The following is a 56,636-nucleotide window of genomic DNA, read 5'->3' on the forward strand; positions in this document are numbered from 1 at the left end:
TCGCCAGCTTGCCAGTGGTCGCAAAAACACGACATTTGTATCTTGCTAGAACACGACATTCTCATGTTGCTCCTACAAACAAAACTCCGATAATTTGTGTTATGTAAACTGACGAACTTGCGGTCGAGCGGTCTTCACGTCCGAAAAATCCTCGATCAAAAATTTTCGCCCGAGAATCCCCACAACGCGAAACTTTCCCCTATAATTCGCGGCTTCCGTAGGCTCGTAGCTCAGCTGGTTAGAGCACCACCTTGACATGGTGGGGGTCGTTGGTTCGAGTCCAATCGAGCCTACCAACGACATTCAGACGCACCGTCGCGATCGTATCGCCACGGTGCGTTTTCATTTCAGGCGCGTCAGTCCCAGCAGTTGCGGAACGCCACCGCGACGATCACCGGCACCGTCAGCACGAGCGGAATCGCGAAGTACGGCACTTCGAGATGGACGATCCACGTATAGATCAACCAGGCGACGCCCAATGCGAGCGTGGCAAGTCCGATGAGCGCCGTCAGCACGTTGAGCGTGCGTGGCGTCATCCGCTTGCGGGAGGCTTCTTTGCCCGACGGAGTTTCCATGGCAGCGGGCGCATTCGAGCGCGATACGAGTACGTCTCAATTTTATACCGCCGTGCTCGCCGTCGTATTCGAATTCTTTTGACGAAACCGTCCGCCAACATCAGCAATGAAGGGCCATGGGAAGACTTTCCGAATCGAACTCGATGTCGTCGGGCAGACGGAATGTCGTTCCCGAAACGATTCGGCGCGCGGTCCATAACGCCGCGCATGCGTCGAGCACGTCGTCCAGCGACGCTTGCGCGGGCTTGCGCGCCGCGAGCGCCGTATCGATCGAGCCGCCGAAGCATCGCACGAGCAACGCGCGACGCAATGCGAATCCCGATGCAATCGCCTTGCTTTCGCGCAGGCCGTGCGCCGGACCGCCCTGCTCCATTCGCAGATGCATGAAGCTCAACTCGGGATGCACTTCGAAGACGCGCACATCTTCATCGGCGAGCGTGCGCAGCATGTCATCGACTTCTGCAATCTTGTTGCGAATGTGAAATGCCTGAATGGAGATTCGTTTTCCGGTGACGGCCTGATTGACCGCACACGCTTCTTCATAGCTCGACGAGACTAAAGCCGCGCGAATCGGCGGCGTAAAGACAGAGCTTGCGCGCGGACGTCCGAGTATTTTTCGAGCGAGCGTGTCACACGTCCGAACGCCATTCGATGAAAGACCGATCGGCATATCCACAGCAACGATAGCATTCGCGCGCTTCCATTCGAGCAGATCTTCGAAGCGGCCGATAACTTTCGTCGCGATCGTTCCGGTGCGACCGCATTGCTTCGCGACAAACCAGCCCGCCTTGCAGCCATCGACTCCGTACAGATCGGCATGTACATCGCGCTTAATGTTCATGCTGCGATCGTATCAACGATCATCAAATCATGCGTATCTCTTGAACGCGAAAAAAAAGCCCGGCGGGAAATCGTTCCGGCCGGGTCAAAGCACGCCCCTGGAAATACTTAAAAGTTATGCCGTATGCCGAGCGTCACGGACAACTGGCGATCGCTGTTCGAATTCGGCAGATTGGGAATCTGCGCGTAATTCGCCGGTCCACCCGTCGCCGGATCGATGCCTAGTCCCGCGCCGACCGCCTTCTGCATGATCGCGACGCCATACAGCGCAGTGCGCTTGGACAGCGCATAGTTCGCGCCGACGTTCACTTGATGAAAACGCGTCGATGAAACCCCGTCCGGCTTCGCATTGTTATAGATGTAGGCAAGCCCGAGTTGCAGGAACGGCGTCGCGGCATAAGTCAGATTCACTTCGCCGATATCGAACGCGATGTCGCGGCCCTGCGGATTAGCGCTATCGGCGAAGTACTGGCTATGCTCGAGACGACTATGCGTATAAGTCAGCGCGATAGTCGCCGGCCCGATTGCATAAGATGCGCCCGCGCCATACGCCTTCAACGCTTCCGCGTTCTGCAATTGACAATAGAGTGCCGACGGATTCGAACACGCGAAATCGCCGATGTAGCCGTTTGCTCCGCCCAAAGCCGCATCGAGCGGATTGTGCAGGTTCAGATAACCTGCGCTGATCGAGATGGGCAAACGCGTATAAGCCGCGGCGAACGAATATCCGCGCCGTTGCCCGAAGTCGCCTGCAATGCCGCCGAGGCTATAAGTGCCGCCCACCGAAAAGCCATTCCAGTCCGGGCTCGTGTATTTGATCGCGTTGTTGAAGTTGAACGCTTCGTTAAGGTTATCGACGTCGCCGATATGCGAACCATAAAGCGTCGCCCACGAATTGCTCGATACGTAAGGCCCGAGGAAATCGCTATACGAGTCGTATTGACGTCCGAGGGACAACGTGCCGAACTGTTCGTGCGCGAGGCCCACCCAAGCCTGACGGTTGAATAGCGCCCCGCCCTGCACCAGGCTTCCCGTTCCCGTATAGAAACTGTTCTCCACGTTGAATTTCGCTTGCAAGCCGCCGCCGAGATCTTCCACACCGAGCAAGCCGAAGCGTGAAGGCACGAGATTGCCGCCGGACAACGCGAAGTTATGCCCCGAACCGACGCTCCCGTCCGCATTGGTGACTTGCTGATTGGTCGTATAAGTCAGCCCTGCATCCACCGTTCCATACAGCGTCACATTGCTTTGCGCCGATGCGCTCGCGCACACGGCGAGCGCCGCTGTCGAGACAAGTTGCCGCGCGATCGTTTTAGTTGTCATGCAAGCGTCCTCACGCGTAGTTGATCAGCACCGACTTGGTCTCTGTGTACATGTCGATCACCGCGCGTCCGAGCTCGCGCCCGAAACCCGACTGCTTGAATCCGCCGAACGGCATCGCGTTATCCAGCAGCGAGTGGCAATTGACCCATACCGTGCCCGCCTTGATGCGCGGCACGAGCTTGTGAATTGCCGAGAGATCGTTCGACCAGATGCTCGCGCCGAGTCCATAAGGCGTGTCGTTTGCCTTGGCGACCACGCTGTCGATATCGTTGAACGGCATCGCGACGAGCACCGGTCCGAAGATCTCTTCGCGCACGACCTTCATCGAATGATCGGTATCGACGAGCACTGTCGGCCTCACGAAGAAACCGGCGCCGTCCTTGCGCGCACCGCCCGCGATAGCACGCGCGCCTTCATCGCGGCCCGCTTCGATATAGCTCAGCACACGATCCATTTGCCGTGCGGAAACCAGCGGGCCGATCTGCGTCGATTCATCGAGGCCCGGTCCCATCGGCAAGGATTGCGCGATCGCCGCGACACGCTCCATCACGCGATCGAATACTTTCTCGTGCACATAGACGCGCGAGCCCGCAGTGCAGACTTGTCCCGAGTTGAAGAAGATCGCATTGGCGACGCCTTCTGCCGCTTTATCGATATCGACATCCGGCAGCACGATAACCGGCGATTTGCCGCCGAGTTCGAGCGACATGCGGGTCATGTTATCGAGCGCCGCGTGACCGATAGCTTTACCCGTCGGCGTGGAACCCGTGAACGCGATCTTGTCGATGCCCGGATGACGCGCGAGCGCCGCGCCCGCCGTGTGGCCGAGGCCGGTGACGACATTCACGACACCCTTCTCGATGCCCGCCTCTTCGATCAGCATCGCGAGCCGCAATGCGGAAAGCGGCGTGTCTTCCGCAGGCTTCAGCACGACGGTGCAGCCAGTCGCGAGCGCGGGCGCGAGTTTCCACGATGCCATCAGCAGCGGAAAATTCCACGGAATGATTGCGCCGACGACGCCGACCGCTTCCTTGCGCGTATAGCCAAAGAAATCGTTCGACGGGCTATATGGAATCGATGCTTCCAGCGTGCTGCCTTCGATCTTGGTCGCCCAGCCGGCCATATAGCGGAAGCATTGCGCGGCCATCGACACATCGAGCCCGTGGGCGACCGTGACCGGTTTGCCATTGTCGAGCGATTCGATTTCCGCGAGCTCGCGCGCGTTCGCTTCGATAAGATCGGCAACGCGCAGCAAGAGACGCTCGCGATCGGTCGGTTTCATGCGCGACCATGCGGAGTCGTCGAACGCGCGGCGTGCGGCTTGCACGGCGCGATCGACATCGATTTCGTCGGCGCTCGGCACGCGTGCGAGCAGTTCTCCATCGGCGGGATCGATCACATCGAGTGTCGCGCCGCTCGCGCTATCGACCCATGCGCCATCGATGAGCATTTTTTTCGCCGATGCGAGGAATGCGCGTGTGGAATCGAGCATCGCGGGATGCTGGCTGTTATTCATCGGGTTGTCTCCTAGTAATGTTCCGGGACGGCGTTCACGCCGTTCTCCTGCAATTCCTTGACGAGCTTCATGCGGATACGCGCGACATCGGTGAGCGCGGGTCTGCGATGCGCCGCAATTTCTTCCGCCGTATAAGGCTTGAACGATGCGGGCCGCGATTGCTCGTTCATCGTCGCGAGCAACCAGTTCAAGACGTTCGCGAGCTCTGCGTCGTTCAATGCGGAATTGGCAGCGCCCGGTACTCGCATCACAAACTGACGGCCGTCGGGAAGCGAGACGAAATGACCGAGCGAGTTGCGCAATGCGGGCACCTTGCCGGGAATGCCCGAGCCATCGGCGGTGTGGCATCCCATGCAATTGAGCACCCAGTCCTGTCGCGCGCGCGCCGCGTCGTACGCCTGCGTCTGCGATGCCGCCGTCGTCGACAGCGCGGCCAGCGTCGCAGCGACGAGCATCGCGCGCGGCTTCATAGCCCCAGGCCCTTCACGACTGCTTCGCGACGCTGGTGCACGGCGGTCTGATCGAGCGGGCCCGCGCGCCATGCCTTGACTTCGGCGACGTCGAAAGGCTTCGCTGAACCATGCTGCGCGTTCAGATCGAACACGACGTAGTTCAATACATCCGCGATCTCTTCATCGGAGAGCGATGCGAAGCTCGGCATCTTGAAGTTATAGCTTTTCTCCTTGACCTTGATCGGGCCGAACATGCCATAGAGCACGGTGTGCCCTAACTGCGCGCGGCCATCGGCAGAGCCCGCATATTTGCCGGGATATTCGACGAGCGGCGGCGCAAGTCCGTCCATGCCTTTTCCGCCTGCCTGATGACAGACCGCGCATTTGCCATCGAAGGTCGATTTGCCGCCCGGGTAGTGCACTGTCTGTGCGAAAGCGCCCGAAGCAAAGCTCATTGCGCCGGCGACCAACGCCGCCATCAAAACACTTGCAGTCTTCATTGCGTTGTCGCTCCCAACAGGACCGATACCGAGCAGTGGTAATTCGAATTGCCGTTCGCCATGCACCAGTTGATATCGTTATTGAGCGATAGCTTGTAAAGCGGCTTTTCGCGTTCATTGCGATTGCAGAAGCAGCGTCCGCAGCTCGTCTTGCCGCAGCAGTCGTTGTACGACACGATGTAATCCGAGCCGTCGTGCGGATTGCGGCACGTTCCGATCCACGTGATCGGAGAAGGCGTCGTGCCCGGCGGGCAACTGCTCGACGTGCCGCCACAGCAGCTGCAAAGCCAGCCGTCGATCGCGCAATACTTCCAGTAGTCGCAACTCGTCGGATCATCGCTTGCCGATGAACCCGGCTTCTTCGGCTCCGTTGCATAGGCGGTGCGATCGACCGGCAACAGCGGCACCATTGCCGATCCGACCAGCACTTTCCCGAGCTTCGCCATCGCGCTGCGCCGCGAACTGCGTTGCGCGACGCCGCGCGCCTTATGTTCGAAGAATGAATCCAGCCATTTCATGGACGCTCACCTGTAGGAATGGAAAAGTTATCGGCGTCTTCAGGCGTGCTGCCCGACTTGCGCTTCGTGGTCGTGATGGCCGTGATGCGCGTGGTCATCGTGCTTGCCGTGCACGAATTCCTGCAGCGACGCGACACCGCGTTCCTTCGCTTCGAACAGGCTTTCCAGATGTTCACGCGTGTTCACGAGACCTTTCGCGCGGACCTTGCCTTCGTCATCGAGCAGCACGGCATAGGGCAGCTTGCCGATCTGATAAGCAAGGCCGAGTTCCTGCGACAGCACATACGGATATTGCGAAAGACCGGACTTGCGATAGAACGCGGCGTGCTCTTCGAATTCGCCATCGCTGGCAAGCACGATGTCGACCGAACCTTCGCGCGCCTGGATCGACGGAAGCAAAGGCAGCAGCTTCTTGCACACGGGGCACGTCGGCGAAAGGAAGAAGACGAGCGTGTTGCGCTTCGAGTTCGACAGGCCGCCGACCTTCACTGCGCGGCCGGCGATATCGCCGAGTTCGAACACCGGTGCGATCGCGCCGACGGCCGGTCCCTTGTCGATCATGAGCGCGCCCGCGGGCATCATGCGTTCATAGAGAATGCCGACTTGGCGAACAAGTGCGAGACAGATCGCGCCGAGCGCGAGCAAAGCGGCCCACGACAGTGCGGCCGAAATCATCAGGGCGGTTTGCATCATGAATTCCTCAGAGAATCGAGCTTGGGGAGATTGACCAGCAGCACGTCGAGCGTGAACCACGCGGCGACGGCGAAAAGCGTGCAGGCGCCTGCGCTCAGATAGTCGAACCACATCAGCGCGCGGCTCGTAGCGGGAATGAGTGCGGCGGCCGCGAGCGCGGCGAGCATCAGAGCACGCGCGACGTGCCACCATCCGATCGACTTAGGCGTGCGCGTCGATGAGCTTGCTGCGATGAAGCCCGAGCAGCCACAATCGATGTCGGTATGACCGCGCAGCACGTTGATCGCGAGCGCCGCGCCGAAGAGCACGAAAAGCGCGGCCAGCACGATGGCGCTGACCATGCGGGTATCGGCGAACAACACGCCGATCGCGCCAGCCGCTTCGAGTGCAGGCAACGCGAACGACAACGGCGTCACTGCGAACGACGGCAGCAAGGCGAACGCTTCGAGCGAAGCGCGAAAGCGTGATGGTTCGCGCCACTTCGGCGCCGTGCCCGCGAGTGCGATGATCGTCGCGCTTGCGATGCACACCATGAGAATGACGGGATCGATCATCGCGTCACCTCAAGGGTTGAGCAGCAACGTCGACGTCGTGCCGAGTTGCTTTTCGACATGCTGGCGCTTGCCGGTCGTCGCGTCCATCACGACGAGATCGGATGTCGGCGTGAGGCCGTAGAAGAGCGGCTTGTCATCGGTGCTGACCTGAATCGCGAGCAGCGGATCGATCTTCTGCTTCGCGAGATCCCAGCGTGCTACGCGCTTCTTGCTCTGCGTGTCGTAGACCCAGATCTCCGTGCCCGGCTCTTTATGCGAACCGTCCGCGCCCTTGTGCATGGCCACGTAAAGACGATGTGTGCCCACATTCAGCGCGGTCTGCTGCAAGCCTCCCGGACGCCAGCCTGCCTTGCGTTCCTGATCGTTCAGCAAGGACCACGACGTTCCGAACACCGGGGCATCGCCGGAGAAATCGGCGGTACGCACGTTGCCGTTGAACGTGGTGAAGAGATACTGGTTGCCGTCGCGCACCGCGTTGATGAAGGCCGGGTCTTTATCGACGTCGATGAACGCGTCGGAGAGCTTGCGGCTCGCTTCCTTGCCGCTTGCATCGAGCTTGATGGTGAGCGCCTTGCCGCTCTCGCACAGTGCCGAGAAGCGGTCATTGCCGCTCGGATACGCGAGCACGCAAGCATCGGTGTCGATCTCTCCGAGAACCTTCTTCGCGGCCGTATCGATGACCGTGACCGATGTCGACGGCGTGATGTTCGACACGTAAAGTCGGCTACCGTCTTCCGAGAGGATCGTGCTGTAAGGCGTCGGCACGGTCTGACCGTGCTTGGCCGGGATCACGATTTCATCGGTCACCTCGAGCGTCGTGTTATCGATGATCTCGACTACATCGGTGCGTGCGCCATGGCTGCCGCGCGCGAAATACGTCGTCGCGACATAGCTCGTCTTGTGGTCGGGGGAGATCGTGAAGCCCGGAGCGAAGCCTGCATCGATCTCGCCGAGGAAGCGCTTCGTGTCGCCGTCGAAGACATGAACGCGCGCATCGGTCATGCTCGCAAACGACACATCCGTCACGAACACGCGATGCGGGCTATAGGGCGGGACCTTCGCAACCGTCAGTTCTTCCGGCTTTTCGGCCGCGCCCGCGTGCGGCTGACACGCAAGCAGTCCATACAGTAAGGCCCCCATGGCGGTGGCTAGCCGTCTCATCTCCATCTGTGCGTCTCCTTGTTTATCGTCGAAACGACTCTAAAGACGACAATAAAAAGAAGCACTTCGGAACCGGCAGCGCGTGCGTGCCGAAATGGAGCATTCGAAAGGGAGCCGACAGAGATGAGGCTTTTCGCGCAGATTTTCGAAGCACGAATGCCGATATCAAGCCGCGACAATGCGGCCTGTTATCGGCAACCAGGAATGCGTGAAGCGCTGTTCAGCGGGCGCGCGGCGTTTGAGAGGGAAGTTCGCCGAACAGGCTTTTGTAATCGCTCGCGAAGTGGCCGAGGTTGGAAAATCCCCAGCGCATTGCAGCCTCGCGAACCGGTACTTCGCTTTGCGATGTCGTCGTAAGAAGCCGTCTCACCTGAGCAAGGCGCACGGCTCGCAGATAACTTACAGGGTTCATCTGCGTGACGGATTGAAAGCTGTTTTGAATGGTGCGGCGGCTCACGCGCAGTTTTTCGCATAAATCCAGCACCGATATCGGCTGCTCCGGACGCGCAAGCACGAGATCGTGTGCGCGCCGCACGACGTCGGCGCGGCACGCATAAGTGAGCCGGTCCTCGCGCGTCGGTACATGAAACGTCAGGAGGTCGAGGATGCTTTCCGTGACCGTATGTGTGAAGCGATGCGCGCCATCATCGGACAAAATCGGATTCCGGTCCGCCAGCACGGTCTCGACCGCCGCGATGATGCGCTTACCCGCACGCGCGCCGGCCGCGCCGGGAATGCTCAGCACATGACGGCTGAGGATTTCGTCCTGCACATCGACGCCCGCCGCGTCCGCCGCTGAAGCAAGCAATTGCGCATCGATGGCGACGCCAAGCATCGACATATCGGGCGGCGAATGCAGAAGAAATTCCTTGTCGCCGGGCGCGACGACGAGCGCGTTTTCGTCGACCCGCACGCCCTGAAACGAGAACGGCGCGCCACCGCCGAGCACGAGTCCGAACGTGACGAATCCGGCCGGCAATTGCCCGCGCTGAACGATACGCACGTTCGCAGATTCCTGAAAGACCTGAACGCCCGCTAATGAAACCTGCTTCACCGTGCTGCGGAATGCGCCCTCGCCCACCTGGTCATAGCGCTGCTCCCACCCAGCCAGCGCATGCGCGTGGTGGTCGGCGTCCTCGAAGGTTTCGTAGTTGGCGTACATGCCCTCCTCCTGCTGCTTGCGTCGCCTCGACGCGACTGCTTATAGGTTTTCAATTTTTTGCGTCAAGCTTTTCGATTCTTCTCCTCTAGTGCCTGTTGCGCAATCCTAGGAATGCACGATTGAAAAACACATGCGCTCATGCGTAGGCGAACACGCGCTATCGCGAAGTTCAGTAATTACTTTAACAACTAGTTCGCAGAATTGCACCCTGATAGTGCGCCCAAGAAGGTTCGCAGATCAGAAGTCTGCGTTGTGACCTCGCGACACGGCAAATCAGTCAAAAGCGCATCTATCGATAAATGCCGCCGATGTCGATTCAAATTTGCCTCACTGATGATCGCATCCCTTTTCGGCGAATTTGACGCCGATATCCTCCGCATCGACACTGCCTCACACCCGAACCTCACTTCCCAACCACCATGAAGCCCAAAAGCAAGCGCTATACATACGAGTGGTATGTCGTCGTGATCTGCATGCTGGCTTATGTGTTCTCGTTCATCGACCGGCAGGTGCTCGCGCTTATGATCGAGCCGATCAAGCGCGATCTGCATCTCAGCGATACGCAGTTCAGTCTCTTGCACGGCTTCGCGTTCTCGCTTTTCTACGCGGTGATGGGCATGCCGATCGCGTACCTCGCGGACCGTTTCGCACGTCCGCGCATCATCGCTGCGGGCATTGCGCTGTGGAGCGTCGCGACCGCGGCATGCGGCCTGAGTCAGAGCTTCGTTCACATGTTCGTCTCGCGCATGAGTGTCGGCGTGGGTGAAGCCGCCCTATCGCCGGGAACCTATTCGATGCTCGCGGATTTTTTTCCCAAGGAAAAGATGGGCCGTGCAATCGGCATCTATTCGCTCGGCTCGTTCATCGGCGGCGGCATTGCATTTCTTGTCGGCGGTTATGTGATTGCATTGCTCAAGCACGCGAGCGTGTTCGCCTTGCCGCTGGTCGGCGAACTACGCGCATGGCAATTGACGTTCTTCATCGTCGGATTGCCGGGTCTTCTCGTCGCCTTCGTCTTCATGCTGACGGTACGCGATCCCGCGCGCAAAGGACTTGCGCAGGACGGGTCGGGCAAGGTCAAGCGAGTCGCGATGGGCGATGCGCTGCGTTTCATCGCCAATCATCGCAAGACCTTTTTCTGCCACTACGTCGGCTTCTCGTTCTATGCGATGGGCCTGTACTGTCTGATGAGCTGGACACCTGCGTTCTATATGCGCCGTTTCGCTCTCTCGCCGGTCGAAACGGGTTATATGCTCGGCATCGTGATGCTCGTCGCCAATACGACGGGCGTATTCTGCGGCGGCTGGCTCAGCGACTGGCTGCTGCGTCGCGGACACACCGATGCGCCGATGCGCGCAGCGTGGATCGGCGCGGCATGCATGCTCGCTCCTGCGATCGCGTTCACTCAGACGACGAGCCTCGCCGCATCGCTCGCATGGCTCGTCGTGGCGATGTTCTTCGCGTCGTTCCCATTGCCGACTTCGGCCGCCGCCATGCAGGCACTTGCGCCGAACCAGATGCGCGCACAGATATCCGCGATGTTCCTGCTGGTATCGAATCTCATCGGACTGGGTCTCGGCACGACGCTCGTCGCGCTTATCACCGACAAGGTATTCGGATCGCCGCTCGCGGTTGGTCACTCGATGGCCATCATCAATGCCGTGGCGATCGGGCTTGCTGCCGTGCTGCTTTTCGTCGGATGCAGCCAATACCGATCGAGTCTCGAACGCGAAACGCGTGAAGCGCGCGTGACGATCGATAGCCCGGGCCTGCATGAGAGCATGCCCTCCGGCGCGACGCCGACACCTCGATATGCCGAGCGCTGGTGATCCATGTTGCTCACTCAACGCGCAACGTCGTGTCAATCCGTATGGTGCAACAAGGGCAACGCGAAGCAGCATTCCAGTCCGCCGCCCGCCGCGCGTTGCGCCCAGATCCGTCCTTCGTGACGCGACACGATGTTCTTGCACAACGACAGGCCGATGCCGTTGCCGCCCGCCTTCGACGACGAGAAGCCGTCGAACAGGCGTTCGAGCGCATCATCGGGCACGCCTGGTCCGTCGTCGATCACATGCAGTTCGGCTGTCTTTCCGTTCATCATCGCGGCAAGCGTGACGGTGCCGGCAGACGGTTTCATGCCGCTCATTGCTTCGACTGCGTTGAATGCCAGATTGAGGATCACCTGACCGATAAGCACGCGCTCGCAGCGTATCGGCAACGGCTCGTGCGATGGCTCGATCCTGACCGTCACGCCTTCGTCTCGCGCGCGCAACTGGATGAAGTATGCGACATCCGCGAGCACGTCGCGAAGATCGGTCTGAGCTTCGGCAGGCTCCCGCTTCACGATGAACTCGCGCACGCTCTTGATGATATGCGCCGCGTGCTCTGCTTGCCGGTCCGCTGCACGCAGGCCCCAGATCGCGCTGTCGATGGAATCTGGCTGCGCGAGCCGCTGAATCGCGCCTTCGATGAAGTTGCGCACGGCAGCGAGCGGCTGGCTCAACTCGTGTGCGATCGCGGTCGCCATTTCGCCCATAGCGTTATAACGTCCCGCGTATTCGAGCATCCGCGCTTCGCTTCGCCGGGCTTCCTCGATCGCCACTTCATCGCTGATGTCGCGGAAATGAACCAGTGTGCCGTCTTCGATATCGATGCGCCTGCACGTTATGCGCAGCCATCGTTTCGCGCCGTCACGACGCGTGATCGCATAGCGTTGCGCGGGCGTCGAATGTTGGCGCGTCGCACTGCGCAACTGGGTGACGAGCCGGTCGCGATCGGATCTCGTGCAATAGTCGAGCGCGACGCCGAGCGGCGCATCGTTCGCGACACCGAGCACGCGTCGTCCCGATTCGCTGATGAAACTCACCTTGCCGCGCGGCGTCAGCACTGCAACGCCCTCACCCAGATCCTGCATGTATTCGCGCAAGCGTGTTTCATAGCGGCGCAATTTCTGCCGCATTGCATCTTCAGCGCTGATGTCGCGAAACTGCACCATCACAACTTCGCGTCCCGTGAGCGGTACGTATGTCGCGATTGCCTCGGACAGCATGTCGACGCCCGCGCGCGAGCGATAACACCACTCATAACTTTGCGGACCTTCCGTGATGGAGCGATCCATCGCATTCACGGCAATTTCGCGGCGATACCTGATGTCATCGCGCGTCATATCGTGCGCCTTGAGCGGAAGCAATTCTTCCACCGAAAAACCCAGCGCGATGCATGCTGCGCGATTGGCCCACACGATGGCCTTCGTTTCGGCGTCGTGTAGCAGCACGCATTGCGTCAGCGCATCGAGCAGGCGGTGGAAATCGTCTTCGGTGGGGAAGTTCATGTCGTGGCGCATGGGATACATGGTTGCAACGCTAACCATAGCATCGGCGCGTCCCGCACGTCCCTAAAGATTTCTTTAGCCGGACGGGAGGCTTCACCGAATCGCACGCTCGCCTTCCCAATTGTTTCAGCCTTTTTGCATTCCTAGACTGGCATTACTGCGTGTGGCTCGAAAGCACTTCAACTCAATCTCATGCGCCATACGAACGAAAAGGAGATGTCCCCATGTCAGCATCCGCGATTGCAGTCGCCCTTCGCGACGATCTGTCCAGTCAAACCGACGCGATAGCGCTCGACGATGTGATCGCCGAAATCGCCCGGCGTCGCGATGAATTCGACCGCGTGTCGCACGTACCGCGCGATGTCATCGACAAGCTCAAGCGCGCAGGTATCTATCGTGCGGCCACGCCAAAACGATTCGGCGGTGACGCGCGCGCACCGGGAGAATTTCTGCAGATGATCGAGCGCATCGCTGTCGCTGACGGCTCCGCCGCATGGGTCGCGAGTTTTGGATCAGCGAATCTCTATCTCGCCGCGTTGCCGCTTGCGACGCAAGCTGCAATCTACGCCGACGGTCCCGACCAGGTGTTTGCGGGCGGCCTCTTCCCCGTTCAGAACGCACAGCCAGCATCGGGCGGCTATCGCGTGAGCGGCACATGGAAGTTCGCGAGCGGCTGCAAGGGCGCGGACTGGCTCGGCGTCGGCATCGGCACCAGCAAGCCGGGTGAAGCACCAGGCAAGCCGCGTACGGCCGTGTTTCGCCCCGCGCAAGTCGAGATCGTCGAGAACTGGAACGTCGTCGGCATGCAGGGCACCGGGAGTCACGATTTGCGCGTGACGGATCAATTCGTTGCTGAAGACTGGACGTTCGTTCGAGGTGGCCCATCAACGGTCGATGAACCGCTCTATCGCTATCCGACCATCGCTTATGCGGCGCAAGTGCTCGCCGTCGTGAATCTCGGTCTGGCGCGCGCAGCGCTCGATGTCGCGAATCATATGGCCGGAGGCCGCAAGACAACGACAGGCGCGCCGCAACTCGCCGACCGCGCCTACTACCGGATCGAGCTTGCAAAAGCGGAAGCACAACTGCGCAGCGCACGGGCCTTCTTCTACGAATCGACCGACAGCGTATGGCAATCGATTCTCGCGGGCAATGAAGTTATGCCGGAACAAGTGAGCCTGCTACGCCTCTGCGCAACGCAGATTGCGCGTGAGGGCGCCGATGTCGTGAATCGCGCCTATCGACTAGGCGGCACGATGGCGATCTATCGCACGCATCCATTGCAACGCCTGATGCGCGACGCGATGGTCGTCACGCAACACGCATTTCTCGGCGAAGGGAACTACGACGGCGCGGGTGCCGTGTTCGTCGGTGTGCCGCCCATTCCCGGCTATCTTTGATCCCCATTCATCGCATAACGCATAACATCAGGAGTAACGCTTCATGACCGATAACCGAAACCTGCCTTTGCGCGTGCTCTTTTGCTGCGGCGTAACGCAGAACTTTTTTGATTTGCCGCGCGAGAAGATCGGCGAAGTATGGCAAGCCTACGGCAAGATGCTCGCTGCTGTCGAAGCGATGGAGAACGTGCGCGTGCTGGGCGTGATGGACGACGATCGTCTCGTCGTCGGCCAATCCGATGGCGCGCCGTGGACCTTCTACATCATGGCCGACGTAGCAGACTTCGATACGGCCGCCGCGGTATGCAATCTCTATCGCACGACGCCCGTCGGCGAATACAACCTGTGGCGTTATGGAAAGATCGAGGCGCGTGTCGGACGTGCATTGTCGGTGCCGTAACGCAACGCTCTGCGCCGTCGCCGCATACATTGCGGCCGCTCTCGCTCATTAGAAAGGGAACTCGAACATGTCCAACAGAATCGCGCTCATCACGGGTGCCGCGCGCGGCCTCGGCGCCGTGGTCGCGCGCCGCTTTCATGCCGCAGGCTATAGGGTTGCGCTGGCCGATATCGCAATCGAAGCAACGCAAGCGCTCGCATGCGAGCTGAGTGCGGACCAGAGCAGCGCATTCGCCATCAGGCTGGATGTGACATCGAAGACGGACTTCGAACACGCACGCGATGCCGTGCATGAACGCTGGGGCCGAATCGATGCGCTCGTCAACAACGCGGGTGCATCGAAAGTCGTGCCCGTGATGGAGATTACCGCAGAGCAGTTCGATCAGGTCATCGATATCAATCTGCGCAGCGTGCTCTTCGGCTGTCAGGTATTCGGCCTCTATTTCGCGGATCGCGGCGCGGGTCGCATCGTCAATATCGCATCGCTGGCGGGACAGAACGGCGGTTCGGCGACCGGCGCGCATTACGCGGCCGCCAAAGGCGGTGCGATTACATTGACCAAGGTTTTTGCGCGCGATCTGGCCGCGCGCGGCGTGACCGTCAATGCGATCTCACCTGGTCCGCTCGACCTTCCGATCGTGCATGAGAGCGTGCCTGCCGACAAACTCGACAAGGTTATCGCCGGCATTCCCGTGGGACGTCTCGGCTCGGCCGATTACATCGCCGACGTGGCCGTGCTGCTCGCATCACCGGATGCGTATTTCGCCAACGGTGCATGCTGGGACGTGAACGGCGGCCTTTACATGCGTTAGCGAGTTCGAATCATGCGCGCTCGTCGCCGGATGGGCTCCATACTTCGAGCACATCGCGCACGAGCGTCGCGATGGATGCAGCTCCGAGCTTGTCCTTGATGCTCGCGCGATGCACGTCGACGGTCTTGACGCTGATCTGCAGATCGGCGGCGATGCGCTTGCTCGCTTTGCCCTCGATCACGCCGCGCAAGACCTCCTTCTCGCGCCCGGTCAGCGAGTCGACGCGCTCGCGCAACTCGCGTTGCCGCTGGTCTTTCGCGTGACGCTGCATCGCGAGCTTCATCGCGCGCTGCACGCGATCGAGCATTTGCTGGGAGTTATAGGGCTTCTCGACGAAATCGATCGCGCCATGCTGAAGCGCGCGAACGGACATCGGAATGTCGCCGTGACCGCTTACGAAGATGATCGGCAAAGTCGCACCGCGGCGGTTGAGTTCGGCTTGCACGTCGAATCCGCTAGCCTCCGGCATCCGTACATCGAGCACGAGACAAGCGGGACGACTCACATCGAATGCGCGCAGAAAATCGGCGGCATTGGCGAACCCTTCCGACTTCACGCCGACTGAATCGAGCAGCCATGCAAGCGAGGTACGCATGCCGTTGTCGTCATCGACGATATAGACCATGGGAGCGGAAGAATTCATTGCGATTGCTCTTTCGATGCGCGCATCAGGGACCAAGCGCGCCGGAGGATTCGGCTGTCTCATCGCAGGGTCTGTTTTTTGATGCGCCAATGATAACCAGCCGAAATTCGCCGCGAAAGTCCTTTCTTTACCTCGATGACGCGAGATAGGTAAAAGCTTTAGTGCGTTCGGTAACTACGCCGGGCGAGCGGGCGGGACGTGCCGATTTTATTTGTGCGGTTCAGCGCGTACGCTTGATTGACCATTTGCTATACACAACCTGAACATGAAACGAACAGGAGACGCTCCCATGTCCGCGCTGCCCCGTCCCGACCTTTCCGATATCGATCAGGTGCGCAAGCTGTTCCGCCAGGCCATGGCTCATCTGGGCGCAGCAGTGAATGTCATCACGACGACAGGCACGCATGGCCGTTGCGGCATTACCGCGAGCGCGGTGTGCTCGGTCACGGATGCGCCGCCTACGCTGCTCGTCTGCATCAACAGGTCGAGCGCCATGCATGCCGCATTCGTGAACAATCGCAATGTGTGCGTGAACGTGTTGCCGGGTCATCTCGAACAGATCGCGCGACACTTCGCCGGTCTCACGCAATTGTCGATGGACGAGCGCTTTTCGTTACCGGTGTGGGACGAAGGCGCGAACGGCGTGCCGGTGTTGCGCGATGCGCTCGCCAGCCTGCAAGGGACGATCGTCGAGGCGAAGGAAGTAGGATCGCACTCGGTGATGTTCGTGCAAACCACCGCGATCCGCGTGCGCGACGACGGCGATAGCCTGATTTATTTCGATCGAAACTTTCATCGCGTGCCGCGTGCATGTGATGCACGGTAGTGCGTGCGCGAGCCTGATTCGTTTTCCGGCTCGCGCACACCGATCAATTCAACGCCGAAAGACGCGTATTCAGCCGCGCACGCGTGATCGCTGCGATTTGCGCGAGCGCCTCATCGAGTTCCTGCTGCGTGCTGCGTCCAATGCGACGTTCGAGCGCGCTGAAGATGCCTTCGCGCGTGTAGTGCCGCACGCAGATGATGAACGGAAAGCCATGCCGCTCGAGATAAGCTCTGTTGAGACGATCGAGCGACGCTTCCTGTTCCATCGACATGGCATCGAGCCCGGCGCTCTTTTGTTCGGCATCGGAATCGGCCGTCATCGTTCCCGAGCGAATGTTTGCGCCCGATAACAACGGATGCAGGTTCAGAAATGCGCGCTGGCTTTTATCGTCCAGATTGCGGATGACATCCATCATCGCGTCATGCAAGGCATTGGCGGATGCGAACGGCCGCACGCTCCACGCGCCCTCCGCCGCTTGCGGAAAATGCTCGAACACGCTTGCGAATGCACCAATGAATGCCGCGCGGTCCAGCGAATTGACCGGCTCCAGGTTGATCGACTGTGACATGCTCGCGTCTCCTATGGCGTGTCGATGGCAATTCGTGCCGAGTATAGGAACCGCGCGAGCGGGCGGCGAGACAGCCGATCCTATTGACCGCATAACAGAACACGATAGCGCTATGCGCGATGCATGTCGCGCAGCGCGCGCAATTCCTGAGCGGCCGCCGTCAGCATGCCGCGCAGCCAGACGTGCGATGCCGAGCGATGCCGCGACGGATGCCACAACTGATAAAAGCGCATGAATGGAAATTCAATCGGGGCGTCGAGCACAACGAGCGGAAGATGCTGCGCGTGATAATTCGCGAAATGCCTGCCGGTCGTGAGAATAAGATCGGTGCCCGGAATCAGGCTCGGCGCGAGATTGAAGTACGGGCAGCTCACGCGGTTATCGCGATGCACGCGCATGGTGCTGAGTCCCGTATCGACGACGCCGCGCTGGTCGCGCGAATATGGCGTGGGCACGATATGCGATGCACTCAGATAGTCCTGGGCATCGAACTTGCCTGATTGCGCATAGACGCTATCGCGCGCGACCACGCACACGACATCGTCCTCCAGCAATACCGACAAATGAAGATGCTCGGGCGGATTGGGCCAGTTGCCGATTACGATATCGGGCGAGCCTTCGGAAAGCCCCTGTTCGTAATTGAATGAAGCCGAAAGCGGCACCGCAATGAGGCGCGCGCGTGGTGCAGCGTGCCTGAATTCGCGCACGACATGCGCAAAAAACGGGGGCGCCAGGTAATCGGGCATTCCGACGGTAAAGCTTTGCTCGGTTGTCGCGGGATCGAAATGATCGTCGGATACGAGCAGGTTATCGAGCGCACTCAATGCGGCCTGTGCGCTCTGCGCGAGCTGAATCGCGCGTTCGGTCGGCACCATCGCGTTCTTTTCGCGCGTAAGCAGCGGATCGTTGAAGATGGCGCGCAGACGCTTGAGCGCCGAGCTGATGGCCGGCTGCGACTGGTTCATACGAATGGCCGTGCGTGACACGCTGCGTTCCCCGATCAGCGTGCACAGCACGCGCAGCAGATAGGTATCGAATGGATCGTCGGTGCGATTCATGATGATTTCGGTGTCTCTATTGTTCGCGTGGCTGCGCCGCTATTTTGCCAGCCGGCACTGCGGGAACTGCTTCATGCGAGGCGCGCTAGGGTAATCCATAAGGCGTGAAAAGTGCGGCGAAAAACCGTGCAAAGCCCTATCGCACAAGGCTTTCGAACCCATATACATGTTGCTATGGGGCCTATTGGCTCGTCCCCCGTTCCCGATTTTTTGGCCGTTTCTATACTTGCTTCCAACCGAGCGCACGGCCGTGTCCGCGCGACGCAAACCGACTGGAAAGGAGAAACCATGTCGCTCATCAAACAGGAGATGCCGGTTTTCGCGAGCGCGGTCGAAAGCGCCGAAGCAAGCGTCTATCGCAAGGTTTCATGGCGCCTGCTGCCGTTCCTCGGCGTGCTGTGGGTGCTCGCTTGGCTGGATCGCGTCAACATCGGCTTCGCGAAGCTGCAGATGCTCGACTCGCTGCATTTCAGCGAAGCCGTATACGGTCTCGGCGCGGGCATCTTCTTCATCGGCTACTTTCTCTTCGAAGTGCCGTCGAACATGCTGCTGCAGAAGATCGGCGCGAAAAAGACCATCATGCGTATCACGATATGCTGGGGCGTCATCTGCATGTTGCAAACGCATGTCACCACGCCCACGCAGTTTTATGTCCTGCGTTTCCTGCTCGGCGCATTCGAAGCAGGGTTTTATCCGGGCGTCATTCTTTACCTCACTTACTGGTATCCGTCGCAGCGGCGTGCGCGCGCCTTCGGCACGTTCATGTCGGCTTCTGCGATCGCGGGCGTGCTCGGCGGTCCTCTCGCCGGCTGGATCATGACGTCGATGGGCGGCGTGCACGGCATGCACGGATGGCAGTGGCTCTTCATCATCGAAGGTATTCCGTCGGTGCTGGCCGGTGTGTTCGCGTACTTCTACATGACCGACAAGCCCGAGCAGGCGCGCTGGCTCTCCGGTGATGAAAAGCGCGTCGTGCTCGATGCCCTGCAACGCGACAACGCAGCGATGGGCGAACGCGGTCACGACTGGCGCTCGCTCTTCAAGAACCGCAAGGTGTGGCTGCTGATCGCGATCTTCTTCTGCCTGCTGTGTGCGAACTCGACACTCACTTTCTGGATTCCCACCGTCATCAAGGACGTTGGCATCAGCACGCCGATGGCGGTCGGCTGGATCGCGGCGGTCGCCTATTTGTGCGGTGCTGCGGGCATGATCATCAACGGCGCGCACTCGGATCGCAGCAATGAAGTGCGCTGGCACTTCAGCGGTGCGGCAATCGTCGGAGGCATATCGATGGCCGCGCTCGCGATGCTGATGGGTTTCGACAAGATCTCGCCGGTGATCGCGCTGCTTGCGATGACCGCATCGCTCATCGGCACCATGAGCGCGATTCCCGTTTTCTGGCAATTGCCCAACCGCTATCTCGCTGGCAGTGCGGCCGCAATTGGCGTGGCGCTCATCAATTCCGTCTCCAATCTCGCGGGCTTCGGCGCGCCCTATGTGATGGGACTCATCAAGAACGCGACGGGCAAGGTGACGACCGGCCTGTACCTCGTGGCCGTAATCGAAGTGCTGGCCGCGGTGCTCGTGATCGTCGGCATCCGCAAGCTCGGCAACAAACAAGAGGCCTGACATGCGCGACAAGAACACATCATCCCCTGCATTCGACGTGAGTCGCCGTCGCTTTGCTCTGCAATCCGTGGCACTTGGCGGCAGCATGCTGATCGCGAAGACGGCGCTGTCCGCCGATGCACCCGCGCCGAATCAGACGACCGGCCCGGTGCAACAGGATGGCCTGAGCCCACGCCTCACGATGCACGGCCTGGACACATGGCATGGCACGCCCGCTTCGGGTATGCGCGTCGAGCTGTTTGCGATCGACGACGGGCGTTCGAAGTTCCTTCAGACGATCACGCTGGCTGCAAGCGGACGCAGCGAGCCTCCCCTCCTGATCGGCGATACCTATCGCGCGGGGACTTATGAGTTGTTGCTGCATGTGGACGAATACTTCGCCGCACGCAAGGCGGATCTTCCGCAGCCGATGTTTCTCTCGAAGATCCCGCTGCGCTTTCGCATCACGGACGTCAATCAGCGCATTCATTTGCCGGTGCTGTTCGGACCGTGGAGCTACAACTACTACCGCGGCAGTTGAGCCGGAAAGTACTCGAACGCGAGATCAGGAGAAAACATCATGGCCGCAGGCATTACCACGCACGTACTCGACGTCGCACTCGGCAAACCCGCCGCCGGGATGCAGATCGAATTGTTCGATATCGGCAGCGAGCCGCCCACGCTGCTCGCGCGCACGCGCACCAATCGCGACGGACGCACCGACTCGCCGATCCTGCCGGCGGCGCAAGCGCGAGCGGGGAATTTCGAGTTGCGCTTCTGGGTCGCCGATTACTTCAAGACGCCCGATGTATTCGCGGACGTCGTGCCGGTTCGCTTCACGCTCGCCGATGCGACGCAGCACTATCACGTCCCGCTGCTTTGTTCGCCTTGGAGTTTCGGCACCTATCGCGGAAGTTGAATCAGCGCTTACTGCAATTGACGATTGATGTTTCGCAACATGGAGACGCGCACGAACGGATAAGAAAATGTCTAAAGCAACTTTCCATTTCTTATTCGAACCGGGGTGAAATCTGGATTTGCAATGTGCGTCTCACCACTTACCGTCCTGGAGCGATATTCTAGACTTTCCACTGCTACGCATTTACACGAATCTCCTCTAGCGCATTGCGGATGTGCATGGCATAGTGCGATCGACGATCTATTAGAGGTAACTCATGTCAACGCTAGAAAGTATTCAGGCGCGTATCGAAGCACTTCAAGCGAAAGCGGATGCGCTCGTTGCAAAACAATCCGAGAATGCGCTGCAAAAGATTCATCACCTGATGTCGAGCCATGGATTGACCATCTCGGACATCGAAAGCTATTCCGGTTCACGCAAGAAGGCGGGCAGTTCGGCTTCCGCGAAGAAGCCCGGCGCAGTCGCCTATCGGGATCCAAAGACCGGTGCGACCTGGAGCGGCCGCGGACGCGCGCCGGGCTGGATCGCCAATGCAAAGGACCGTAGCAAGTTTGCGGTTGGAGCAAGCGCGCAGGGAACCAAGGCTAAAGGAAAAACGCGCGCTGCTGTCAAGCGCAAAGCAAAGGGACAACCGCGCGGTCCTCAACCCGCGCTCTATCGCGATCCGGAAAGCGGCGCAACGTGGAGCGGTCGTGGCCGCGCACCCGCATGGCTCGCATCGGTTAAAGATCGGACACCGTTTCTGATTGCCTGACACTGTATTCACACAAACGGCGGAGTTCGTGCACGACTCCGCCGTTTTCTTTGCGGTCCGGAGTTTCAATCTATACACGCGGATCGAAATCGAATTCGATCCTGATGCCGCCCGGTTCGTAAATCATCATGTGGCGCTTTGGACCGGCTCCTAGCAGTTCCGGCGCGAATTCCACTGCCACTCCCGGCCATGTCGACACGCGCTCGAGAATCGTCGCGAGTGCGGCTTCATCCGTTGCGCGCAATGCGAGATGATGAAGCCCGATATTCTTTCGCCGATCGAATGCTATAGGCGCCGATTCATCCTTCACCTGCCATAACGTAACCAGCAGCTTTCCGTCCGATACGAATACGGCGGGATACTCGGACCGCTCGCCGACGATCTGCCAGCCGAGACATTGAACGAAAAAGTCACGCGTTGCGTCGAGATTGCGCACGGTGAGACCTACGTGATCGATTCCAGATGTCAGCATCGCTTCCTCCGCGTGCATTCGAGCGTTCAGGAGAAAGGCCCCCGAACATTCGACATGCTTATGCCAGCGTCAATTTGACGTCGATATTATTGCGCGTTGCATTCGAATAAGGACAGACGATATGCGCCTTGTCTACAAGCGCCTGTGCCTCGCTGCGATCCATTCCCGGTAGCGAGATCTTCAATTCGACCTCGATGCCGAAACCGTTCGGGATTTGACCGATGCCCACGCTGCCATCCACCGCGACATCTTTCGGCAGCGTGATCTTGTCGCGAGCGGCGACGAATTTGATCGCGCCGATAAAGCACGCGCTATACCCTGCGGCGAAGAGTTGCTCGGGATTGGTGCCATCGCCACCACCGCCGCCGAGTTCTTTCGGGGTTGTCAGCTTGAGATCCAGATTGCTTTCGGGCACGGTCGCGCGGCCGTCGCGCCCGCCAGTGACATGAGCATGTGCACGGTATAGAACCTTTTCAATCGACATCGCCAGACTCCTGTGCGTTGTGTTGAGCGGATCTCGCGGCGCGCATGTGCCGGACGAAGTCCGCCGACATGAGTTCCCCACTGGACGCTGCCCGATATGGGCACGTTCCAATAGCGAAGGATACTCAAGTCACGGCGAGCTCGCCTGACGCATGACCGACGCGCCGAAGCAAGCTCGCTTCAATCACAAGACGACGGGTTCTCTGCCTGAAAAGACCGGATCTGCAACGGGCGATGTGTTTTCCTTCGCGATACGTTCGCACACCGCAACCACATGCGCCGAACCGGTCGTCATGAAGAGGGCGTGATCGAGGTCCGAAAAGATCGCCATTCGCACGGATGGATAGCGCGACAGTCGCGCGCCCTGCTTGCCGAAATGCGCGGCGATCAGATCCATGCCCGCATCGTACGCGCCATAGACGAGCGCTGTCTTTACGCCTTTGGCATCGAGCGCACGAATGATCGGTCCCGGTTCGGTCGCGAGCTCCGGCGCCGTGCTGCTCAGGCGGTCGAGCCTCAACACATCGACGATACGCGAACGCGCGCGCGTCGCCATATAGCCGAGCACGAAGCGCAATACGCGCATCAACTGCTTTTCGCCGCGCAGGATCGCTTTCCATTTCTGCGGATCGAGCATCGAGAATGCATAACCCGCCATGGAATTGCGCGTCGATTGACGCAAGCCGTCGGGCGCGACGTCCGCCGGTCTTTTAAACGTCGGCAGATTGACTGTGACGACACCGTTGATCGCATTCTCGGCGACCGCCGCCTTGAGCGCGTGATAAGCGCCCGAGCACACGCCGAATGCAAAGATCGACTTGTAGCCCTGCCGCGCGAGCCAGCGTGCGGCGGCCGCGGTGTCGTCAGTCGCGATCTGGTTATAGATGCGGCCGAACGCCGTATCCGATTGCACTGCGCCGGGCGCGGCCGGACTGTCGCCTCGGCCTCGCGCATCGAAACGCAATGATGCGATGCCGCGCCGCGCAAGCTCGCGTGCAATGCGAACGGATAGCCGGCTGTCGCCGACGCGCGCACTCGCCGATGTATTCGCAATGAGAAACACCGGACCTCGCGCGGCCCCCGTGCGCGGCTCGCACAAAATGCCGAAAAGCTTTTCGTCGCCGATGCGTACTGGGCGTTCGATAGCTTCGGGTGTGTCTATCTTTAGAGCGGACCAGTCAACGGCATCGGCCGACGACGGCGCTTGCCTGTTTGATGAATCCTTGCCAGCGATCCATTCCACGACTTGGGCGAACGCTGCGCGCGGCAATGCGTTGAATGCAGTTTCCTGAAGAAAGCCAGTGAGATCTTCGAACGGACGCGCCTGTGCTTCCACGCCCTTTTCGATGAGCGCGTCGCACAATGGATCCGTGCCGCCCGCCTTCATATTCATGACCAACGCGCGACGCGCTGGTGCCGCCGCGGCGTCTCTTACGCTCGCGACGAGATCGATCGCCTGCAATGAGCCTTTGAATTCATCGCTATAAACCTGGCCGAGGACGTTGAGCCGCGCGTCGTCCTTTTGCATCTCACGCAAAGGCGGTGCAAGCAGTTCGAGCCATGTCTTGCGCACGATGCTCAACTCGCGCATATACACGCGGCCACTCGCAACGGGTGCGAGCAGTACGAGGTCATCGACCGGTTGACGCAATGCGGCCTCGAGCGCGAACGCGGCGCCCACGCGAAAGCCGCATAACGTGACGTGCTCTATGCCTGTCGATGTCTTCAGCCATTCGATGGCCGCGTCGACGTCATCGACCGACGATTGGAATTGATCCGGTGCGAGATCGGCGCCCGCCGAGTCGCCCGTGCCTCGATAGTCGAAGCGCAGCACCCATATGCCTCGCGCGGACAGCGCTTCGGCGAGATGCCGCATGCCGCTATATGTCCACACGTATTCGTGCCCATAGGTATTGCAGAGCACTACGCCGCGCGTGCCGCTTCCGGCGTGCAGCCATCCGAATCGGTTCCCGAATACAACCGGTCTCATATCGATCTCGTCCTCGTCTTTGGTGGCGCGCAAGGATCGATGACTCGTCGTCCCGTTCTTGCAATGCCTGGCCGTCAACGTCCCGCCGAATGCGGGATCGCGAGGTATTGAGACGATTATATTAAGCGTCCTCTTCGTAACACGGCTTGCACCGGCGAATAGGTGCGAATGAGCTACCTATTGGCGCATAAGACATAGCTTGTGTGAGCTACCGCTCATTTCTTTATGCAAGGTTCGTCGGCATAACGTCAGATCGGCCGCAGACGAGTCCCCTCGCCTGCCTATATGACTTTTTGGAAGATCGATTCTCTATCAGAGATCCAATACGAGTACCTTGCTCGTCGCACGCGACACGCACGCGGTCAGAAAGTCGGTCTTTTCTTCTTCGCTCATGATGCAGTCGTTGTGCTCGACGTCTCCTTCGAGATAACGCACCTTGCACGTACCGCACAAGCCCGCGCAGCATGATGTGTCGATGAACACGCCCGCTCTCGCCAGTGCATCGGCAATGCTCTCGTCCTTCGTCACTTCGATTTCCTGTCCTGTGCTCGCGATACGCACGATGAAGCTGTCGTTCGCATCGTTGGCGGCCTGCTCGCCAGCGTTGCGCTCAGGTGCCTTGAAGTGCTCGAAATGCACCGTTCCGGACGGCCAGTGCCGCGCCGCATCCGCGCACGCTTGCATGAAGCCGCCTGGACCGCAGTAATAGACGTGCTCGCCTTCGCCGGGCGCATTCAGCAAGTCCCCGATATCGAGGCCCGCCGATGGATCGCCGCCATCGAAATGAAAATGCAGACGCCCGCTTGCGCGCATGAGCTCGAATTCCTCGGCGAACGCTGCGCTGCCCGCATCTTTCGCGCAGTAATGCATTTCGTATTCGATACCGGCATCGTCGAGTTCATGCGCCATCGCCTTCAATGGTGTGATGCCTATCCCGCCCGCGATCAGCAACACGCGGCGCGCGCCGTCGACGAGATGAAAGTTATTGCGCGGCCGGCTTACACGCACGATGTCCTGCACGCGCAATTGCTCGTGAAGCGCCTTCGAACCGCCGCGCCCGCGTTCATCGCGCAATACGGCGATCACATAGCGATGCCGCTCGCGTGGCGCATTGCTGATCGAATACTGCCGCACGACGCCGCCCTCGAGATGAATGTCGATATGCGCGCCCGCCGTGAAAGGCGGCAATGGCGCACCGTCGGGATCGATGAGTTCGTATGAATTGATGCCTCGGCCTTCGAAGCGGACCTGACGCACGAGCAGATTCAAGGTCTGACTCTGCGCGTCGGTCGAGATGGATTGTGTTGACATGGTCGACTTCCTCGAATCGATGATCCCGCATCGCGAGAGCGCCGTGCGCCCTCGCGTCGGCCGGCTTATTGCTTCATCGCGAGTTCGAGTTCCTCGAAGCGTTCGCGTACGAATGCGGTACGTGCATCACCCTTCAGCTTTTCGCTTTCCGCAAGGATCGCAACGATCTGCTTCGTCACCTTGCGACGGCGCATGACTTCTTCTTCGACGGTTTCGCCTTCGGGGATCTCGAACACATTGCCCGAGCAGAAGCTATTCGGCGCGCCCGCGTTCTCACGAAACCATTCCGCGAAGTTTTGCGCCGACGCGGCCGGATTCGAACCGCGCAACGCGTCGCGCAGCATCTTGCGGAACAGGAACAGGCCCGCGTCGAACTTGGTCGGATTCTCGAGCGCATGCACCGCGATTGGCCGTTGGCTGATGATGGCTTCGTAGTCGCCGGGCGCGTATTGCGCCTGCTTGTAGTTCGCACGCTCACGATGATTGGGCGGAATCGGCACGATGTCCTCGATCGTGTATTCGGCGAAGCGCTCGGGACGACGCATCGCGACCTGGCCGTCGAGGAAGTCGATCGACTCATAGCCCACCAGTTCCTTCTTGCCGATACCGCGCGTATCGATGCCGGGGCCCATGACGCGCCAGCCGATCATCTTGCTGTTTTGGTCGTCGACCGGAACCGTCCATCGGATGATATGAAAGCGGCTGAAGAGCTTCTTCTTCGAACCATCTTCCGATGTATAGGCATGCAGGCTCAGATTTGGCAGCACTTGATGCTGCACGCGCACGAACAAGCGGTCCTTGTTCACGCGGCGCGCGCCCGCGCACGCCAGACTGCGGCCTTGTTGGACCGGCTGAAAATGCATGTCGGGCGCGACTTCCATCGACGCTGCGCCGACTTCGTCGAACGTCGTGCCCTGGAACTGCCCTTTCACCACGTTCTTCGCGGCATGCAATGCGGTCGGATGAAAGTTATCGGCGGCGTTGTCCTGAACCTGCAACCAGTTGCAATGCTGGAAGTTGCTGTAGGGCACGAGTTCGTCGCCGGGCATCACGGTGTAGTCGCCTTCCCACTCCGGAAACGGCGGCTCGTTTTCCGGCGGTCCCATGTAAGCGAACACGAGACCGTGACGCTCGACTGCCTTATACGCACCCTGCCGAATGGAACACGCGTACTTTTCGGCCTCTTTCTCTTCGCCCTTCGGAAACGGCACATGCAGGCACGCGCCGTCCACGTCGAACACCATGCCGTGATAACAGCACATGATGCCGCGCTCTTGAATCGCGCCGTATTCGAGCGATGCGCCGCGATGCGCGCAATGCGCGTGCAGCAGACCCACACGCCCGCTGCCGTCGCGGAATGCCACCAGTTCTTCGTTGAGGATCTTCAGAAAGCGCGGCGTGTCGGTCAGCTCCATCGACATGCAGACCGGATGCCAGAAGGCGCGCATGTATTCACCCATCGGCGTCCCGGGGCCCGTCTCCGTCAGTTCCGGATCGTGGCCCGGCACCTTGTTCACGTAGTAACCGCCGTAGGGCACGAGCTTCTTGACTGTCGCGGCCGCGCCGCCGCTGCTCTGATGCCCTTCCAGCTTGTCCGATTTGATGGTCATGGGAAATCCTGTTTCGAGTGGGGTTGAATCGATCGATGCCTGAGACCTGAATTCTGCCTTCCGAACTCCGAACTCTGTATACAGAGATTAGCGATGTGGATCGGCGTTGTCTCTATGGGTAAACGTGAATGAAAACAGGCACGCGATAACGTTGCGTTGACGCGTAAGGCCGGCCCGCTGTACCCTTGCCGTATTCTGTATCCAGAACTTACGCTCGAATCATGCCCGCCAAACTTCTCAAGCTCCAGGCCCGCACCGACTATGTCGACGAGGTCTACAAAGTTCTGCTCGACGCCATCAGTTCGGGTTCGCTCGCGCCCGGCACGCGCATCACGCAGGAAGAGATCGCCGAACAGCTTGCGGTTTCGCGCTCACCCGTCCTGCAGGCGCTGCGTCTGCTGAAGAAAGACGGTCTTGTCGTCGATGCGCCCGGACGCGGTCTCCTCGTCACGCCGCTCGACCCCGCATGGATCAGTCATCTCTATGAGATTCGCGGCGCGCTGGATTCGCTCGCTGCGCGTCTCGCCGCCGAACGCGGCGCGAAGATCGACAAGGCGATCATCACCAATGGCAGGCGCGCGTCGAAGAGCGACGATGTCAAGGCGATGATCGATGCCGACATGGCCTTTCATAACGCGATCTACGTGGCATCGGGCAATCCGTTGATCGCCGAGACCGCGCAGACGCACTGGGTTCATCTGCGCCGCGTGATGGGCGCCGTGCTGCAGGCATCGGGACAACGCAAATCGATCTGGGACGAACATGCTGCCATCGCGGCGGCCATCGCGGAAGGCAACGGCCACCGTGCCGCCGAACTTACCGATCTGCATACCGCCAACGCGCGAAGAAACCTCGTCGAACGGCTCGGCGTCGTGCTGAGCGAGCAACGCGAACGGGAATCGGAAGCAACGTGATCTCACGCACGGGTTGCGAGTTGCATCGACGGCGAAAGCCCCTGTTTCAAGGGGCCGTTTCGCTTGGCGTGCGCGAGTCAGTCGCTGCGACGGCGGCTGTTCACGAGCGCGGCGGGCACCGCGAACACGAGCAGGCTGCCGATCACGCAACTCGCCGCGAGACCGAGCACGCCGCTGCCCGTCGAACCCGACTGCGTCTGGATCACGCCGATGAGCCAGGGACTCACGACGCCCGAGATGCTGCCCACGGAATTCGCAAGCGCAAGGCCCGCGGCTGCAGCGCCGCCGCTGAGAATCGCGGGCGGCAGAACCCAGAACTGCGAGATGGTCGTGACTACGCCCATCGTCGCGAGCGTGAGACCGATCATGCCGAAGAACGTGGAGTGCGCGTACATCACGCTCATAAAAAGGCCGAGCGCGCCGACGAAACCCGCGCCCGCAAGATGCCAGCGTCGCTCGCCACGCTTGTCCGAGCTATGGCCGACCGCGAGCATTGCAATGGCGCCCGCGGCATAGGGAATCGCCGAGAGCAGGCCGATATCGAGCGGATCGGTCACGCCGCTCGCCTTGACGAGCGTCGGCAGCCAAAAGCTCACGCCGTAGAGCCCCATCGTGAAGAAAAAGTACGTCACGGACAGCAGCAGTACTTTCGGATGCAACAATCCATCCTTTACCGAATGCAGCGCATGCGCCGGCTCTTCGTCGCGCAGATTGGCTTCGAGCATTGCTTTTTGCGAGTCGTTGAGCCACTTCGCATCGGCGACCTTGTCGTCGAGATAGAAGTACGCGACCACGCCCAGAACGGCCGTCGGAAGGCCTTCGAGCAGGAAGAGCCATTGCCATCCCGCGATGCCGTGCGCGCCGCCCATATGCGTCATGATCCAGCCGGACAGCGGCCCGCCAACGACGCCGGACATCGGAATGCCCGTCATGAAGAGCGCGGTTACTTTGCTTCGGCGCGAAGCGGGAAACCAGTACGTGAGATACAGCAGGATCGCCGGAATGAAGCCTGCTTCGGCCACGCCGAGCATGAAGCGCATGATGTAGAAGCTCGTCGGCGTCGTGACGAACATCATGCCGGCAGAGATCACGCCCCACGTCACCATGATGCGCGCGATCCAGCGACGTGCGCCCACGCGCAACAGAATGAGATTGCTCGGCACCTCGAACAGCAGATAGCCGACGAAAAACACGCCCGCGCCCGCACCGTAGACGGCGTCGCTGAAATGCAGATCATTGAGCATCTGCAACTTCGCGAAGCTCACGTTGATGCGATCGAGATACGCGCACAGATAGCACACGAAGAGAAATGGCAGCAGACGCCATGTCACTTTCGCATACGTCGACGATTCATCGCCTGTCAGATACGCAACCGGACTGTGGGAACTCATGCTTTGTCTCCTGGTTATGTCATGCGTCTGGATCGCTCACATGTTCGTCACCTCAAACCAGAAAGACAAACGATGCCTGTTCATCCATCCATGACAGGCTCTCATGCATAAGGTGTTTCCATGAGGCGCATTCCGAACTTCGTACTCCTGCGCGCATTCGAAGCAGCCGCGCGTCTGGAAAGCTTCACGCTTGCCGCAAGCGAGCTTCATCTCACGCAATCGGCGATCAGTCATCAGGTCAAGGAACTCGAGCAGTATTTCGGCAGGCCGCTCTTTCATCGGCGCAACCGGCGCGTGGAGACGACGTCCGAAGGCCGTCGCCTGCATGAAAGTCTCGGACGCGTGTTCGATGTCATCGAAGCCGCATGCGCCGAAGTCACGCTCGATCCGCTCGCGCAAGTGCTCGCCGTTCATTGCGCGCCGAGCTTCGCCGTGAAATGGCTCGGGCCGCGTCTGCCCGAATTCATGCAGACCCATCCGAACGTGACGATACGTCTGTCGTCGGACGCCGAGCCCGCCGATCTCGCACGCGCCCGCGAAGTCGACGTTGCCATTTCATATGGCTTCGCACACGAACGTGCCGGTGTCGTCTCGCGCGCACTGGGCACGGAGCGCATCATCCCGATGTGTTCTCCGTCCTTGTTGCAGGAAGGCGTGCCAGCGCCGGAGCACATTGCGAGGATGACGCTGATCGACTCGCAACTCAGCCGTGTGACGTGGCCCGGCTGGTTCGAGCTCAATGGGCTCGACATGCCACGCGGGCCGCGGCCTTCGTTCGACCGTGCGGCGCTCGCGATATCCGCGGCGGTGGATGGCATGGGCGTCGCGCTGGAAACGACGCGCCTCGCCGAGCGCGAGCTTGCGCGCGGCGATCTGATCGAGTTGGGCGCGGGTGTGTTCGCGCCGCTCGCAAGGGAGACGCACTTTCTCTCTTATCGCGCCAACGAACGTGATGTCGAAAAAGTGAAATGTTTCTGTGACTGGGTGCTGGCGAAGGCTGGCCTTGATGACGCGAAAGAAGTCGAAGCGTGAGGCGAAATCATGCCGCCTGTCTCGCCCGCTCCTCCTCGACCATCCGGGCGTGTGCATACACGCGATCGCGTTCGCGCGCGACGAGCGTGCGCTTGCGTGCAAGCGTCTGTCGATGATATTTCGGGTCACCCATCTGCATCACGTATTCACCGTGACGATGACGCAGGTAGCGCTGGAAAAACTCGGCGCCGGGCAAGCCGCTGTCGAGCGCCATGAGCACGCCGTAGTCGATGTCGTGCACATCCCCGAGTGCCTTGATTGCGGATTCGAGCGCGGCATAACGCTGCGGCAGTGGCACCCCCTTGTCGCATAGCGCATGAAAGCGCTGATAAGTCAGCACTTGTCCGTGCGATGCACACCGCCATAACACTTTCGCAAGCCGTTGACTGAGTTCCGTTTCCACGTTTCCTCCCGCAAGGTGCGCGGATCGTATGAGTGTGACATTCCACCGTCATTCGGATTTCGAAGACGGCATGCGGTTGCCTGGAAAATCACCTGCAACGCCAGAAGATATGCGCAACGCTCGCCATTGCGCCAAATCGCCTTGCGCGCATCGCCGAAAGCGTCATGCAATGCGGCCAGGTCGAAGAAACCTGTCTATGAAGATTCAGTTGAGCACGTTTTAATAATTCGCATGTTTCTATTTCCCACGCTGAAAGAAAGAACTCATATAGCGAAGAACACGAAATGCGATAAACGTCTATGCTTATTAGACCTTTCACAATGCACATATAGCATTGCGCACGAATCCGCACCGCTGCATGATGCAGCAGTGGACTCGCGGGAACCTTCTGACACGAGCGACTCGGCGCGACTTGTGTGCGCTTTCGCTTAATATTGACCTCGGCGGGTCTTATTGATTGCCACGCCACAGCGCCGTAACTTTTGACCAGCAACCATGCGCGGCGGCTGCGACTCGATTACATGCTAGCAAACATATTGCAGGAAACCAAGGAAAGATTCCACATGAAAGAACGTTCCGCGCTTTCGCGCGGCTGTCGTTCGGCATTTTTTTCCATCGTCGCCTGCGGCCATATCGGCCGATCGATTCGCAATGCAATGAAGAGGAGCCTCTAAAGAAACCATATAACTTGCTTAAGCAAAGACGCCACGCAGATTACGCGCCGTTTCACCTGCGCCGCTCGACGCGCACTTCACACGCGGCACACTTCTTAAGATTGGTTTAAGTCTGAGAGACTAAAACGTCATCAAACGGGCAAGATAGTGCCCCTTGCAATTTGCTTCGTATCGGTTTTCACGAAAACGTCCACGCGGATGGTCAGGCCGGGCAACGCCGCACGCGCAATCCAACAGCGCGATCAGGCGCAGGCGACGACCATCCCATTCAGCCCGGCAGAAATGCCGGGCTTCTTTTTAACCGCGCCCTCCGCGCACTTGCGGCGCGCCATTGCCGGTCTGCGTAATGGCGACGGGCAGATCGAAGTGAAACGTGGTGCCCGTGTCTTTCGAATCGATCAGGCGAATCTGGCTGCCGTGCAATTGCAGCATGCGTTGTACGATGAGCAGCCCTAGCCCGCCGCGATGCGCGCCGCCCGAAGCGAACGGACGCATGAAAAGCGCCTTGCGCATTTCCGGCGGAATGCCCGTACCCGTATCGCTGATCGTGACTTCCACTCTGTCAGATTGTTCGCGCGCAAGTGCAAGTGTCACGTCGACGACGCCTTGCGCAGGCGTATGACGGATCGCGTTATCGAGCAGATTCGTGAACACGCGCTCGATCATGCCGAGATCCGCCGTTACGTTCGGCAAGCGTGGCGCGATCTGGGCATTCAGGCGCACGCCCCGCGATTGCGCGGGCAGTTCGAACTTTTCGAATACGTCCTGCACCAGATCGGCGAGAGAGAACGCCTCGGCTTCGGGCGCGACCATGCCGTGTTCGAGTTTCGCCAGTTCGAACAATGACTGCGCGAGATGACCCACCTTCGCGCTCTGTGCAAGCGCGATCGACAGATAACGACGCCGATCGGTATCCGGCAGCGTGTCGGACTTGAGCGACAGCGTCTCGAGATAACCATGCAGCGATGACAGCGGCGTGCGCAAATCGTGCGAGATGTTCGCGACCATCTCGCGACGCTCGCGATCCTGCTGACCCAGCGCGCGCCACTGCTCGCCGATGCGTTCCGCCATCTGCGCGAACGCGCTTTCGAGCACGACGATCTCGTCGCGTTCGTTCGCCCGCGCATCGGGCGTGTCGATGCGCGCGAGCGCCGGCGGTTCTGCTGGCGCGCCACGCGCGTCGAACTTGCGCATTGCTTCGGTGAGGCGGCGCAGCGGCCGCGTAACGAGCCCGAATGCAACCAGGCCCGCGACGAGCCCGAGCAATGTGACGAGGCCCATCGACGCGAGCGTGGTGCGCAACACCGCGCTCGCCGATGCCTTCGCAGCCAGCGCATCGTGCTCCTCGCCGAGCAGCACGACATAGACATAGCCGAACGGCGGCTTGCCGGGCGCGGCGAGCGGCGCTGCGCTGAAGACTTTGCGGTTGCCCTCGCTGCGCGGATCGTCACCGAGAATCGGCAACACGGCGCCGTCGAGGAACTGCCGCACCGGCGCGAGATCGACATGATCGCGCTTGAGATGTCCGGGCGGCGCATCGTCGGCACGCACGCGCCCCGTGTTATCGAGCAGATAGACTTCGACGCTCGGGTTCACCACCATCAACTGACTGAAGAGCCGGCGCACGGCGGGCGCATCGATGTCGTTGGCATCGGCGAGCGCGCCGTCACGCGCGATATGCGCCGCAAGCCCGCGCGAAAGACTCTGAATGACTTCCTTCTCGCGCAGATCGCTCGCGCGAATCTGCAGCCACGCCGATGCGCCGCAGCACGCGAGCAACAGCACGCAGAACACCGCGAAGAGCCGTTGCGATAAGGTGAGCTTCACGGCGCGCCATCCTTGCCGTCAGGCGATTGCGCCGCGAGCTTATAGCCGTGGCCCCATACCGTGAGAATGCGCTTCGGATCGGCTGCATCTTTCTCTACTTTCGCGCGCAAACGATTGATATGCGTATTGACCGTGTGCTCATAACCTTCATGCCGATAACCCCACACCGCATTGAGCAGGTCCATGCGCGAGAACACCTTGCCCGGATGACGCGCGAAGTGATAAAGCAGATCGAACTCGCGCGGCGTGAGTTCGATGCGCGCGCCATCCACCCATGCTTCGCGCGCGAGCGGATCGATCGCGATGCCCGCCACTTCGATGCGCCCCGTCTCCAGCCGCGAGTCCTTCGCGACCGCATCGACGCGGCGCAGCAGCGCCTTCACGCGCGCGACGAGTTCGAGCACCGAGAACGGCTTCGCAAGATAGTCGTCCGCGCCGAGTTCGAGGCCGAGAATGCGATGCACCTCGCTCGAACGCGCGCTCGTGATGATGATCGGCGTATAGCGTGTCATCGCGCGCGCACGCCGGCAGATTTCGAGGCCGTCGACGCCGGGCAGCATCAGATCCAGAATCAGCGCATCCCATCCGCCCTGTTCGAGCAGGCGCAGCCCTTCGGCGCCATCGGCGCTATGCACGACTTCGTAGCGTTCGTCGCGCAGGTTGAGACTCAGCACATCGGCGATATGCATGTCGTCTTCGACAATCAGAATGCGTTTCGGATGATCCATGAGGAATGTTATCGGCAGAGAAAAACACGCGCGCCCAATCCGCAGAACAATGGACGAGCGTCTGTGCCATTGTGCAGAAAAGCGCGCGGCCAAGTATCACATTTAATTTAACTTTCGGTGAGGACTCGGGGATGCGCGCGCGAATACGATGCCGCTACACCACTCGAACCCGAGGCACGCATCATGCAAACCCGCCGCCGCTTTCTCCTCACAGGCACCGCGGCCGCCGCCGCAGCGTTCGCACTGGGCGGACGCTTTCGCGCGCTCGCGGCCGATCCGAAGACGCAGGAAAGCTTCGAAATCGTCCATAGCGACGATGAATGGCATCGTCTACTCGATCCGGTGCAATTCGACGTATTACGCCGCGAAGGCACCGAACGCCCTTATACGAGCCCGCTCAACGACGAGCATCGCGGAGGCACGTTCAGTTGCGCGGGTTGCAAGCTGGCGGTGTTCTCCTCGCGCACCAAGTTCGACAGTCATACCGGCTGGCCCAGTTTCTGGGCGCCGCTCGATCATGCGGTCGCGACGCGCATCGACGGCTCGTTCGGCGTCGTGCGTACCGAAGTGCATTGCCGGCGCTGCGGCGGTCATCTGGGCCACGTCTTCGACGACGGTCCGAAGCCCACGGGCCTGCGCTACTGCATGAACGGCGTCGCGATGAACTTCACGCCCGGCGCAGCCTGAATCGCGCCAGCACTCCGATCAACCTCGACCACCCGATACCATCATGCTGCTCATCGTTCTTGCCTATCTCGGCGGCGCGCTGACGATTCTCAGTCCGTGCATCCTGCCGGTGCTTCCCTTCGTGTTCGCGCGCGCGGATCAGCCGTTCGTGAAAAGCGGCTTGCCGTTGCTCGCGGGCATGGGCCTGACTTTCGCCGTCGTCGCGACGCTCGCGGCCGTCGGTGGCGGCTGGGTCACGCAGGCCAATCAATACGGTCGCTGGGCGGCCATCGTCCTGCTCGCAGTGTTCGGCCTCACACTGCTGTTGCCGAGTCTCGCCGAGCGCGTGATGCATCCGCTCGTGAGCGCGGGCAATCGTCTCACCGCATTCGCGCAACGCGGCGACGGCAAGCCGAGCTTCGGCGGATCGTTCATGCTCGGCATCGCGACCGGTCTTCTGTGGGCGCCCTGCGCAGGCCCGATTCTCGGACTTGTGTTGACGGGCGCAGCGCTCAACGGCGCGAGCGTCGGCACGACTCTGCTCCTGCTCGCGTATGCAGCGGGCGCGGCGACCTCGCTTGCGGTTGCCTTGCTGATCGGCGGACGCGTGTTCGCCGCGATGAAGCGCTCGCTCGGCGCAGGCGAATGGGTGCGGCGCGGCATCGGCGGGGCGATGCTGCTCGGCGTTGTCGCGATCGGGCTCGGGCTGGACACCGGCGTGCTCGCTCGTGTATCGACGGTCGCGACCTCGGGCATCGAACAACAGCTCGTCGACAAGCTCTCGAACAAGAACCAGGGCGCGATGATGATGTCCGCGAACCCGGCGAACGTCGATAACAACGGACCCGCGATGATGCGCGCGAGCACCGAGCCGCCGAAGTCGCCGAACCCCGCGCCGCTGCCCGTGGAAGGCACGCTGCCTTCGCTCGATGGCGCGGTGCAATGGCTCAACTCGCCGCCGCTTACAAAGGAAGCGTTGCGTGGCAAGGTCGTGCTCGTCGATGTATGGACGTACTCGTGCATCAACTGCCTGCGCACGTTGCCGTATGTGAAGACGTGGGCGCAGAAGTATCACGATCAGGGGCTTGTCGTGATCGGCGTGCATGCACCGGAGTTCGCATTCGAGCGCAACGTCGATAACGTGAAGAAGGCGGTTCACGATCTCGGTATCGATTATCCCGTTGCGATCGACAACAACTTCGCGATCTGGCGCGCGTTGAATAATCAGTACTGGCCGGCGCATTATTTCATCGACGCCAAGGGGGATATCCGCTATCACCACTTCGGCGAAGGCGATTATGCGCACTCGGAGCAGGTGATTCAGCAACTGCTTGCCGAAGCGGGTCACGGCGCCGCGCCTGCCATGGCGATGAGCGCGAAGTATGACGATAACGACATCGGTCAGGGCGCGATGATGCAGGCCGACAACGCGGACATGCGTTCGCCTGAAACGTATATCGGTTACGAACGCGCGCAGCAGTTCATGTCGCCGGGCGGCGAAACGCAGGATCGCATTCACGACTATGCCGCGCCCAACGCCCTCGACGTCAACGACTGGGGACTCGCGGGCGCGTGGAAGGTCGGCGCCGAGCACGCGACGCTCGAAGGCGCGACGGGGCGCATCGTGTATCGCTTTCATGCGCGCGATCTGCATCTCGTGCTCGGGCCGTCGAAAGATGGCAAGCCGGTGCGCTTTCGCGTGAGCATCGATGGCGCGGCGCCGGGCGCATCGCATGGCAGCGACATTCAGGCGGACGGAAGCGGCACCGTGACCGAACAGCGCCTCTATCAGTTGGTGCGGCAGGCGGGCCCCGTCGCCGACCGCACGTTCACCATCGAATTTCTCGACCCCGGCGTCGAAGCGTATGCCTTCACGTTCGGTTGAATGCGACTTCTTGAGGAGCAGACATGTTCAGGACCAACAGCATGACATTCAAGGCCGTCAGCGTGGCCGTATTGTTCGCGGGCGCGTTCGCACTGCAGCGCGTCGCGCATTCGAGCGAGGAAGCCGTGAAGATTCCGCCGCCCGCGCATGACGAAAGCGCGACGGCCGTGCATACGGAAACGGCCGTATTCGCGGGCGGCTGCTTCTGGGGCGTGCAAGGCGTGTTTCAGCACGTTCGCGGCGTGAAGGAAGCGCTGTCGGGCTATGCGGGCGGCGCGGCCGGCACGGCGCAATACGATCGCGTGAGCGAAGGCGATACCGGTCATGCGGAATCGGTGCGGATCACGTATGACCCGGCGCAGGTGTCGTACGGCAAGCTGCTGCAGATCTTCTTTTCGGTCGCGCACAATCCGACGCAACTGAACTATCAAGGCCCCGATCACGGCACGCAATATCGCTCGGCCGTATTCCCGACGAACGCAGCGCAGCGCGAGATCGCCAATGCGTATATCGCGCAGCTCGACAAGGCGCATGTGTATGGCGGCAAGATCGTCACGAAGATCGAAGACTACAAGGGCTTCTATCCGGCCGAAGGCTATCACCAGAACTATCTGACGGAGCATCCGGAAAGCCCTTATATCGCGATCAACGATCTGCCGAAAGTGGCGAACCTGAAGCAGATGTTTCCGGACGCCTATCGTCAGGACGCGGTGCTCGTGACGGTCGCATCCAAATAGGCATCGACGATCGCGAGCACATCGGGCATGTTGCGCCTGCCGAAACCGAGGCGCACATGCTCGTCGCCGTGATCGACCAGCGTCGAGGGCAAGAGGAGCACGCCCGTGCGTTCGAGCAGTTCTGCGCAGAACCGCTCGGCGCCTTCGCGCTTCAACCGCACGAAACCGATCGTGCCCGCGCGCGGACGATGCCACTCGAAACGATCCGCATGGCGCGCGAAGAAGGCGTCTAGCACGCCCAGATTCGCGCGGATGATCGAAACATTGCGTTCGATAAGCGCATCAGTGTGGCGCACTGCAATCGCCGACAGATACTCGCTCGGCGCGCTGTTGCTGATGGTGAGATAGTCCTTGAACGTGCTCATGCGTTCGAGCACTTGCGCGCTCTTCGTCGCGATCCAGCCGAGGCGCAGGCCGGCGAGCCCGTGCGTCTTCGAGAGCGCACCGAGTGAAATCGCGCGCTCGTACACATCGCATGCGGCGGGCAGACGATCCGCGCGATCATGTTCGAGCCCGCGATACACCTCGTCGCTGAATAGCCATAGTCCATGCTTGCGCGCGAACGCGACGATCGCATCGAACACGTCGCGCGACGGCAGATAACCGGTCGGATTGTGCGGCACGCACATCACGAGCGCGCGTGTGGCCGGCGTGACGAGCGTTTCGAGCTCCGCCGGATCGAGCGACCAGCCCGCTTCTTCCCGCGCCTTCCACGGCGCAACGCTCACGCCCAGCGCCTCGGCCACCGTGTAATGCGACTGATAGCCCGGCATATGCACGATCATGTGATCGCCTGGCGCGAGCATCGTGTTCATGAACGAATAGATCGCTTCCTGAGCGCCCGTGTGCACGATGATCTCGTCAGCATCGATGTTCTCGTACAGCGTCGCCAGTTCGCGCCGCAGCGCGGGTGCGCCGGGATATTCCGTATAACCGAGCCAGGTATCGCGCAGACCGTCGATCGAGTCCGGTTCATATGCAAGCAGTTCGCCGATCGACATCGATTCGGGATCGGAAGTGCACAACAGATGGCGCGCGGTGAATTCGTGCTGCGAGAAATAGCGTTCGAGTTTGAACGGGTTCGGTTGCATCGCGTCGCTTGATCGGAATGGAAGAAGGCTCTAGTTTGCGCGTCTGATGTACATTCACACAGCTAAACTTTCTAATTCCGATTAAGGAACGCTAATGCTCGACTACGCTCTCCTCGATTCGCTGCTTTCCGTCGTGCGCACCGGTTCTTTCGAGCGTGCGGCGCGCGAACTGAACGTCACGCCTTCGGCCGTCTCGCAGCGCGTGAAGCTCCTTGAAGAGCGCGTGGGCGCCCTGCTCGTCAAGCGCGGCCAACCATGCGAAGCAACCGCTTCCGCCGCGCTCTTGTGCCGCCACACCGAACGCGTGCAATTGCTCGAAGCCGAACTCGGCGGGCACATGCCAGCCTTGCCGGGCGCGCAGAGCGGGCGGCGCGCGAAATTGCGCATCGCGGTGAACGACGACAGCATGAGCACATGGTTCATCGACGCCGCGGCGGACTTTTGCATCGAACGTGAACTGCTGCTCGATGTCGTCGTCGACGATCAGGATCACACGGCGCAACGCATCCGCGAAGGCGATGTGCAAGGCGCGATCACCACGCAAGCCGAGCCCGTTCCCGGCTGGCGTTCGATGAAGCTCGGACGCATGCGTTATCGCGCGGTATGTTCGCCCGCGTACTTCGCGCGCTATTTCGCCGATGGCCTCACGCGCGATGCGTTGCGCCGCGCGCCCTGCGTCAATTTCAACGAAAAGGATGAATTGCAGAAGCGCTTCATCAAACGCATGAGCCGCGCGGAGATCGAACCGCCCGCGCATGTCGTGCCGCATGGCGAGGGCTTCGTGCGCGCGTGCACGTCGGGGCTGGCGTGGGGAATGTGTCCGCAACGGCTCGTCGCGCAACACGTCGAAAACGGCGACCTGGTGGAAGTGTCGCCGGGTGCGCGCTTCGACGTCGATCTCTACTGGCAGAGCTGGCGTCTTTCGATCGGCTGGCTGGACGACTTCAGCGCGATGCTCAAACATCGCGCCAGATCGTTTCTCGATTGAGCATTACGCTTCGCGGGTTTCGATCGAATCCACGCGATCTCGATAGAACGCGAGATGATCTTTTATCGACGCAACAGCCTCATAAGGAGACTCATACGACCACACCGCGTTGGCCGACTTTTGTCCACCTGAAGGGATACTGTAATAGCTGCACTCACCCTTGTAAGGGCAGTATGTCGTGTGCGACGTGCGTTCGAGTTGCGACATGTCCACGTCCTTGCGCGGCACATATAGCACCTCGGGATACGATGCCTCGCGCAATGAAAGCGCTTCGGTCGTATCGGCGATCACCCGTCCGCCCGCTTTGACCAGCACGCGCGACGGACTGCGCTCGATCGTGATCGGATGATCGGGACCGGGAATCTTGACGGCTTTATCCATGAGTGTCTTCCTGCGAACGAACGCACCATAGCGAACGGAAGAATCGATGGTAACGCCGTTGCGTCGAACACGCAGAACCCGGCCCCTCGCAGCATCAATGACCGAAATAAAGGGGCTTGGTGCCGTCGTTGTCCATCCGCGGCATCGCGCGCATGCCTGCAGCCGAGCGGCCGCTGGGTGCGCCGCCGTAGGAATTCATATCGGCGTTATAGGCATTGTTCTGCCCCGATGCGCGGCGCTCGGCGCGCTGGATATCCGACGGATACGAAGTCTGGTCCGAGCGCGACGGATCGTAGCCCGCTGCTTCGACCTGCCTCAGATCTTCCTTCACCTGACCCCGCGTAAGCGACGAATCGGTTTGCGCGAATGAAAGCGCCGGCGCCACCACTACAGCGGCGACGGCCACGGCTTTGACGAACGATTTCATGGTGAACCTCCGGTATGTTGGCCTGCGCACGGTGATTTCTGTGCGTGCTTCATACTCAGCATCGCCCGTGCCCGGCAACGACCGTCGTCCGTCTAAAACGCGCCTACGAACCCTTGCTCTCGATTGCCTTGACGAGCGCATGCAGCACGCGATTCGCCGGCGTCGGCACGCCGAGCGCTTCGCCACGCCGCACGATCAGCCCGTTCAGATGATCGATCTCGCTCTTCTTGCCGCGCGCGAGATCCTGCGCCGTCGACGAGAACTGATTCGGCATCGTCTCGGCGATACGGCGCACGGCGGCATCGACATCGCCGGGAATCGTCACGTTGTCCGCTTTCGCGACCGCAAGGCATTCGTCGACGACATCGCGCATCGTGCGTGTAATGCCCTCGCCCTGCACGAGCTTTCCATAAGGCAACTGCGTGATCGCGGACAGCGCGTTGTAGGCGCAATTCAGCACGAGCTTCGCCCATAGCGCGCCGCGCACGTTGTCGGAGATTTCGGTCGGCACGCCCGCCGCCACGAGCGCACGCGCAACGCCTTCGCTCTTCGTCGATGGCTCGATCACGAGTTCACCGCGTCCGTTGTGCTTCACGTGCCCCGGCCCCGCCATTTCCGTCGCGACGTACACGACAGCGGCCGCCGCCTCTTGCGGCAACAGTTCGCGCAGGCGCTCCGCATTCTCGACGCCGTTTTGCAGCGACAGCAGCAGCGCATCGTGTTCGAGATAAGGCGCGAGTGCCTTCGCGGCGCTTTCGGTGTCCGTGGACTTCACGCAGAAGAGCACGAGTTGCGCGCCCTTCACGGCGCTCGCATCGGTGCTCGCGGCGACGTGTACCCGTTCGTCGAAATGCTGGGTGTCGAGCCGCAAGCCGTCGCGTTCGACCGCCTCGACATGCTGCGGCCGCGCGATCAGCACGACCTCGTGACTCGCGCGCGCGAGCATGCCGCCGTAATAACAACCGACCGCGCCCGCACCCATGACGGCGACTTTCATGTTTCGCTTCTCCCGTTGCGATGTTGAACTGTGGCTCGAAAAGGTAACACATGGCTGCGGACGGTCCGTTACGTCACGGATGTTGCGCAAACGCTTGCGGACTTCGCATGGATTCGCGCATCTGCCCGTGTCCACGCGATTTTGTGGTCGGACGCACCATAGTCAGTCGAATTCGCGGCTCACCATATTGTTAAAACGGGCCACGCACAATACGCTTCTTTCAGCGGATCGACGATGCTGTCCAAACAATGCCGACCGCTGCGGGGTGTGCGGCCAAGGCCGCATCGAGTAGTCAAATCCGGGGGACCAAATACACGGCGTGCCGGGCAAGCGCATCGCGCGAGCGGTCGACCGTGCGGCGCACCGAGGCGCCGTGAACTTAGACAAGCGCTGGCCTTGCCGCTCGGCGACGAGCAGCTCGAAGCCGCAGGCGCGGGCGTTATCACGAGAACAAAAACATGAATCATGGATATGAAGCATCGCTCGTCAAGCGCGTGGTGAATCAACTCGTCGCGGGCATCGTGAGCGGCGAATACCAGGACAACGTGCTTCCGCCACAAGTCATTCTTTCGAAGAAGCACGGTGTGAGCCGGACCATCATGCGAGAGGCGTTGAGCATTCTCATCTCGCGCCGCATGCTCGACGTGCGGCCCAAGACGGGGACGCGCATCAAGCCTGCACGAGAATGGCTTATCATGGACCCGGAAGTCGCCGAGTGGCGCATGCGTGCGCTGCACGATCCCGACTGCATCCGCAGGCTGATGGAATTTCGCGCGCTCGTCGATCCGCCTGCCGCCGCGCTCGCCGCGACGCGTGCGAACCGGCATCAGCGCATCGCCATCAACGCGGCCTATCAGCGGCTCCTGCATGCGAGCCCGTCCGAACCCTTGCAGTCCGCCGCCGAAGAGGCGCTGCAGGCCGCCGTCGTCGATGCAAGCGGCGATGAAGTGCTACGGCAGATGGGCAGCGTCGTGCGCGTCGGCATCCGCACCATGAAGGCGGCGCTGCGCAATCAGCCCCATGCGCTGCCGCGCGTGCCCGATTCGCAGCTCGGCGATTACGGCAGGCTCGTGCGCGCGATCGAAACCGCCGACGGCGACGGCGCGCGAGCGGCCATGTCGCAAGTGCTGTCGCGCACTGCCTCGCTCTGGATCGAAGAAATCGCCTGAAGCCGGTTCTGAATCACCATTCGGATGCAGCGGCGGGCAGGCCGCCCGCATCGCCTTCATGGCCCGCCGGGAGCGCATCTTGCGCGCCCGGACGCCGCACTTTCGCCTCGCATGCGCCGCGCGCGTGACTACAATGAGTCATGCCTGTGCATGCGCGGCGTTGAAAAACGGAGGCAAGAATGGCAGAGCTCGAAAAGGAAAGGGTCGTCGGCGTCCTGAACAAGATTCTCGAATCCGAACTGGCGGGTGTCGTGCGTTACACGCACTATTCGTTTCTCGTCTTCGGCTTCGGACGCATTCCCATCGTCTCGTGGCTGCGCGCGCAGGCCGATGAATCCCTGCTGCACGCGCATCAGGCCGGCGAATGGATCACGACGCTCGGCGCGTATCCGTCGCTTGAAATAGGCCCGCTGCTCGACAATCACACGTTCGACATCGCGACGATCCTGCGCGAATCGCTGCAATCGGAAAACGTCGCGCTCGGTCATTATCGCGAGTTGCTCTCGCTCGTCGAAGACCGTTCCGTCGCGCTGGAGGAATACGCGCGGCAGATGATCCAGGTCGAGGAACTGCACGCGGGCGAAGTGGACAAGATGCTGCGCAGGCCCGGCGAAGTCGAAACGTCGCCCGAGCGACGCACGGGGCATAACTGAGCGAAATGAAAAGCGCCGGTCCGCATTTCGCGGGCCGGCGCCTGAGACGCCCGGAAGCGCCGTGTCTTACTTCGGCTGCGCGACCGTGCGCAGATAGGGCTTCAGCGTCTTGAAGCCTTCGGGATACTTCTTCTTCGCGTCTTCATCCGAGACGGACGTCGGAATGATGACGTCATCGCCCGGCTTCCAGTTCACCGGCGTCGCGACCGTGTGCTTCGCGTTCAGTTGCAGCGCGTCGAGCAGGCGCAGCACTTCGTCGAAGTTGCGGCCCGCGCTCATCGGATACGTGAACGTGGCCTTCACCTTCTTGTCCGGACCGACGATGAACACCGCGCGGATCGTCGCGTTGTCGTTCGCCGTGCGCGGATTCGCGCCGCTCGCGTTCGGATGGATCATGTCGTAGAGCTTCGCGACGTTGAGATCCGCGTCGCCGATCATCGGATAGTTGACCGCCGTGCCCTGCGTTTCCTCGATGTCCTTCGCCCACTGCGAGTGATTCGTCACCGGGTCGATCGAGAGGCCGATCACCTTCGTATTGCGCTTGTCGAACTCGGGCTTGAGCTTGGCCATATAACCGAGCTCGGTCGTGCAAACCGGCGTGAAGTCCTTCGGATGCGAGAACAGGATTGCCCATTTGTCGCCGATCCACTCGTGAAAGCGAATCGTGCCTTCGGTCGTCTCTGCCGTGAAATCGGGGGCTTCATCACCAATGCGTATAGCCATATCAAATCTCCACGTGAGGAAAAGGCCGGTGAACGTTCCATATGCATAAGAACGGTTCCGGGTTAAGGATTGCAATCGTGAATGTGATTATAGTGCGCGATGCATCGGCAATTGATGACCGCTGGCGTCGTGTGGTCATGCGTCGCGCCGCACGAGCCACGGCGGATATAGCCAGCGGCACGTTTCCTGCTCCGTACCCGCGACGCCGTGAATAAGCATATTTCGTAAATGTCCGTTGCTCGCGTTTCGCACGGCGCCGCGCTCGAATTCGCCGGCGAAATCTGCTATCACGAGACACATACGTCAGACCGAACGTGCAAGTGCAAGGCCGCAGGCACCTGGATCATCGCGCAGTCGAACAGGCGACAGAATTCGCCGCGCCACCCGGCGTGGCCACGCTGCCGCCGCATAAGGAGGCGATCGTGACCGTCATGCAAAGAAAGTCCGTTGCTGCGTTGCAAAGCGAAGCGGCCGAAAGCGAGGAAGTGCTTCAGGAACACGGCGGCCACGCGCTGAAGCGTTCGCTCACCGCGCTCGATGTCGTGTTGCTCGGCATCGGCTGCATCATCGGCGCGGGGATTTTCGTGCTGACGGGCCACGCGGCCGCCACCAACGCCGGCCCCGCGATCATCATCTCTTTCGTGCTCGGCGCAATCGTTTGTGCGCTCGCTGGCCTGTGTTATGCTGAGATGGCTTCCACCGTGCCCGTATCGGGGAGCGCGTACACCTACGCTTATGCGACGATGGGCGAACTGATTGCGTGGCTCATCGGCTGGGATCTGATACTCGAATACGCGGTCGGCGCAACGACCGTCGCGATCGGATGGTCGGGTTATGTCGTGAGCTTTCTGCATTCGATCGGCATCGACATACCCGAACAGCTTGCGAAAGCGCCTTTCGCTTACGATCCCGGTCACGGCTGGAGTCATGTCGGCGCGATCCTCAACGTGCCCGCGATGGTGATCGTCGGGCTCATCACGATTCTTCTGGTTATCGGCATACGCGAGTCGGCGCGTGTGAACAGCTTCATCGTCGTCATCAAGGTGCTGATCGTGCTCGCGTTCATCGCGGCGGGCATCGCCTATGTCGATACGAACCACTGGGTCACTCCGCAAAATCCGACCGGCGCGTTCATACCGCCGAATACCGGCGAGTCGGGCGTGTTCGGCATGAGCGGCGTGTTGCGTGGCGCGGCCGTCGTGTTCTTTGCCTATATCGGTTTCGATTCGGTATCGTGCGTCGCGCAGGAGACGCGCAATCCGCGACGCGACATGCCGATCGGCCTTCTCGGTTCGCTCACGATCTGCACCATTCTCTACGTGCTCGTTTCGTACGTACTCACCGGCATCGTGTCTTACGACAAGCTGAACGTGTCGGACCCGATCGCAGTCGGCGTCGATGCGATCGGCATGCGCTGGCTTTCGCCCATCGTGAAACTGGGCGCGATTTTCGGTCTGACGTCGGTGATTCTCGTGCTGTTGCTGTCGCAGCCGCGCATCTTCTATTCGATGGCGAAGGACGGACTCTTGCCACCGTTCGCATCGAAGATTCACCCGCGCTTTCACACGCCCTATATCACGACCATCATCACCGGCATCATCGTGATGATTCTTGCGGGACTGTTGCCCATCGGTCTCGTCGGTGAACTCGTGAGCATCGGCACGCTGTTCGCGTTCATGGTGGTGTGCATCGGCGTGCTCGTGTTGCGCATCACGCAGCCGAATCTCGAACGCGCATTCAAGACGCCCGCGGTGTATGTGGTCGCGCCGCTCGGCGCGTTGTCATCGCTCTTTCTGATGTCCGGCCTGCCCGCCGATACGTGGATACGGCTCATCGTCTGGATGGCGATCGGCGTCGTCATTTACTTCGGCTACGGCATACGTCATAGCAGGCTGCGCAATCAGCGAGAAGCCGCGCCGCGTCGCCCCGCTCGCGGATGACATTCGAAGGGCCGCTCGAATCGCGGCCCTTGCTTCATTCCGACGCGCGTTTCGATTCGTGTTCGCGCGCTTCTTCAGGGCTTTCGTAGATATACGGCGCGACGCCGCGACGTTTCAGTGCGTCGCCGAGTTTCAGCCTTAGAAAGCTGCTCGTCGTATAGCGCGTCACGCGGTCATAGTGTCCATCGACGAGCTTCGTGACCATTTCCGAATACGCGTCGAGCATGTCGGGGCGAATCGAAAAGTTATCGTAGTTCACGATCGCGTGCGGCTTCGTCGTCACGCCCGCTAACTGCTTTTCGACTTCGCGGCGAATCGCTTCGACATCGCTCAGGCTCTTCACTTCATGGCCTTCGAAGTTGATGAAGAAGAGATTCTTCTCCGCGTCGTAGCTGAAGCGTTCGGCGAGATCGAGCCTCAGCAGGATATTGCGCAAGCCCATTGGCGCATCGCGGAAGATGCGTTCGTCCATCAGACGCGGCGGCGTGTCCATGATCGGCGCGAAACCCATTTGCGCGACGATGTCTCGCTCGATATCGACGCCCGGTGCGACCTCGGTCAGCGCAAGTCCCTTGTCCGTGAGTTCGAACACGCAGCGCTCGGTGATATAGATCACGGTCTGCCCGCGCTCCGCCGCATAACGCCCGCTGAACGTGCGATGCTCGACGGCATCGACGAACTTGCGGCATTCGCCTTCGCGGCGAATCTCGAGCTTGCCTTCGTTGATCGCGACATGGAGCTTGCCCGCATTGAAAGTGCCGACGAACACGACCTTCTTCGCCGCCTGGCTGATATTGATGAAGCCGCCCGCGCCCGCGAGCTTCGGCCCAAACTTGCTCACGTTGAGATTGCCTTCGCCGTCCGCTTGCGCAAGACCTAGGAACGCGATGTCGAGGCCGCCGCCATCGTAGAAGTCGAACTGATACGGCTGATCGATGATCGCCTGCGTATTCGTCGCCGCGCCGAAATTGAGGCCGCCCGCGGGAATGCCGCCGATCACGCCCGGCTCCGTCGTCATCGTGAAGAGATCGATCACCTGCTCTTCGTTCGCGACGCTCGCGATGCCCTCCGGCATGCCGATGCCGAGATTCACGACGCTATTGGCCATCAATTCGAACGCCGCTCGCCGCGCGATGATCTTGCGTTCCGTAAGCGACATCGGCGGCACCGAACTCGCGGCCACGCGCAATTCGCTCGAAAACGCCGCGCTGTATTGCTCGCCGAAGGTCTGCCAGTGATTGTCGGGCTTTGCCAGTACGACGCAGTCGACCATCACGCCGGGTATCTTCACTTGGCGCGAGTTGAGCGTGTTCGATTCCGCAAGCCGCTCGACTTGCGCGATCACGATGCCGCCCGAATTGCGCGCGGCCATCGCGATGGACAACGCTTCGAGCGTCAGCGCTTCCTTTTCCATCGTGACGTTGCCGTTGAGATCGGCGGTCGTGCCGCGCACGATGGCGACGTCGATCGGAAAGGTCTTGTAGTAGAGATAGTCCGTGCCGTCGATCTCCATGAGCCGCACGAGATCTTCCGTCGTGCGCGCATTGAGCTTGCCGCCGCCGCTGCGCGGATCGACGAAGGTGCCGAGCCCGACCGTCGAAAGTTGCCCTGGCCGATGCGCGGCGATATCGCGAAAGAGCTGCGAGATCACGCCTTGCGGCAGGTTATACGCTTCGATGCGATTCTCTATCGCCATCTTCTGAAGGCCCGGCACGAGTCCCCAGTGCCCGCCGATCACGCGCTTGACGAGCCCTTCGCGCGCCAGATGATTGAGGCCTTTGCTGCGGCCATCGCCCTGACCCGCCGCATACACGAGCGTGAGGTCCGCGATCGGATCGTCGCCTTCGACGAAGCGTTCTTCGAGCGCGATCGCCACTTCTTCCGCGAAGCCGATGCCGACGAAACCGCTCGTCGCGATCGTGTCGCCCGAGCGTATCAGCCGCACGGCCTCGCGCGCGGACGAGATCTTGCCGCGTTCGACGAGGCGCGCTGTCGATGGAAACGGATGGCGGGTCGGCGTGTTGCTGGCGGTCATGGCGTCTCCTGTCTGCCGCATTTCTTATCGTGAGTTTCGCTTGAATACGCGCCGCCTGCTTGCGTCGAACGCACGCAAATCAGCTGATTTGCGCCGTTATATCTCGACGCGCGCGCCGAGTTCGATCACGCGATCGGCCGGTAATCGCAAATAGGCCGCGACGTTGCCGACATTGTGCAACATGATCGCGAACAGCCGTTCGCGCCATAAGGCCATGCCGGCGCCGGGCGTCGGCACGACGGTCGCGCGCGACATGAAGTACGAGATCGTCGCGCGATCGAATTTCAGCCCGGCCCCGCGGCACTTTTCCAGCGCGGCGGGAAGATCGACTTCGTCCTTGAAACCGTAGTTCACCGTCACCTGGAAGCAGCCGTTGCCGAGCGTTTCGATCGACACGCGGCGCGCTTCGTCGACCCATGGCACAGGCTCGGTCGCGACCGTCAAAAAGACCGTGTGTTCGTGCAGCACGCGGTTATGCATGAGGTTGTTCAGCAGCGAATGCGGCACGCCGCTCGGATCGTTCGACATGAAGATCGCCGTGCCTTCCACGCGCGCCGGCGAACGTTCGAGCAGGTTGGCGAGAAACGGCTTGAGCGGCATCGTGCCCGCACGCGCGCGCGCTTCCTGAATCATCATCTGCGCACCGCGTCCCCACGTCGCCATGATCGTGAACATCACGAGACCGATCGCCACAGGGAACCAGCCGCCGTCCGCAATCTTCAGGCAATTCGCCGAAAAGAACATCGCGTCGATCACGAAGAAGAATGCGGTGGCGAAGATACATAGTGCCCAGTTGTATCGCCACGCATAGCGGATCACGAAGAACGTCAGCAACGTGGTGATGAGCATCGTGCCCGTGACCGCGATGCCGTATGCGGAGCCGAGCGCCGTCGACGAGCCGAAGCCGAGCACGGCCGCGACCACTGCGAGCAGGAGCGTCCAGTTGATGCCCGGCACATAGATCTGCCCGATCTCCCGCGCCGATGTGTACACGACGCTCATGCGCGGCAGAAAGCCGAGCTGCATCGCCTGCTTGGTCATCGAATAGGTGCCCGAGATCACGGCCTGCGATGCGATGACGGTCGCGATGGTGGAGAGCACGACCATCGGATAGAGCATCCACGATGGAAAGAGCCGGTAGAACGGATTCTGCAACGCGGCGGGATCGGCGATAAGAAGCGCGCCCTGACCGAGATAGTTGAGCGCGAGCGCGGGGAAGACGATCGCGAACCATGTCAGGCGGATGGGCCGCGAACCGAAGTGGCCCATGTCGGCATAGAGCGCTTCGGCGCCCGTGAGCGAAAGCACGACCGCGCCCAGCGCAACGAACGCGAGCCACCGATGCCGCATGCAGAACTCGAGTCCTTCGAGCGGATTGAGCGCCGCGAGGATATGCGGCGATTCCTTGATGTTCATGAGCCCCGACACGGCCAGCACGATGAACCACAGCACCATCACCGGCCCGAAGACGGCGCCGATGCCCGACGTACCGTGCTTTTGCATCACGAACAGCGCGACCAGCGCGACGAGCGTGAGGGGCACGACATAAGGCTGAAGGCCGGGCGCCGCCACTTCGAGGCCTTCCACTGCGCTCAGCACGGAAATGGCGGGCGTGATGACGCCATCGCCGTAAAAGAGCGCCGCGCCCATCACGCCGACGAGCAGCAGCACATGCTTCAGCCGCTTCTTCGATTCCACCGACGATGCCGCGAGCGCGAGCAGCGCCATGATGCCGCCTTCGCCGTGATTGTTGGCGCGCAGGATCAGCGTCACGTACTTGAGCGACACGATGATGGTGAGCGACCAGAAGATCAGCGACACGATGCCGATCACGTTCGCCGGCTGCAAAGGCAGGCCGCCCGCGGGATCGAACACGGTCTTGAGCGTATAGAGCGGACTCGTGCCGATATCACCGTAGACTACGCCGAGCGCCGCGAGCGAGAGCCCCATCAATGCCGGATGGCCGTGCGGCTTCGGCGCGTGATTGTCATCGGCCGGCAAGCCGGGTGCAGTCGATCCCATGATTCCTCCCTGCTTTTCCGAGCCGCGCATACGGGCGGCCTATTTGTCAGAGGATGAGCGTCTGCCTTGCTGTGTCGATAAAAGTATAGGAACGAAGCGCGGTTATGTCCGCGCAGGCTTCGTTACGCGTATTTGATCTGAGCGACCGCGCGCAGCTCGTCGGCAGTGGCGGTGCCGTAGCCGAAGAACTCCAGATACGCCGGAATCATCTCGAACAGCATGTCCGTGCCGACCTGCACGGCGCAGCCCTTGTCTTTCGCGGCGCGCAGGAGCGGCGTGTATTCCGACTTCATCACCACTTCGCCGACGAACGTGCCTGGCGCGATGCGGTCGATATCGAACGGCAGCGGGTCCGTGTCCTTCATGCCGAGCGGTGTCGCGTTGACGATGACGTCGAAGCCGTCGGGATCTTTCGTATCGGTTCTGACGATCAGGTTCGGATAGTGCTCGCGCAAGCGCGAGGCGAGCCCTTCGACGGACGCCGTGTTGGTGTCGAAGATAGCGAGTTCCGCGACGCCCGCCGCCGCGAGCGATGCCGCGATCGGCGAGCCGACGCCGCCGCTGCCGAGCACGAGCACGCGTGTGCCCGCGAGTTTGCGGCCCTTGCGCTCGACGCCGCGCACGAAGCCCGCGCCGTCGAACTGATCGCCGACGAGCCTGCCGTCTTCGCGCTTCAGGATTGCGTTGCAGGCTCCGGCGATGCGCGCGGTGGGACTCACTTCATCCATCAGGCCGACGGTCGTGATCTTGTGCGGCATGGTGACGAGCGCGCCGCGGATGTTCGTCAGCTTGAACAGATGCGGCAGGAACGCGACGTAATCGTCGGGTTTGACGCCCATCGGCACGACGACCGCATCGATGCCCTGTTTGTCGAACCAGGGGTTGTAGATCATCGGGGCCTTGAACGCTTCGGTCGGGTAGCCGAGGTGAGCAATCAGAGTGGTCTTGCCGCTGATCATGGCAGCTCCTTTCACGATGTCGGACGCGCGCGGTCGCGCTCCGATCATGATAGAGCGGATTGCGTCTGCCGCAGTGCGGCAATCAGTGACTCGCGCCGAGGTAGGCCGCCTTCACCGACGGATCGTTGCGCAACTGCTCTGCGGGGCCGTGTGTCGCGACGCGTCCGTTTTCGAGCACGTAGCCGTAATCCGCGACATTGAGCGCTGCGGCTGCGAACTGTTCGACTAGCAGCATCGTGACGCCGTCCGCTTTGAGGCGCTCGATGATGCGAAAGACTTCGTCGACGAGAATGGGCGCGAGACCCATCGACGGTTCGTCGAGCAGGACGAGGTCCGGATTGAGCATGATGGCGCGCGCCATGGCGAGCATCTGCTGTTCGCCGCCCGATAGCGTGCCGGCGAGTTGATTGCGACGTTCTTTCAGACGCGGAAAGAGTTCGATCGCGCGTTCGAGATCGGCGCTGACATCGCCCTTCGGGCGCGACCATGTGAGACGCGGAAAAGCGCCGAGCAGCAGGTTATCGGTGACGGACATGGTCGCGAATACGCGGCGTCCTTCCGGTGAATGCGCGAGTCCGAGGCGCGCGATCTTGTGCGAATCGAGCGAATCGATGCGCTTGGAGTTGCTGCCGACGCCCATTGTGATTTCGCCCTCGGTCGGCTTGATCATGCCGGAGATGGCGCGCATCGTCGTGGTCTTGCCGGCGCCGTTCGAGCCGATCAGCGTGACGACTTTTGCCTTCGGCACGGTTAGTGAGATGCCGTGGAGGACTTTGACTTTGCCGTAGCCGGCGTGGAGGTTTGTTATCGTCAGCATTTTTCTTTTTCGGCTTTTGGGGGAATCCTGTGATCGTGTCGGTCTATTAGCACTGCCCCTGTGCGGGGCGGCACTCACTTTCTTTGCTGCTGCAAAGAAAGTAAGCAAAGAAAGCAGCCTCTGATACGCCCGCGGTCACACGCAATTTGGGTAGTCCTCTCGTCGTTCGTGGGCTGCCTAAAGAGTGCCCTCATAGGCCCAACCGGGCTTGGCTCGCGCACGGTCTGTCTCATCGCACCACACGCCAAACTGGTTCAGCACCAAATAGCTCCGGCCCGCTTCGCGGCCGACCGGTCAATTGGGTCCGCGCGTGCTTCTCTACTAACGTCTCCATCTCACTGCAATCGCCGCCCTTTGGTTTCCCTTGCGGACCCGGCGGCAGCGCGTAGCGCTGTGCCGAAGCTCTTTCGTGCTGAACCAGTGTCCTCAGCGCTTTCGGGCGGCGGACCGTGCGCGATCCAAGCCCGATTGGTCCTTTGAGGGCGACACTTAGGCGAGTGCCACCGAGGACGAGAGAACTACCCAAATTGCGTGTGACCGCGGGCCTGAAAAGCTGCTTTCTTTGCCTACTTTCTTTGCAGCAGCAAAGAAAGTAGGTGCCGCCCCGCACAGGGGCAACGCTAATAGACCACTAATAAAACGGGATCCGGCGAAAACAAAACCTAAGCCACCTGCGCCGCCTGCCCCCCCAAATAAGCCTCGATAACCTTCTCATTAGCCTGAATCTCGGAAGGCTTCCCTTCGGCGATTTTCTGCCCGAAGTCCAGCACGGAAACCGTATCGCAAACGCTCATCACCACATCCATATGATGCTCGATCAACACAAGCGTGATGCCATGATTGCGCACCTTGCGAATGATCGCGACGAGTTCGCGAATATCCGGCGCGGTCAATCCGGCCGCGGGTTCATCGAGCAGAAGCAATTGCGGATCGAGCGCCAACGCACGCGCGATTTCAAGCAGACGCTGCTTGCCGTAGGGCAGATTGCGCGCTTCCTCTCCGGCGACATGCTCCAGGCCCACAAAACGAAGCATGTTGAACGCACGCTCACGCGCCGAGCGCTCTTCGCGCCGATATCGCGGACTCATCACGCCGACATCCGCGATGTTCGATCTGAACGTGTGATGCAAGCCGACGAGCACATTCTCCAAAGCCGTCATCTCGCCGAAGAGCTGCACGTTCTGAAACGTCCGAGCGATGCCCGACAGCGCAATCTTCGACGACGTACGCCCCGCGAGCGATTGCCCCTCGTATTCGATCGCGCCAGCAGTCGGGACATAGATGCCCGTCAGCACGTTCATCATCGTGCTCTTGCCGGAACCGTTGGGACCGATGAGGCCGTGGATCGTGCCGCGCTTCACAGTGAGATTCACATCGTTCAACGCCTTCAGGCCGCTGAACTGCATCAGCACGCCGCGCACGTCGAGGATCGTATCCGCGCCTTCCGTATCGACCGCCGCGACGGCATCGTCCTGGCGCGTATGGCTCGCGAGCTCATCGGTATCGACCTTCGTCACGCGCACGCGGCCAAGGTTCAGCGTCTTGCGCACGAAGCCGACGATGCCATCCTGCAGGTAATAAACGACGAGCAGGATCATCAGACCGAAGATGGTCAGACGCCAGTCGGTGAGCGCCTCGATCCAGAACGAAAACACCGCGAGTCCCGCCGTGCCGACGATCGGCACCGCAACGCGCTGCGGCGTCGTCGTCTTCTTCGCGAGCGCAAGCGCGGCGCCCGCGACGACGACGACCGCCAGCGCCGTCGCGACGACGCGGAAGTTGGAGATATCGTCGAGCAGCTTGGGTAACATGACGATCACCGTCGAACCGATGATCGCGCCCGTGCGCGTCTTGCGTCCGCCCATGATGATGGCGAGCAGGAAGAGGATGGTCAGTTCGAAGTTATAGGTGTTAGGCGAAATGTATTGCTCGGAATACGAGTACAGGCAGCCCGCGAGGCCCGCGAATCCCGCACTGATTACGAATGCAATTACCTTGTAGCGATACACCGACACGCCCATGCAGTCCGATGCGATGGGGCTGTCGCGCAGCGCTTCGAATGCGCGCCCGAGATGCGACTTCAGCACGCGATGCACGACGATCAGCGACACGACGAGCAGCGCCGCGACGAGCCAGTAGTACTGCACCTCATCGAGCCTGTGTCCCGCGAACATCGGCTTCGGGATCTTGAGACCCATCGGTCCGTTGGTGAGGAAATCCATCTCGTTGATGAGAATCTGGATGATCGTGCCGAACGCGAGCGTCACCATCGCGAGATACGGACCGGACACGCGCAGCGCGGGCAATGCAAGGATCGCGCCGAAGCCGGCTGTGATCAGAATCGAAAGCGGCGCGGTCAGATAGAACGGCATGCCGAGCTTGATGAACAGCACGCCCGCCGTGTATGCGCCCACGCCGAACAATCCCGCGTGACCGAGCGACACTTGCCCCGTGTAACCCACGACGATATCGAGCCCGAACAGCAGGATCGCGTAGATCATGATGGTTTCGACGAGGTGGATGTAGTACGGATTGCCCGACGCCACCGGGAAAATTGCGAGTGCGGCGAGTCCGACGAGCGCCGCGATCCAGTTCTTTGCTTTCATCGTCGCCGCCTCAGACTTTCTTGATCGCCGTCTTGCCGAAGAGACCTGCGGGCTTGACCGCGAGCACGATCAAGAGCAGCACGAGTCCCGGCACGTCCTTGTAGCCGGTGGAGATATAGAAGCCGGTCGTCGTCTCCGCGATGCCCAGGATCATCCCGCCGACGATGATGCCCATGCCGCTCGACAAGCCACCGATGATCGCCACGGCAAACGCCTTGAGGCCGAGCACCGCGCCCATCGTCGCGCCGGTCAATGTCAGCGGCGCGATCAAAACCCCTGCAAATGCAGCGGTCAACGACGAAAGCGCATATGAAAACGTGATGACGAGGCCGGTGTTGATGCCCATGAGCGACGCTGCATCGCGATCGTTCGCGGTCGCGACCACGGCCTTGCCGAAGATCGTCTTGCGGTTGAAGAACTCGACCGCGAGCATCATCACGAGCGCGCCGCCGACGACGAGCAGTTCCATCGGCAGCACGTTTGCGCCGAAGACCTTCAGAGGCGCTTCGGGCAGGGGCGAAGGAAAGCGCAGATCGTCGCGGCCCCAGACGTTTTCCGCGACGTTCTTGAAGATGATGCCGAGCGCGATCGTCGACATGATCCAGCCGAACTCGGACTTGATCTTGATGGCGGGCCGCACGCCGATGCGTTCGACGAACGCGCCCTGCGCGAGGCCGAAGAGACACACGAGCGGAATCATCAGCCAGTAGTTGACGCCAGCGGATACGAGCGTGAGGCCGACGAGCGCGCCGAGCATCAGGGCATCGCCCTGGCCGAAGTTCAGCGTGCCGGATGTGGCGAAGGTGAGTTGATAGCCGAACGCGATCACGGCGTAGATCATGCCGAGTGCTATGCCGCTATAGACGAGTTGAAGGAGGATCATGGTCGGTGTTTTTCTTGTGCAGGTCTGCGCTTCTTGAGATTCCTGATTTCGCTTCGGTCTATAGCTTTTGCGTGATGCTGTTTTGCTGGATCGCGTTTTCGTGTCGGCTCGGTGTCGTCGCCGGATCCCGCTCTCGCGTCGGTCTATTAGCACTGCCCCTGTGCGGGGCGGCACTCACTTTCTTTGCTGCTGCAAAGAAAGTAAGCAAAGAAAGCAGCTACTGATACGCCCGCGGTCACACGCAATTTGGGTAGTCCTCTCGTCCATCGTGGGCTGCCTAAGGAGTGCCCTCATGGGCCCCATCGAGCTTGGCTCGCGCACGGTCCGTGTCATCGCACCACACACCAAACTGGTTCAGCACCAAATAGCTCCGGCCCGCTTCGCGGCCGACCGGTCAATCGGGTCCGCGCGTGCTTCTCTACTAACGTCTCCATCTCACTGCAATCGCCGCCCTTTGGTTTCCCTTGCGGACCCGGCGGCAGCGCGTAGCGCTGTGCCGAAGCTCTTTCGTGCTGAACCAGCGGCCATCTAAAACTAGCTCGGCGGACCGTGCGCGAGCCAAGCCCGATGAGGCCTATGAGGGCACTCTTAGGCGAGTGCCATCGAGGACGAGAGAACTACCCAAATTGCGTGTGACCGCGGGCTTGAAGAGCTGCTTTCTTTGCCTACTTTCTTTGCAGCAGCAAAGAAAGTAGGTGCCGCCCCGCACAGGGGCAACGCTAATAGACCGACACGAACACGGGATCCGGCGATATAAAAAAATCAATTCGAAGCACTAGTGGTCTGCTTGGACCGCAGAGTCCCGCCGCCTTTCTTATCGGCGTCATACGCATAGATCACCCGCCCGCCCTTCACCTCCCCGATAACCGGCACATTCGGCGTAATAGCCTCGTGATCGCCCTTCGTAAAGGGCTTGTCGTACACCATCACGACACCTTCCACCTTAGTGTTCAAATTCTCGAGCGCTTCCTTGACCTTCGGCCCATCCGTCGTCCCCGCCTGCTTGATGGCCGCAGCAAGCAAATACACCGAGTCGTAACCTTGCGCAGCAGAGACCGGCGAATCGATCCGCTCGTTCTTCGGCTTGAATTCCTTCAGATAAGCCTCGATGAAGGCCTTGCGCTTCGGCGTGTTCGCTTCCTGAATGAAAGTCTGCGGCATGCGCGCACCTTCGCCGTTAGTGCCGGCATTGTCGATGTAATTGGCCATC

55 protein-coding genes and 1 tRNA gene (1 of these 56 running past the window's edge) are annotated in these 56,636 nt (G+C 60.8%); 19 read left to right on the forward strand and 37 right to left on the reverse strand.

Annotation, left to right across the window (positions count from 1 at the left end; translation table 11 throughout):
- Positions 1-219: 219 nt before the first annotated feature.
- Positions 220-296 (forward strand) — tRNA-Val (locus tag NCR93_RS17135).
- A gap of 60 nt (positions 297-356) precedes the next feature.
- On the opposite strand, the gene NCR93_RS17140 is transcribed toward NCR93_RS17135, so the two are convergent.
- From NCR93_RS17140 to NCR93_RS17190, 11 genes are all read right to left on the reverse strand, one after another.
- On the reverse strand, positions 357-575 hold the full coding sequence (locus tag NCR93_RS17140) for a hypothetical protein (protein ID WP_033536141.1): 219 nt from the start codon (positions 573-575) through the stop codon (positions 357-359).
- A gap of 100 nt (positions 576-675) precedes the next feature.
- Positions 676-1,416, reverse strand: coding sequence for a DUF429 domain-containing protein (locus NCR93_RS17145; RefSeq protein ID WP_175979342.1), 741 nt, complete (start codon positions 1,414-1,416; stop codon positions 676-678).
- A 107-nt stretch (positions 1,417-1,523) separates the two neighbouring features.
- Positions 1,524-2,738 carry a porin gene (locus tag NCR93_RS17150; protein WP_008353342.1) on the reverse strand — a complete coding sequence of 405 codons (1,215 nt, stop codon included), beginning with the start codon at positions 2,736-2,738 and terminating at the stop codon, positions 1,524-1,526.
- A gap of 10 nt (positions 2,739-2,748) precedes the next feature.
- Entirely contained in the window at positions 2,749-4,254 is a 1,506-nt protein-coding gene (locus tag NCR93_RS17155; RefSeq protein WP_175979343.1) for an aldehyde dehydrogenase family protein, read from the reverse strand.
- A gap of 11 nt (positions 4,255-4,265) precedes the next feature.
- A complete protein-coding gene (locus NCR93_RS17160) occupies positions 4,266-4,724 on the reverse strand; it encodes a c-type cytochrome (protein ID WP_008353340.1) in 459 nt (152 codons plus the stop codon).
- The gene (locus tag NCR93_RS17165; protein ID WP_175979344.1) at positions 4,721-5,206 is read right to left on the reverse strand and encodes a c-type cytochrome; all 486 of its coding nucleotides are present in this window, start codon (positions 5,204-5,206) and stop codon (positions 4,721-4,723) included. The genes NCR93_RS17160 and NCR93_RS17165 overlap by 4 nt, the downstream gene beginning before the upstream one ends.
- Complete coding sequence (locus tag NCR93_RS17170) at positions 5,203-5,724, reverse strand: methylamine dehydrogenase light chain (protein WP_175979345.1); 522 nt, start codon at positions 5,722-5,724, stop codon at positions 5,203-5,205. Before NCR93_RS17170 ends, NCR93_RS17165 begins: the two co-directional genes overlap by 4 nt.
- A 39-nt stretch (positions 5,725-5,763) precedes the next feature.
- Positions 5,764-6,417, reverse strand: coding sequence for a methylamine dehydrogenase accessory protein MauD (gene mauD / locus NCR93_RS17175; protein WP_175979346.1), 654 nt, complete (start codon positions 6,415-6,417; stop codon positions 5,764-5,766).
- Positions 6,414-6,971, reverse strand: coding sequence for a MauE/DoxX family redox-associated membrane protein (locus tag NCR93_RS17180; RefSeq protein ID WP_175979347.1), 558 nt, complete (start codon positions 6,969-6,971; stop codon positions 6,414-6,416). Before NCR93_RS17180 ends, mauD begins: the two co-directional genes overlap by 4 nt.
- Positions 6,972-6,980: 9 nt before the next feature.
- Positions 6,981-8,111 carry an amine dehydrogenase large subunit gene (locus NCR93_RS17185; protein WP_241814090.1) on the reverse strand — a complete coding sequence of 377 codons (1,131 nt, stop codon included), beginning with the start codon at positions 8,109-8,111 and terminating at the stop codon, positions 6,981-6,983.
- Between the two features lie 241 nt (positions 8,112-8,352).
- Positions 8,353-9,294 (reverse strand): helix-turn-helix domain-containing protein, encoded by a 942-nt coding sequence (locus tag NCR93_RS17190; protein WP_008353332.1) that lies wholly within the window; start codon positions 9,292-9,294, stop codon positions 8,353-8,355.
- Between the two features lie 419 nt (positions 9,295-9,713).
- Between NCR93_RS17190 and NCR93_RS17195 the strand changes: the two genes are divergently transcribed.
- Complete coding sequence (locus NCR93_RS17195; RefSeq protein WP_175979349.1) at positions 9,714-11,123, forward strand: spinster family MFS transporter; 1,410 nt, start codon at positions 9,714-9,716, stop codon at positions 11,121-11,123.
- A gap of 32 nt (positions 11,124-11,155) precedes the next feature.
- Here the strand turns inward: NCR93_RS17195 and NCR93_RS17200 are convergent, their stop codons facing one another.
- Complete coding sequence (locus tag NCR93_RS17200; RefSeq protein WP_175979350.1) at positions 11,156-12,625, reverse strand: sensor histidine kinase; 1,470 nt, start codon at positions 12,623-12,625, stop codon at positions 11,156-11,158.
- 224 nt (positions 12,626-12,849) lie between these two features.
- Between NCR93_RS17200 and NCR93_RS17205 the strand changes: the two genes are divergently transcribed.
- From NCR93_RS17205 to NCR93_RS17215, 3 genes are all read left to right on the forward strand, one after another.
- Positions 12,850-14,025, forward strand: a complete 1,176-nt coding sequence (locus tag NCR93_RS17205) for an acyl-CoA dehydrogenase family protein (RefSeq protein WP_175979351.1) — start codon at positions 12,850-12,852, stop codon at positions 14,023-14,025.
- A gap of 43 nt (positions 14,026-14,068) precedes the next feature.
- Complete coding sequence (locus tag NCR93_RS17210) at positions 14,069-14,425, forward strand: hypothetical protein (RefSeq protein WP_175979352.1); 357 nt, start codon at positions 14,069-14,071, stop codon at positions 14,423-14,425.
- Between the two features lie 67 nt (positions 14,426-14,492).
- Positions 14,493-15,236, forward strand: coding sequence for an SDR family NAD(P)-dependent oxidoreductase (locus tag NCR93_RS17215; RefSeq protein WP_175979353.1), 744 nt, complete (start codon positions 14,493-14,495; stop codon positions 15,234-15,236).
- 10 nt (positions 15,237-15,246) lie between these two features.
- Here NCR93_RS17215 and NCR93_RS17220 read toward each other — a convergent pair whose 3' ends face one another.
- The gene (locus NCR93_RS17220; RefSeq protein WP_175979354.1) at positions 15,247-15,879 is read right to left on the reverse strand and encodes a response regulator transcription factor; all 633 of its coding nucleotides are present in this window, start codon (positions 15,877-15,879) and stop codon (positions 15,247-15,249) included.
- Between the two features lie 289 nt (positions 15,880-16,168).
- Here NCR93_RS17220 and hpaC point away from each other — a divergent pair, with 289 nt between their 5' ends.
- Positions 16,169-16,705 (forward strand): 4-hydroxyphenylacetate 3-monooxygenase, reductase component, encoded by a 537-nt coding sequence (gene hpaC / locus NCR93_RS17225; protein WP_008353320.1) that lies wholly within the window; start codon positions 16,169-16,171, stop codon positions 16,703-16,705.
- Positions 16,706-16,748: 43 nt separating this feature from the next.
- Here the strand turns inward: hpaC and uraD are convergent, their stop codons facing one another.
- Together uraD and NCR93_RS17235 are read right to left on the reverse strand one after the other, a co-directional pair.
- Positions 16,749-17,273, reverse strand: a complete 525-nt coding sequence (gene uraD / locus NCR93_RS17230) for a 2-oxo-4-hydroxy-4-carboxy-5-ureidoimidazoline decarboxylase (protein ID WP_008353319.1) — start codon at positions 17,271-17,273, stop codon at positions 16,749-16,751.
- 110 nt (positions 17,274-17,383) lie between these two features.
- Entirely contained in the window at positions 17,384-18,331 is a 948-nt protein-coding gene (locus tag NCR93_RS17235) for a LysR family transcriptional regulator (protein ID WP_008353318.1), read from the reverse strand.
- A 288-nt stretch (positions 18,332-18,619) separates the two neighbouring features.
- Here NCR93_RS17235 and NCR93_RS17240 point away from each other — a divergent pair, with 288 nt between their 5' ends.
- The 4 genes from NCR93_RS17240 (at position 18,620) to NCR93_RS17255 (ending at position 21,612) form a co-directional block, all read left to right on the forward strand.
- Positions 18,620-19,960, forward strand: a complete 1,341-nt coding sequence (locus NCR93_RS17240; protein WP_175979355.1) for an MFS transporter — start codon at positions 18,620-18,622, stop codon at positions 19,958-19,960.
- A gap of 1 nt (position 19,961) precedes the next feature.
- On the forward strand, positions 19,962-20,480 hold the full coding sequence (locus NCR93_RS17245; protein WP_175979356.1) for a hydroxyisourate hydrolase: 519 nt from the start codon (positions 19,962-19,964) through the stop codon (positions 20,478-20,480).
- Between the two features lie 39 nt (positions 20,481-20,519).
- Positions 20,520-20,858, forward strand: a complete 339-nt coding sequence (gene uraH / locus NCR93_RS17250; RefSeq protein ID WP_008353315.1) for a hydroxyisourate hydrolase — start codon at positions 20,520-20,522, stop codon at positions 20,856-20,858.
- Positions 20,859-21,114: 256 nt separating this feature from the next.
- On the forward strand, positions 21,115-21,612 hold the full coding sequence (locus tag NCR93_RS17255) for an H-NS family nucleoid-associated regulatory protein (protein WP_008353314.1): 498 nt from the start codon (positions 21,115-21,117) through the stop codon (positions 21,610-21,612).
- Positions 21,613-21,682: 70 nt separating this feature from the next.
- On the opposite strand, the gene NCR93_RS17260 is transcribed toward NCR93_RS17255, so the two are convergent.
- The 5 genes from NCR93_RS17260 to NCR93_RS17280 all read right to left on the reverse strand — a co-directional run bounded on the left by NCR93_RS17260 (position 21,683) and on the right by NCR93_RS17280 (position 27,478).
- Positions 21,683-22,084, reverse strand: a complete 402-nt coding sequence (locus NCR93_RS17260; protein ID WP_033536174.1) for a VOC family protein — start codon at positions 22,082-22,084, stop codon at positions 21,683-21,685.
- Between the two features lie 58 nt (positions 22,085-22,142).
- Complete coding sequence (locus NCR93_RS17265) at positions 22,143-22,568, reverse strand: organic hydroperoxide resistance protein (protein ID WP_008353310.1); 426 nt, start codon at positions 22,566-22,568, stop codon at positions 22,143-22,145.
- 183 nt (positions 22,569-22,751) lie between these two features.
- A complete protein-coding gene (locus tag NCR93_RS17270; protein WP_239294403.1) occupies positions 22,752-24,557 on the reverse strand; it encodes an alpha/beta fold hydrolase in 1,806 nt (601 codons plus the stop codon).
- Between the two features lie 312 nt (positions 24,558-24,869).
- Positions 24,870-25,868, reverse strand: coding sequence for a PDR/VanB family oxidoreductase (locus NCR93_RS17275; RefSeq protein WP_175979358.1), 999 nt, complete (start codon positions 25,866-25,868; stop codon positions 24,870-24,872).
- A gap of 65 nt (positions 25,869-25,933) precedes the next feature.
- Complete coding sequence (locus NCR93_RS17280; RefSeq protein ID WP_175979359.1) at positions 25,934-27,478, reverse strand: Rieske 2Fe-2S domain-containing protein; 1,545 nt, start codon at positions 27,476-27,478, stop codon at positions 25,934-25,936.
- Between the two features lie 221 nt (positions 27,479-27,699).
- Here NCR93_RS17280 and NCR93_RS17285 point away from each other — a divergent pair, with 221 nt between their 5' ends.
- Positions 27,700-28,392, forward strand: coding sequence for a GntR family transcriptional regulator (locus NCR93_RS17285; protein WP_008353303.1), 693 nt, complete (start codon positions 27,700-27,702; stop codon positions 28,390-28,392).
- A gap of 77 nt (positions 28,393-28,469) precedes the next feature.
- On the opposite strand, the gene NCR93_RS17290 is transcribed toward NCR93_RS17285, so the two are convergent.
- Positions 28,470-29,783, reverse strand: a complete 1,314-nt coding sequence (locus NCR93_RS17290; RefSeq protein ID WP_175979360.1) for an MFS transporter — start codon at positions 29,781-29,783, stop codon at positions 28,470-28,472.
- Positions 29,784-29,903: 120 nt separating this feature from the next.
- On the opposite strand from NCR93_RS17290, the gene NCR93_RS17295 reads away from it, so the two are divergent.
- Positions 29,904-30,815, forward strand: a complete 912-nt coding sequence (locus NCR93_RS17295) for a LysR substrate-binding domain-containing protein (RefSeq protein WP_175979361.1) — start codon at positions 29,904-29,906, stop codon at positions 30,813-30,815.
- A gap of 7 nt (positions 30,816-30,822) precedes the next feature.
- On the opposite strand, the gene NCR93_RS17300 is transcribed toward NCR93_RS17295, so the two are convergent.
- From NCR93_RS17300 to NCR93_RS17310, 3 genes are all read right to left on the reverse strand, one after another.
- Positions 30,823-31,155: a hypothetical protein gene (locus NCR93_RS17300; protein WP_008353299.1), complete on the reverse strand. Its 333-nt coding sequence runs from the start codon at positions 31,153-31,155 to the stop codon at positions 30,823-30,825.
- Positions 31,156-32,189: 1,034 nt separating this feature from the next.
- Positions 32,190-33,719, reverse strand: a complete 1,530-nt coding sequence (locus tag NCR93_RS17305) for a sensor histidine kinase (RefSeq protein ID WP_175979362.1) — start codon at positions 33,717-33,719, stop codon at positions 32,190-32,192.
- A complete protein-coding gene (locus NCR93_RS17310; RefSeq protein ID WP_175979363.1) occupies positions 33,716-34,447 on the reverse strand; it encodes a response regulator transcription factor in 732 nt (243 codons plus the stop codon). The genes NCR93_RS17305 and NCR93_RS17310 overlap by 4 nt, the downstream gene beginning before the upstream one ends.
- Before the next feature lie 183 nt (positions 34,448-34,630).
- Between NCR93_RS17310 and msrB the strand changes: the two genes are divergently transcribed.
- The 3 genes from msrB to msrA are packed head-to-tail and all read left to right on the forward strand — an operon-like array spanning position 34,631 to position 37,735.
- Positions 34,631-35,134: a peptide-methionine (R)-S-oxide reductase MsrB gene (gene msrB, locus NCR93_RS17315; RefSeq protein WP_175979364.1), complete on the forward strand. Its 504-nt coding sequence runs from the start codon at positions 34,631-34,633 to the stop codon at positions 35,132-35,134.
- A gap of 43 nt (positions 35,135-35,177) precedes the next feature.
- A complete protein-coding gene (locus tag NCR93_RS17320; RefSeq protein ID WP_250532265.1) occupies positions 35,178-36,998 on the forward strand; it encodes a cytochrome c biogenesis protein DipZ in 1,821 nt (606 codons plus the stop codon).
- A 41-nt stretch (positions 36,999-37,039) separates the two neighbouring features.
- The gene (gene msrA / locus NCR93_RS17325; RefSeq protein ID WP_175979569.1) at positions 37,040-37,735 is read left to right on the forward strand and encodes a peptide-methionine (S)-S-oxide reductase MsrA; all 696 of its coding nucleotides are present in this window, start codon (positions 37,040-37,042) and stop codon (positions 37,733-37,735) included.
- Here the strand turns inward: msrA and NCR93_RS17330 are convergent.
- Complete coding sequence (locus NCR93_RS17330) at positions 37,699-38,826, reverse strand: aminotransferase class I/II-fold pyridoxal phosphate-dependent enzyme (RefSeq protein WP_175979366.1); 1,128 nt, start codon at positions 38,824-38,826, stop codon at positions 37,699-37,701. The two genes, msrA and NCR93_RS17330, sit on opposite strands and share 37 nt — an antisense overlap.
- Before the next feature lie 94 nt (positions 38,827-38,920).
- On the opposite strand from NCR93_RS17330, the gene NCR93_RS17335 reads away from it, so the two are divergent.
- Positions 38,921-39,814, forward strand: coding sequence for a LysR family transcriptional regulator ArgP (locus tag NCR93_RS17335; protein ID WP_250532266.1), 894 nt, complete (start codon positions 38,921-38,923; stop codon positions 39,812-39,814).
- Positions 39,815-39,817: 3 nt separating this feature from the next.
- Here the strand turns inward: NCR93_RS17335 and NCR93_RS17340 are convergent, their stop codons facing one another.
- From NCR93_RS17340 to NCR93_RS17350, 3 genes are all read right to left on the reverse strand, one after another.
- Positions 39,818-40,195, reverse strand: a complete 378-nt coding sequence (locus NCR93_RS17340) for a DUF427 domain-containing protein (RefSeq protein WP_175979368.1) — start codon at positions 40,193-40,195, stop codon at positions 39,818-39,820.
- Between the two features lie 94 nt (positions 40,196-40,289).
- A complete protein-coding gene (locus tag NCR93_RS17345; RefSeq protein ID WP_175979369.1) occupies positions 40,290-40,622 on the reverse strand; it encodes a DUF4148 domain-containing protein in 333 nt (110 codons plus the stop codon).
- Between the two features lie 103 nt (positions 40,623-40,725).
- Positions 40,726-41,619, reverse strand: a complete 894-nt coding sequence (locus NCR93_RS17350) for a ketopantoate reductase family protein (RefSeq protein WP_175979370.1) — start codon at positions 41,617-41,619, stop codon at positions 40,726-40,728.
- A gap of 458 nt (positions 41,620-42,077) precedes the next feature.
- Between NCR93_RS17350 and NCR93_RS17355 the strand changes: the two genes are divergently transcribed.
- Positions 42,078-42,788 (forward strand): FadR/GntR family transcriptional regulator, encoded by a 711-nt coding sequence (locus tag NCR93_RS17355; protein ID WP_175979371.1) that lies wholly within the window; start codon positions 42,078-42,080, stop codon positions 42,786-42,788.
- 13 nt (positions 42,789-42,801) lie between these two features.
- On the opposite strand, the gene NCR93_RS31930 is transcribed toward NCR93_RS17355, so the two are convergent.
- Positions 42,802-42,930: a hypothetical protein gene (locus NCR93_RS31930; RefSeq protein WP_268811586.1), complete on the reverse strand. Its 129-nt coding sequence runs from the start codon at positions 42,928-42,930 to the stop codon at positions 42,802-42,804.
- A gap of 37 nt (positions 42,931-42,967) precedes the next feature.
- Between NCR93_RS31930 and NCR93_RS17360 the strand changes: the two genes are divergently transcribed.
- Positions 42,968-43,441 (forward strand): ferritin-like domain-containing protein, encoded by a 474-nt coding sequence (locus NCR93_RS17360; RefSeq protein ID WP_175979372.1) that lies wholly within the window; start codon positions 42,968-42,970, stop codon positions 43,439-43,441.
- A gap of 66 nt (positions 43,442-43,507) precedes the next feature.
- Here the strand turns inward: NCR93_RS17360 and NCR93_RS17365 are convergent, their stop codons facing one another.
- Positions 43,508-44,164 carry a peroxiredoxin gene (locus NCR93_RS17365; protein WP_008353285.1) on the reverse strand — a complete coding sequence of 219 codons (657 nt, stop codon included), beginning with the start codon at positions 44,162-44,164 and terminating at the stop codon, positions 43,508-43,510.
- 431 nt (positions 44,165-44,595) lie between these two features.
- Between NCR93_RS17365 and NCR93_RS17370 the strand changes: the two genes are divergently transcribed.
- On the forward strand, positions 44,596-46,104 hold the full coding sequence (locus NCR93_RS17370) for an amino acid permease (RefSeq protein ID WP_175979570.1): 1,509 nt from the start codon (positions 44,596-44,598) through the stop codon (positions 46,102-46,104).
- 34 nt (positions 46,105-46,138) lie between these two features.
- On the opposite strand, the gene NCR93_RS17375 is transcribed toward NCR93_RS17370, so the two are convergent.
- The 7 genes from NCR93_RS17375 to NCR93_RS17405 form a co-directional block, all read right to left on the reverse strand.
- The gene (locus NCR93_RS17375; protein ID WP_175979373.1) at positions 46,139-48,139 is read right to left on the reverse strand and encodes an acyl CoA:acetate/3-ketoacid CoA transferase; all 2,001 of its coding nucleotides are present in this window, start codon (positions 48,137-48,139) and stop codon (positions 46,139-46,141) included.
- A gap of 96 nt (positions 48,140-48,235) precedes the next feature.
- The gene (locus NCR93_RS17380; protein WP_175979374.1) at positions 48,236-50,161 is read right to left on the reverse strand and encodes a potassium transporter Kup; all 1,926 of its coding nucleotides are present in this window, start codon (positions 50,159-50,161) and stop codon (positions 48,236-48,238) included.
- 122 nt (positions 50,162-50,283) lie between these two features.
- Positions 50,284-51,120, reverse strand: a complete 837-nt coding sequence (locus NCR93_RS17385) for a shikimate dehydrogenase family protein (RefSeq protein WP_008353278.1) — start codon at positions 51,118-51,120, stop codon at positions 50,284-50,286.
- 82 nt (positions 51,121-51,202) lie between these two features.
- Positions 51,203-51,937: an ABC transporter ATP-binding protein gene (locus NCR93_RS17390; protein ID WP_175979375.1), complete on the reverse strand. Its 735-nt coding sequence runs from the start codon at positions 51,935-51,937 to the stop codon at positions 51,203-51,205.
- Positions 51,938-52,599: 662 nt separating this feature from the next.
- Positions 52,600-54,543, reverse strand: coding sequence for a branched-chain amino acid ABC transporter ATP-binding protein/permease (locus NCR93_RS17395; RefSeq protein WP_175979376.1), 1,944 nt, complete (start codon positions 54,541-54,543; stop codon positions 52,600-52,602).
- Positions 54,544-54,553: 10 nt separating this feature from the next.
- Positions 54,554-55,426, reverse strand: coding sequence for a branched-chain amino acid ABC transporter permease (locus NCR93_RS17400; RefSeq protein WP_175979377.1), 873 nt, complete (start codon positions 55,424-55,426; stop codon positions 54,554-54,556).
- Between the two features lie 762 nt (positions 55,427-56,188).
- Positions 56,189-56,636: the 3' portion of an ABC transporter substrate-binding protein gene (locus tag NCR93_RS17405; protein ID WP_175979378.1), read on the reverse strand. Its footprint extends 764 nt past the window's final position; only the last 448 of its 1,212 coding nucleotides appear in the window; its start codon lies off the right edge, out of view; it ends in the stop codon at positions 56,189-56,191.

This window comes from Caballeronia sp. ATUFL_F1_KS39 (assembly GCF_023630985.1).
Taxonomy (GTDB): domain Bacteria; phylum Pseudomonadota; class Gammaproteobacteria; order Burkholderiales; family Burkholderiaceae; genus Caballeronia; species Caballeronia zhejiangensis.

Coding starts and splice junctions, on each gene's coding strand:
- NCR93_RS17265 (WP_008353310.1), bottom strand. CDS start 22,568: ATGTCGATTGAAAAGGTTCTATACCGTGCACATGCTCATGTCACTGGC.
- uraD (WP_008353319.1), bottom strand. CDS start 17,273: ATGTCACAGTCGATCAACCTGGAGCCGGTCAATTCGCTGGACCGCGCG.
- NCR93_RS17205 (WP_175979351.1), top strand. CDS start 12,850: ATGTCAGCATCCGCGATTGCAGTCGCCCTTCGCGACGATCTGTCCAGT.
- mauD (WP_175979346.1), bottom strand. CDS start 6,417: ATGATGCAAACCGCCCTGATGATTTCGGCCGCACTGTCGTGGGCCGCT.
- hpaC (WP_008353320.1), top strand. CDS start 16,169: ATGTCCGCGCTGCCCCGTCCCGACCTTTCCGATATCGATCAGGTGCGC.
- NCR93_RS17385 (WP_008353278.1), bottom strand. CDS start 51,120: ATGATCAGCGGCAAGACCACTCTGATTGCTCACCTCGGCTACCCGACC.
- NCR93_RS17380 (WP_175979374.1), bottom strand. CDS start 50,161: ATGGGATCGACTGCACCCGGCTTGCCGGCCGATGACAATCACGCGCCG.
- NCR93_RS17240 (WP_175979355.1), top strand. CDS start 18,620: ATGTCGCTCATCAAACAGGAGATGCCGGTTTTCGCGAGCGCGGTCGAA.
- NCR93_RS17170 (WP_175979345.1), bottom strand. CDS start 5,724: ATGAAATGGCTGGATTCATTCTTCGAACATAAGGCGCGCGGCGTCGCG.
- NCR93_RS17145 (WP_175979342.1), bottom strand. CDS start 1,416: ATGAACATTAAGCGCGATGTACATGCCGATCTGTACGGAGTCGATGGC.
- NCR93_RS17400 (WP_175979377.1), bottom strand. CDS start 55,426: ATGATCCTCCTTCAACTCGTCTATAGCGGCATAGCACTCGGCATGATC.
- uraH (WP_008353315.1), top strand. CDS start 20,520: ATGGCCGCAGGCATTACCACGCACGTACTCGACGTCGCACTCGGCAAA.
- NCR93_RS17340 (WP_175979368.1), bottom strand. CDS start 40,195: ATGGATAAAGCCGTCAAGATTCCCGGTCCCGATCATCCGATCACGATC.
- NCR93_RS17290 (WP_175979360.1), bottom strand. CDS start 29,783: ATGAGTTCCCACAGTCCGGTTGCGTATCTGACAGGCGATGAATCGTCG.
- NCR93_RS17355 (WP_175979371.1), top strand. CDS start 42,078: ATGAATCATGGATATGAAGCATCGCTCGTCAAGCGCGTGGTGAATCAA.
- NCR93_RS17350 (WP_175979370.1), bottom strand. CDS start 41,619: ATGAAAGTCGCCGTCATGGGTGCGGGCGCGGTCGGTTGTTATTACGGC.
- NCR93_RS17150 (WP_008353342.1), bottom strand. CDS start 2,738: ATGACAACTAAAACGATCGCGCGGCAACTTGTCTCGACAGCGGCGCTC.
- NCR93_RS17140 (WP_033536141.1), bottom strand. CDS start 575: ATGGAAACTCCGTCGGGCAAAGAAGCCTCCCGCAAGCGGATGACGCCA.
- NCR93_RS17235 (WP_008353318.1), bottom strand. CDS start 18,331: ATGAATCGCACCGACGATCCATTCGATACCTATCTGCTGCGCGTGCTG.
- NCR93_RS17295 (WP_175979361.1), top strand. CDS start 29,904: ATGAGGCGCATTCCGAACTTCGTACTCCTGCGCGCATTCGAAGCAGCC.
- NCR93_RS17260 (WP_033536174.1), bottom strand. CDS start 22,084: ATGCTGACATCTGGAATCGATCACGTAGGTCTCACCGTGCGCAATCTC.
- msrA (WP_175979569.1), top strand. CDS start 37,040: ATGACATTCAAGGCCGTCAGCGTGGCCGTATTGTTCGCGGGCGCGTTC.
- NCR93_RS17375 (WP_175979373.1), bottom strand. CDS start 48,139: ATGACCGCCAGCAACACGCCGACCCGCCATCCGTTTCCATCGACAGCG.
- NCR93_RS17155 (WP_175979343.1), bottom strand. CDS start 4,254: ATGAATAACAGCCAGCATCCCGCGATGCTCGATTCCACACGCGCATTC.
- NCR93_RS17345 (WP_175979369.1), bottom strand. CDS start 40,622: ATGAAATCGTTCGTCAAAGCCGTGGCCGTCGCCGCTGTAGTGGTGGCG.
- NCR93_RS17245 (WP_175979356.1), top strand. CDS start 19,962: ATGCGCGACAAGAACACATCATCCCCTGCATTCGACGTGAGTCGCCGT.
- NCR93_RS17335 (WP_250532266.1), top strand. CDS start 38,921: ATGCTCGACTACGCTCTCCTCGATTCGCTGCTTTCCGTCGTGCGCACC.
- NCR93_RS17390 (WP_175979375.1), bottom strand. CDS start 51,937: ATGCTGACGATAACAAACCTCCACGCCGGCTACGGCAAAGTCAAAGTC.
- NCR93_RS31930 (WP_268811586.1), bottom strand. CDS start 42,930: ATGACTCATTGTAGTCACGCGCGCGGCGCATGCGAGGCGAAAGTGCGG.
- NCR93_RS17310 (WP_175979363.1), bottom strand. CDS start 34,447: ATGGATCATCCGAAACGCATTCTGATTGTCGAAGACGACATGCATATC.
- NCR93_RS17285 (WP_008353303.1), top strand. CDS start 27,700: ATGCCCGCCAAACTTCTCAAGCTCCAGGCCCGCACCGACTATGTCGAC.
- NCR93_RS17165 (WP_175979344.1), bottom strand. CDS start 5,206: ATGAAGACTGCAAGTGTTTTGATGGCGGCGTTGGTCGCCGGCGCAATG.
- NCR93_RS17220 (WP_175979354.1), bottom strand. CDS start 15,879: ATGAATTCTTCCGCTCCCATGGTCTATATCGTCGATGACGACAACGGC.
- NCR93_RS17195 (WP_175979349.1), top strand. CDS start 9,714: ATGAAGCCCAAAAGCAAGCGCTATACATACGAGTGGTATGTCGTCGTG.
- NCR93_RS17330 (WP_175979366.1), bottom strand. CDS start 38,826: ATGCAACCGAACCCGTTCAAACTCGAACGCTATTTCTCGCAGCACGAA.
- NCR93_RS17200 (WP_175979350.1), bottom strand. CDS start 12,625: ATGAACTTCCCCACCGAAGACGATTTCCACCGCCTGCTCGATGCGCTG.
- NCR93_RS17180 (WP_175979347.1), bottom strand. CDS start 6,971: ATGATCGATCCCGTCATTCTCATGGTGTGCATCGCAAGCGCGACGATC.
- NCR93_RS17190 (WP_008353332.1), bottom strand. CDS start 9,294: ATGTACGCCAACTACGAAACCTTCGAGGACGCCGACCACCACGCGCAT.
- msrB (WP_175979364.1), top strand. CDS start 34,631: ATGCAAACCCGCCGCCGCTTTCTCCTCACAGGCACCGCGGCCGCCGCC.
- NCR93_RS17270 (WP_239294403.1), bottom strand. CDS start 24,557: ATGAGACCGGTTGTATTCGGGAACCGATTCGGATGGCTGCACGCCGGA.
- NCR93_RS17275 (WP_175979358.1), bottom strand. CDS start 25,868: ATGTCAACACAATCCATCTCGACCGACGCGCAGAGTCAGACCTTGAAT.
- NCR93_RS17280 (WP_175979359.1), bottom strand. CDS start 27,478: ATGACCATCAAATCGGACAAGCTGGAAGGGCATCAGAGCAGCGGCGGC.
- NCR93_RS17360 (WP_175979372.1), top strand. CDS start 42,968: ATGGCAGAGCTCGAAAAGGAAAGGGTCGTCGGCGTCCTGAACAAGATT.
- NCR93_RS17210 (WP_175979352.1), top strand. CDS start 14,069: ATGACCGATAACCGAAACCTGCCTTTGCGCGTGCTCTTTTGCTGCGGC.
- NCR93_RS17215 (WP_175979353.1), top strand. CDS start 14,493: ATGTCCAACAGAATCGCGCTCATCACGGGTGCCGCGCGCGGCCTCGGC.
- NCR93_RS17185 (WP_241814090.1), bottom strand. CDS start 8,111: ATGGGGGCCTTACTGTATGGACTGCTTGCGTGTCAGCCGCACGCGGGC.
- NCR93_RS17365 (WP_008353285.1), bottom strand. CDS start 44,164: ATGGCTATACGCATTGGTGATGAAGCCCCCGATTTCACGGCAGAGACG.
- NCR93_RS17160 (WP_008353340.1), bottom strand. CDS start 4,724: ATGAAGCCGCGCGCGATGCTCGTCGCTGCGACGCTGGCCGCGCTGTCG.
- NCR93_RS17370 (WP_175979570.1), top strand. CDS start 44,596: ATGCAAAGAAAGTCCGTTGCTGCGTTGCAAAGCGAAGCGGCCGAAAGC.
- NCR93_RS17320 (WP_250532265.1), top strand. CDS start 35,178: ATGCTGCTCATCGTTCTTGCCTATCTCGGCGGCGCGCTGACGATTCTC.
- NCR93_RS17395 (WP_175979376.1), bottom strand. CDS start 54,543: ATGAAAGCAAAGAACTGGATCGCGGCGCTCGTCGGACTCGCCGCACTC.
- NCR93_RS17255 (WP_008353314.1), top strand. CDS start 21,115: ATGTCAACGCTAGAAAGTATTCAGGCGCGTATCGAAGCACTTCAAGCG.